General features: G+C 55.7%; 53 protein-coding genes (2 of these 53 cut by a window edge). 12 read left to right on the forward strand and 41 right to left on the reverse strand.

What is annotated here, in order from left to right:
- A protein-coding gene (locus OGX93_RS07615) for an ABC transporter permease (RefSeq protein ID WP_012133639.1) crosses the window boundary here: on the forward strand, positions 1-1,241 show its 3' portion. 838 nt of this gene lie to the left of the window's left edge; the window shows 1,241 of its 2,079 coding nt (coding positions 839-2,079); the start codon falls outside the window, past its left edge; its stop codon occupies positions 1,239-1,241.
- Positions 1,242-1,252: 11 nt separating this feature from the next.
- Positions 1,253-2,299 carry a ferric ABC transporter ATP-binding protein gene (fbpC, locus tag OGX93_RS07620; protein ID WP_024130614.1) on the forward strand — a complete coding sequence of 349 codons (1,047 nt, stop codon included), beginning with the start codon at positions 1,253-1,255 and terminating at the stop codon, positions 2,297-2,299.
- A 79-nt stretch (positions 2,300-2,378) separates the two neighbouring features.
- On the opposite strand, the gene mmuM is transcribed toward fbpC, so the two are convergent.
- Positions 2,379-3,311 (reverse strand): homocysteine S-methyltransferase, encoded by a 933-nt coding sequence (gene mmuM, locus OGX93_RS07625; protein ID WP_286449399.1) that lies wholly within the window; start codon positions 3,309-3,311, stop codon positions 2,379-2,381.
- A 421-nt stretch (positions 3,312-3,732) separates the two neighbouring features.
- On the opposite strand from mmuM, the gene OGX93_RS07630 reads away from it, so the two are divergent.
- Positions 3,733-4,815 carry a LacI family DNA-binding transcriptional regulator gene (locus OGX93_RS07630; RefSeq protein ID WP_060815881.1) on the forward strand — a complete coding sequence of 361 codons (1,083 nt, stop codon included), beginning with the start codon at positions 3,733-3,735 and terminating at the stop codon, positions 4,813-4,815.
- A 121-nt stretch (positions 4,816-4,936) separates the two neighbouring features.
- Entirely contained in the window at positions 4,937-8,014 is a 3,078-nt protein-coding gene (locus OGX93_RS07635) for a beta-galactosidase (protein ID WP_286449398.1), read from the forward strand.
- Between the two features lie 96 nt (positions 8,015-8,110).
- Here OGX93_RS07635 and prpE read toward each other — a convergent pair whose 3' ends face one another.
- From prpE to prpB, 4 genes are all read right to left on the reverse strand, one after another.
- The gene (gene prpE, locus OGX93_RS07640) at positions 8,111-9,997 is read right to left on the reverse strand and encodes a propionate--CoA ligase (RefSeq protein WP_286449396.1); all 1,887 of its coding nucleotides are present in this window, start codon (positions 9,995-9,997) and stop codon (positions 8,111-8,113) included.
- 33 nt (positions 9,998-10,030) lie between these two features.
- The gene (locus tag OGX93_RS07645; RefSeq protein WP_286449395.1) at positions 10,031-11,482 is read right to left on the reverse strand and encodes a bifunctional 2-methylcitrate dehydratase/aconitate hydratase; all 1,452 of its coding nucleotides are present in this window, start codon (positions 11,480-11,482) and stop codon (positions 10,031-10,033) included.
- Positions 11,483-11,521: 39 nt separating this feature from the next.
- Positions 11,522-12,691, reverse strand: coding sequence for a bifunctional 2-methylcitrate synthase/citrate synthase (gene prpC, locus OGX93_RS07650; RefSeq protein ID WP_134769691.1), 1,170 nt, complete (start codon positions 12,689-12,691; stop codon positions 11,522-11,524).
- Positions 12,692-12,829: 138 nt separating this feature from the next.
- The gene (prpB, locus tag OGX93_RS07655; protein WP_134769692.1) at positions 12,830-13,708 is read right to left on the reverse strand and encodes a methylisocitrate lyase; all 879 of its coding nucleotides are present in this window, start codon (positions 13,706-13,708) and stop codon (positions 12,830-12,832) included.
- 265 nt (positions 13,709-13,973) lie between these two features.
- Between prpB and prpR the strand changes: the two genes are divergently transcribed.
- Positions 13,974-15,560 (forward strand): propionate catabolism operon regulatory protein PrpR, encoded by a 1,587-nt coding sequence (gene prpR / locus OGX93_RS07660; RefSeq protein WP_012133650.1) that lies wholly within the window; start codon positions 13,974-13,976, stop codon positions 15,558-15,560.
- 108 nt (positions 15,561-15,668) lie between these two features.
- Here the strand turns inward: prpR and yahO are convergent, their stop codons facing one another.
- The gene (gene yahO, locus OGX93_RS07665; protein ID WP_114847689.1) at positions 15,669-15,944 is read right to left on the reverse strand and encodes a DUF1471 family periplasmic protein YahO; all 276 of its coding nucleotides are present in this window, start codon (positions 15,942-15,944) and stop codon (positions 15,669-15,671) included.
- Between the two features lie 198 nt (positions 15,945-16,142).
- Here yahO and OGX93_RS07670 point away from each other — a divergent pair, with 198 nt between their 5' ends.
- Complete coding sequence (locus OGX93_RS07670; RefSeq protein WP_134769693.1) at positions 16,143-16,775, forward strand: LysE family transporter; 633 nt, start codon at positions 16,143-16,145, stop codon at positions 16,773-16,775.
- Here the strand turns inward: OGX93_RS07670 and OGX93_RS07675 are convergent.
- The 10 genes from OGX93_RS07675 to OGX93_RS07720 form a co-directional block, all read right to left on the reverse strand.
- Entirely contained in the window at positions 16,741-17,910 is a 1,170-nt protein-coding gene (locus OGX93_RS07675; RefSeq protein WP_134769694.1) for a multidrug effflux MFS transporter, read from the reverse strand. The genes OGX93_RS07670 and OGX93_RS07675 overlap by 35 nt on opposite strands.
- Before the next feature lie 18 nt (positions 17,911-17,928).
- Positions 17,929-19,293, reverse strand: coding sequence for an efflux transporter outer membrane subunit (locus tag OGX93_RS07680; protein ID WP_115615030.1), 1,365 nt, complete (start codon positions 19,291-19,293; stop codon positions 17,929-17,931).
- 3 nt (positions 19,294-19,296) lie between these two features.
- Positions 19,297-22,404, reverse strand: coding sequence for an efflux RND transporter permease subunit (locus tag OGX93_RS07685; RefSeq protein ID WP_200023576.1), 3,108 nt, complete (start codon positions 22,402-22,404; stop codon positions 19,297-19,299).
- The gene (locus OGX93_RS07690) at positions 22,404-23,525 is read right to left on the reverse strand and encodes an efflux RND transporter periplasmic adaptor subunit (protein WP_012133656.1); all 1,122 of its coding nucleotides are present in this window, start codon (positions 23,523-23,525) and stop codon (positions 22,404-22,406) included. The genes OGX93_RS07685 and OGX93_RS07690 overlap by 1 nt, the downstream gene beginning before the upstream one ends.
- A 160-nt stretch (positions 23,526-23,685) precedes the next feature.
- Positions 23,686-24,252 (reverse strand): TetR/AcrR family transcriptional regulator, encoded by a 567-nt coding sequence (locus tag OGX93_RS07695; protein ID WP_049009383.1) that lies wholly within the window; start codon positions 24,250-24,252, stop codon positions 23,686-23,688.
- Between the two features lie 188 nt (positions 24,253-24,440).
- A complete protein-coding gene (locus OGX93_RS07700; protein WP_012133660.1) occupies positions 24,441-25,334 on the reverse strand; it encodes a MurR/RpiR family transcriptional regulator in 894 nt (297 codons plus the stop codon).
- Positions 25,335-25,336: 2 nt separating this feature from the next.
- A complete protein-coding gene (locus OGX93_RS07705; RefSeq protein WP_012133661.1) occupies positions 25,337-26,284 on the reverse strand; it encodes an iron-siderophore ABC transporter substrate-binding protein in 948 nt (315 codons plus the stop codon).
- A gap of 15 nt (positions 26,285-26,299) precedes the next feature.
- Complete coding sequence (locus tag OGX93_RS07710) at positions 26,300-27,352, reverse strand: FecCD family ABC transporter permease (RefSeq protein WP_047458603.1); 1,053 nt, start codon at positions 27,350-27,352, stop codon at positions 26,300-26,302.
- Positions 27,349-28,362, reverse strand: a complete 1,014-nt coding sequence (locus tag OGX93_RS07715; RefSeq protein WP_012133663.1) for a FecCD family ABC transporter permease — start codon at positions 28,360-28,362, stop codon at positions 27,349-27,351. The genes OGX93_RS07710 and OGX93_RS07715 overlap by 4 nt, the downstream gene beginning before the upstream one ends.
- Positions 28,359-29,186 (reverse strand): ABC transporter ATP-binding protein, encoded by an 828-nt coding sequence (locus OGX93_RS07720; protein WP_058668675.1) that lies wholly within the window; start codon positions 29,184-29,186, stop codon positions 28,359-28,361. Before OGX93_RS07720 ends, OGX93_RS07715 begins: the two co-directional genes overlap by 4 nt.
- Before the next feature lie 449 nt (positions 29,187-29,635).
- Between OGX93_RS07720 and OGX93_RS07725 the strand changes: the two genes are divergently transcribed.
- The 4 genes from OGX93_RS07725 (at position 29,636) to mtr (ending at position 35,010) form a co-directional block, all read left to right on the forward strand.
- A complete protein-coding gene (locus OGX93_RS07725) occupies positions 29,636-31,798 on the forward strand; it encodes a TonB-dependent siderophore receptor (RefSeq protein ID WP_286449394.1) in 2,163 nt (720 codons plus the stop codon).
- 221 nt (positions 31,799-32,019) lie between these two features.
- Positions 32,020-32,115, forward strand: a complete 96-nt coding sequence (gene tnaC / locus OGX93_RS07730) for a tryptophanase leader peptide (RefSeq protein WP_024130621.1) — start codon at positions 32,020-32,022, stop codon at positions 32,113-32,115.
- Positions 32,116-32,240: 125 nt separating this feature from the next.
- Positions 32,241-33,629, forward strand: a complete 1,389-nt coding sequence (tnaA, locus tag OGX93_RS07735; protein ID WP_012133668.1) for a tryptophanase — start codon at positions 32,241-32,243, stop codon at positions 33,627-33,629.
- Between the two features lie 136 nt (positions 33,630-33,765).
- Positions 33,766-35,010, forward strand: a complete 1,245-nt coding sequence (mtr, locus tag OGX93_RS07740; protein ID WP_024130622.1) for a tryptophan permease — start codon at positions 33,766-33,768, stop codon at positions 35,008-35,010.
- Positions 35,011-35,090: 80 nt separating this feature from the next.
- Here the strand turns inward: mtr and OGX93_RS07745 are convergent, their stop codons facing one another.
- From OGX93_RS07745 to OGX93_RS07805, 13 genes are all read right to left on the reverse strand, one after another.
- Positions 35,091-35,741, reverse strand: coding sequence for a hypothetical protein (locus OGX93_RS07745; protein ID WP_115591170.1), 651 nt, complete (start codon positions 35,739-35,741; stop codon positions 35,091-35,093).
- Positions 35,734-36,768, reverse strand: a complete 1,035-nt coding sequence (gene parM / locus OGX93_RS07750) for a plasmid segregation protein ParM domain-containing protein (RefSeq protein ID WP_196491298.1) — start codon at positions 36,766-36,768, stop codon at positions 35,734-35,736. Before parM ends, OGX93_RS07745 begins: the two co-directional genes overlap by 8 nt.
- A gap of 43 nt (positions 36,769-36,811) precedes the next feature.
- Positions 36,812-37,624: a C40 family peptidase gene (locus OGX93_RS07755; protein ID WP_353622163.1), complete on the reverse strand. Its 813-nt coding sequence runs from the start codon at positions 37,622-37,624 to the stop codon at positions 36,812-36,814.
- A 16-nt stretch (positions 37,625-37,640) separates the two neighbouring features.
- Positions 37,641-38,588, reverse strand: a complete 948-nt coding sequence (gene lafU, locus OGX93_RS07760; RefSeq protein ID WP_104869027.1) for a putative lateral flagellar export/assembly protein LafU — start codon at positions 38,586-38,588, stop codon at positions 37,641-37,643.
- A complete protein-coding gene (gene motA / locus OGX93_RS07765) occupies positions 38,588-39,451 on the reverse strand; it encodes a flagellar motor stator protein MotA (RefSeq protein ID WP_286449393.1) in 864 nt (287 codons plus the stop codon). Before motA ends, lafU begins: the two co-directional genes overlap by 1 nt.
- A gap of 7 nt (positions 39,452-39,458) precedes the next feature.
- Positions 39,459-40,154 (reverse strand): FliA/WhiG family RNA polymerase sigma factor, encoded by a 696-nt coding sequence (locus OGX93_RS07770; protein WP_012133675.1) that lies wholly within the window; start codon positions 40,152-40,154, stop codon positions 39,459-39,461.
- Positions 40,155-40,173: 19 nt separating this feature from the next.
- The gene (locus tag OGX93_RS07775) at positions 40,174-40,644 is read right to left on the reverse strand and encodes a flagellar basal body-associated FliL family protein (RefSeq protein WP_012133676.1); all 471 of its coding nucleotides are present in this window, start codon (positions 40,642-40,644) and stop codon (positions 40,174-40,176) included.
- A gap of 13 nt (positions 40,645-40,657) precedes the next feature.
- Entirely contained in the window at positions 40,658-41,731 is a 1,074-nt protein-coding gene (locus OGX93_RS07780; RefSeq protein WP_012133678.1) for a flagellar hook-length control protein FliK, read from the reverse strand.
- Positions 41,731-42,036 (reverse strand): hypothetical protein, encoded by a 306-nt coding sequence (locus OGX93_RS07785; protein ID WP_012133679.1) that lies wholly within the window; start codon positions 42,034-42,036, stop codon positions 41,731-41,733. Before OGX93_RS07785 ends, OGX93_RS07780 begins: the two co-directional genes overlap by 1 nt.
- Positions 42,033-42,425 (reverse strand): flagellar export chaperone FliS, encoded by a 393-nt coding sequence (gene fliS / locus OGX93_RS07790; RefSeq protein ID WP_012133681.1) that lies wholly within the window; start codon positions 42,423-42,425, stop codon positions 42,033-42,035. Before fliS ends, OGX93_RS07785 begins: the two co-directional genes overlap by 4 nt.
- Positions 42,426-42,447: 22 nt before the next feature.
- On the reverse strand, positions 42,448-43,776 hold the full coding sequence (gene fliD, locus OGX93_RS07795; RefSeq protein ID WP_047458617.1) for a flagellar filament capping protein FliD: 1,329 nt from the start codon (positions 43,774-43,776) through the stop codon (positions 42,448-42,450).
- A 204-nt stretch (positions 43,777-43,980) separates the two neighbouring features.
- Positions 43,981-44,874 (reverse strand): flagellin N-terminal helical domain-containing protein, encoded by an 894-nt coding sequence (locus OGX93_RS07800; protein ID WP_058668671.1) that lies wholly within the window; start codon positions 44,872-44,874, stop codon positions 43,981-43,983.
- Positions 44,875-45,121: 247 nt separating this feature from the next.
- Complete coding sequence (locus tag OGX93_RS07805; protein ID WP_024130628.1) at positions 45,122-46,000, reverse strand: flagellin N-terminal helical domain-containing protein; 879 nt, start codon at positions 45,998-46,000, stop codon at positions 45,122-45,124.
- A 743-nt stretch (positions 46,001-46,743) separates the two neighbouring features.
- Here OGX93_RS07805 and OGX93_RS07810 point away from each other — a divergent pair.
- A complete protein-coding gene (locus OGX93_RS07810; RefSeq protein ID WP_286449392.1) occupies positions 46,744-47,697 on the forward strand; it encodes a winged helix-turn-helix domain-containing protein in 954 nt (317 codons plus the stop codon).
- Positions 47,669-48,139 (forward strand): hypothetical protein, encoded by a 471-nt coding sequence (locus OGX93_RS07815; protein ID WP_047458624.1) that lies wholly within the window; start codon positions 47,669-47,671, stop codon positions 48,137-48,139. The genes OGX93_RS07810 and OGX93_RS07815 overlap by 29 nt, the downstream gene beginning before the upstream one ends.
- A 40-nt stretch (positions 48,140-48,179) precedes the next feature.
- On the opposite strand, the gene OGX93_RS07820 is transcribed toward OGX93_RS07815, so the two are convergent.
- The 12 genes in view from OGX93_RS07820 to flgB are tightly spaced (at most 34 nt apart) and all read right to left on the reverse strand, a layout consistent with a single transcriptional unit that may run on beyond the window.
- The gene (locus OGX93_RS07820) at positions 48,180-49,184 is read right to left on the reverse strand and encodes a hypothetical protein (protein ID WP_112002451.1); all 1,005 of its coding nucleotides are present in this window, start codon (positions 49,182-49,184) and stop codon (positions 48,180-48,182) included.
- A gap of 5 nt (positions 49,185-49,189) precedes the next feature.
- Positions 49,190-50,107, reverse strand: a complete 918-nt coding sequence (flgL, locus tag OGX93_RS07825) for a flagellar hook-associated protein FlgL (RefSeq protein WP_071818870.1) — start codon at positions 50,105-50,107, stop codon at positions 49,190-49,192.
- Positions 50,108-50,129: 22 nt separating this feature from the next.
- Positions 50,130-51,515, reverse strand: a complete 1,386-nt coding sequence (gene flgK / locus OGX93_RS07830; protein ID WP_012133692.1) for a flagellar hook-associated protein FlgK — start codon at positions 51,513-51,515, stop codon at positions 50,130-50,132.
- 3 nt (positions 51,516-51,518) lie between these two features.
- The gene (locus OGX93_RS07835; protein ID WP_286449391.1) at positions 51,519-51,908 is read right to left on the reverse strand and encodes a rod-binding protein; all 390 of its coding nucleotides are present in this window, start codon (positions 51,906-51,908) and stop codon (positions 51,519-51,521) included.
- 9 nt (positions 51,909-51,917) lie between these two features.
- The gene (locus OGX93_RS07840) at positions 51,918-53,021 is read right to left on the reverse strand and encodes a flagellar basal body P-ring protein FlgI (RefSeq protein WP_012133694.1); all 1,104 of its coding nucleotides are present in this window, start codon (positions 53,019-53,021) and stop codon (positions 51,918-51,920) included.
- Positions 53,021-53,686, reverse strand: a complete 666-nt coding sequence (gene flgH, locus OGX93_RS07845) for a flagellar basal body L-ring protein FlgH (RefSeq protein WP_286449390.1) — start codon at positions 53,684-53,686, stop codon at positions 53,021-53,023. The genes OGX93_RS07840 and flgH overlap by 1 nt, the downstream gene beginning before the upstream one ends.
- A 26-nt stretch (positions 53,687-53,712) precedes the next feature.
- On the reverse strand, positions 53,713-54,498 hold the full coding sequence (flgG, locus tag OGX93_RS07850; protein ID WP_012133696.1) for a flagellar basal-body rod protein FlgG: 786 nt from the start codon (positions 54,496-54,498) through the stop codon (positions 53,713-53,715).
- Positions 54,499-54,519: 21 nt separating this feature from the next.
- Positions 54,520-55,251 carry a flagellar basal body rod protein FlgF gene (locus OGX93_RS07855; protein ID WP_012133697.1) on the reverse strand — a complete coding sequence of 244 codons (732 nt, stop codon included), beginning with the start codon at positions 55,249-55,251 and terminating at the stop codon, positions 54,520-54,522.
- The gene (flgE, locus tag OGX93_RS07860; protein WP_012133698.1) at positions 55,251-56,441 is read right to left on the reverse strand and encodes a flagellar hook protein FlgE; all 1,191 of its coding nucleotides are present in this window, start codon (positions 56,439-56,441) and stop codon (positions 55,251-55,253) included. The genes OGX93_RS07855 and flgE overlap by 1 nt, the downstream gene beginning before the upstream one ends.
- A gap of 34 nt (positions 56,442-56,475) precedes the next feature.
- The gene (gene flgD, locus OGX93_RS07865; RefSeq protein WP_012133699.1) at positions 56,476-57,159 is read right to left on the reverse strand and encodes a flagellar hook assembly protein FlgD; all 684 of its coding nucleotides are present in this window, start codon (positions 57,157-57,159) and stop codon (positions 56,476-56,478) included.
- A 2-nt stretch (positions 57,160-57,161) separates the two neighbouring features.
- Complete coding sequence (gene flgC, locus OGX93_RS07870) at positions 57,162-57,587, reverse strand: flagellar basal body rod protein FlgC (RefSeq protein WP_012133700.1); 426 nt, start codon at positions 57,585-57,587, stop codon at positions 57,162-57,164.
- A gap of 23 nt (positions 57,588-57,610) precedes the next feature.
- Positions 57,611-57,671, reverse strand: partial view of a flagellar basal body rod protein FlgB gene (flgB, locus tag OGX93_RS07875; protein ID WP_012133701.1) — the 3' end only. The gene runs 290 nt beyond the window's last position; only the last 61 of its 351 coding nucleotides appear in the window; the start codon falls outside the window, past its right edge; the stop codon is at positions 57,611-57,613.

The raw sequence follows: 57,671 nt of genomic DNA on the forward strand, positions 1-57,671 counted from the left end.
TCTGGCTGGCGCAGGTGCTGGCCTTTACCCCGATGGCGTTTATGATCCTCGACGGGGCGATCAAAACCATTCATCCATCGCTGGAAGAAGCCTCGTACACCCTGCGCGCCAGCCGTTGGCAGACCTTTAACGGCGTGTTTGTCCCGCTGCTGAAACCGGCGCTGGCGAACGCCTTCCTGATCGTGGTGGTGCAGTCGCTGGCCGACTTCAGTAACCCGCTGGTGCTCGGCGGTAACTTCGACGTGCTGGCGACGCAGATCTATTTCTATATCACCGGTTCGCAGCTTGATTATCAGGCCGCCAGTACGCTGGGCGCGTTCCTGCTGCTGTTCTCGCTGCTGGTGTTCTGTGTGCAGTATATGTGGATCGGTAAGCGCTCTTACGTCACGGTCTCCGGGAAATCGTACCGTGGCGACGTCCAGCCGCTGCCTGTCACCCTGGTGTGGAGCGTCATCGCCATTCTGGCCGTGTGGATAGCCTTCAACGCCCTGCTCTACGGCAGCATTTTCTACGGTAGCTTCACCGTCAACTGGGGCGTGGATTACACCCTGACGCTGGCGAACTTTATCAAGCTGTTCGGCCAGGGAATGAGCGACGGCGCGTGGCCTTCCCTGCTTGATACGTTGCTCTACGCCGGAATTGCCGCGCCGATCACCGCCATCTTCGGTCTGCTGATCGCCTGGATTGTGGTACGCCAGCAGTTCAAAGGCAAAAAGACTATCGAGTTCACCACCATGCTGTGCTTCGCCGTACCGGGCACCGTGGCGGGCGTGTCGTACATCCTCGCCTTTAACAGCGCCCCGGTGTACCTCACCGGAACGGCGGCGATTGTGATTATTTCGATGGTGATGCGTAACGTGCCGGTTGGGATTCGCGCCGGGATCGCCGGATTAGGCCAGATCGATAAATCGCTGGATGAAGCGTCGCTCAGCCTGCGCGCCGGGAGCTTACGCACCATTACGCACATCCTGCTGCCGCTGCTGCGCCCGGCGATCCTCTCGGCGCTGATCTACAGCTTTGTGCGCGCCATTACCACCGTCAGCGCCATTGTATTCCTCGTCACGCCAGACACCCGCGTGGCGACGGCCTACATCCTCAACCGCGTGGAAGACGGCGAATACGGCGTGGCGATCGCCTACGGCTCGATTCTGATCGTGGTGATGCTGGCGATTATTTTCATCTTTGACTGGCTGATCGGGGAAGCGCGTATCTCCCGTTCAAAAGCCAAAAACCAGGCGTAATGGAGCGCACTATGAGTCAGAAAAATTTTGTTGAACTGCGCAACGTCACCAAACGATTCGGCAGCAACACGGTTATCGATAATATCAATCTCACCATCCCGCAGGGGCAAATGGTGACGCTGCTCGGCCCTTCCGGCTGCGGCAAAACGACCATTTTGCGTCTGGTGGCCGGGCTGGAAAAACCGAGCGAAGGACAGATTTTCATTGATGGCGAAGACGTCACCCATCGCTCTATTCAGCAGCGTGATATCTGTATGGTCTTTCAGTCTTATGCCCTGTTCCCGCACATGTCGCTGGGGGAAAACGTCGGCTACGGTCTGAAGATGCTTGGCGTATCGCGCAGCGAAGTGAAAGCCCGTGTGCAAGAGGCGCTGGCGATGGTGGATCTGGAAGGATTCGAAGACCGCTATGTTGATCAGATCTCCGGCGGTCAGCAGCAGCGCGTGGCGCTGGCGCGCGCGCTGATCCTCAAGCCGAAGGTGCTGCTGTTTGATGAGCCGTTAAGTAACCTCGACGCTAACCTGCGTCGCAGCATGCGCGACAAGATCCGCGAACTGCAAAAGCAGTTTGATATCACCTCGCTGTACGTCACCCACGATCAGAGCGAAGCCTTTGCGGTTTCCGATACCGTACTGGTGATGAACAAGGGGCATATTATGCAGATCGGTTCGCCGCAGGATCTCTACCGTCAACCTGCCTCACGCTTTATGGCGAGTTTTATGGGCGATGCCAACCTGTTCCCGGCGACGTTCAGTCAGGAGTATGTGGATATCTACGGCTACCGGCTGCCGCGCCCGGCGCACTTTGCCGCCCAGGGTTCCGGCACCGTTGGCGTGCGCCCGGAAGCGATTACCTTGAGCGATCGCGGCGAAGAGAGCCAGCGCTGTGTGATTCAGCATGTCGCCTATATGGGGCCGCAGTATGAGGTGACGGTGGCGTGGCACGGACAGGAGATTTTATTGCAGGTTAACGCCACCCGATTGCAGCCGGACGTGGGGGAAAATTATTACCTCGAAATCCACCCGTACGGGATGTTTGTTTTAGCAGACGCAGTGTAATTGATGCCGGGTGGCGCTACGCTTACCCGGCCTACGGTTCGTGCACGTTGTAGGCCGGATAAGGCATCAGCCCACACACTCAACGTTGCGCGTTCAATTCAGCAATATCCTTCGGCGTCGTCCGGCAACAACCGCCAATCAGCTTCGCACCCGCCGCCAGCCACTGCGGTAAATACTCCGCCAACGTGGCGCACGCTTCATCGTGATGATGCCAGGTTTTGCTTACCGCATCGTACCGCTCGCCCGAATTGGGGTAAACCACCAGCGGCAGCGCGGTCAGCCCGTGCAAATGCTGCAATGCGGCGGTGACGTTTTCCAGCGCGATACAGTTTACGCCTGTCGCCACAACCTGCGGGCAGGCGTTGAGAAACGTCGCCACGTCACGCAGCGGCGTACCGTCGCTCAGATGCTCACTGTCGCGCAGCGTAAACGAAAACCATGCCCGCGCCCGTGGATATTCGGTTAACAACTCAGCCAGCGCTTTAATCTCAATAAAATTCGGCAGCGTTTCGCAGGCCAGCAGGTCAACACCCGCATCCAGCAGCGCTTCCACACGCGGGCGATGAAAAGCCTGGAACGCTTCGGGAGTACATACGTAATCCCCGCGATATTCCGCACCGTCGGCCAGATACGCGCCATATGGCCCGACGGAACCCGCCACCAGCAGCGTGCCCGCCTGCGGGTTCTCAGCCAGATACGCTTCCCGCGCTTTGCGCGCCAGTTCCACACTCTTGCCGATCAGCGCTTTCGACTGCGCTTCATCAAACCCACGCGCGGCAAGTCCTGCGGGCGTGGCCTGGTAGCTGGCGGTAATCGCGCACTGCGCCCCCGCCCGGTAGTAATCAAGGTGGACTTCGCGGATCAGCGCCGGGTTTTCTACCAGCACCTTCGCTGACCACAGGCTGTCGGCTAAATCACAGCCGCGCGCTTCCAGTTCCGTCGCCATCGCCCCGTCCAGCAACAGGAAATCCTGTTTATCAAGGATGGCGCTCAACGGATTATGTTGCGACATAGTCTGGCTCCTGTTTCTGCTTATGAAATCGGCAATGAAACAAGCACCATAACACAGCGCGCCGGGCGGTAATCGGGAGCGCTACGCAATTATTAAAGACCCGTCAGCCTTGTACCAGCCGCAAACGCGCGCGCCGGGCGCTCAGCACCGGGTGAGGAGTAACAATGAGATAAAGAAAGGGTCGCCAGCTCATAATGCCTCCGCTGCCAGAATCTCTTACAACTCTGGCAACAAGGCGGCGCACCGGCGCTCAGACAGAAGTGGGAACATACCGTCCCCACTCATACGACGGAATGAGGACAACGTCAGGAGCCGGGGTCGATATCAGCCGACAAACTGACGTCAGACCGGCAGAATGGCGAAAAACCTTCAGGGTGTGGCATCATAACGCGCAGATAACAACAAATTCAGGGTGATGAATGTGAAACCGGTAACGCTCTATGATGTTGCAGACCGTGCAGGCGTCTCTTATCAGACCGTCTCTCGCGTGGTGAATCAGGCCAGCCACGTTTCCGCCAAAACCCGTGAAAAAGTCGAAGCCGCGATGGCGGAGCTGAATTACATTCCCAATCGCGTCGCGCAGCAGCTGGCGGGTAAACAAACCCCGCTCATCGGCGTCGCCACCGCTAACCTCGCGCTGCACGCGCCGTCGCAAATTGTCGCGGCGATTAAATCCCGCGCCGACAGGTCAGGCGCCAGCGTGGTGATCGCGATGGTAGAGCGCAACGGAGTAGACGCCTGCAAAGCGGCGGTGCATAACCTGCTGGCGCAGCGGGTAAGCGGGTTGATCATCAACTACCCGCTTGATGAGAACGATGCCATTGCCGTTGCCGCCGCCTGCGGCAACGTGCCGGTACTGTTTCTCGACGTGTCCGATCGGTTCCCCGTTAACAGCATTATCTTTTCCCATGACGACGGCGCGCGTCTGGGCGTTGAGCATCTGGTAGAACACGGGCACCAGCGCATCGCGCTGTTGACAGGGCCGCGCTCGTCCGTCTCTGCACGGCTAAGACTGGCGGGCTGGCATAAATATCTGACCCACTATCAGCTGCGACCGGTGGCAGAAACGGAAGGCGACTGGAGCGCGATGTCCGGTTTCCAGCAAACCATGCAGATGCTCAATGACGGAACGATGCCCACCGCAATACTGGTGGCTAACGATCAGATGGCGCTGGGCGCCATGCGGGCGATCGCCGAGTTTGGCCTGCGCATCCCGCAGGATATCTCGGTGATAGGCTACGATGACACCGAAGACAGCGCCTGCTACATCCCACCGCTGACCACCATCAGACAGAATTTCCCCCTGCTTGGCGCAACCAGCGTCGACAAACTGCTGCAACTCTCCCGTGGCGAACCCGCCACCGATAACCAGCGACTCCCCGTTTCATTGGTTCAGCGTAAAACCGTGCAGCCCCCCAATGCTCAGGTCACTTCTCCGCAGGCGTTGGCCGACTCCCTGATCCAACTGGCTCGGCAGGTTTCGCTGTTAGCGCCGAAAATGTGAACGTATAACAATTGTGTGAGTCAGTTCACTCATTGAACCTCCTGTCCTTTACAGCAGGAATCCCTTCTTCGTATTTTGACTGAAATTGTGAGCGAATAACAAATTCAATCAGGATACCGCTATGCCCCAGAATGCAGATTCACTCGCCGTCGTTCTGAAACGTCGCGACTGGGAAAACCCTGGCGTAACGCAACTTAATCGCCTGGAGGCGCACCCTCCTTTTTACAGCTGGCGTAATGCCGATGACGCCCGCGCGAACCGTGACTCCGCACAAAAGCGCAGCCTGAACGGTGAATGGACGTTTGCCTGGTTTTCAGCGCCTGAAGCAGTACCAGAGAGCTGGCGGACAAGCGATCTGCAACAGGCGGATAGCGTGCGCGTGCCGTCTAACTGGCAAATGGACGGTTACGACGCCCCCATTTATACCAACGTCACCTATCCCATTCCGGTTAACCCGCCGTTCGTTCCGGCAGATAACCCAACCGGATGTTACTCGCTCACATTCAGTATTGACGCAGACTGGCTACAGGCAGGCCAGACGCGGATCATTTTTGATGGCGTGAACTCCGCCTTCCATTTGTGGTGCAACGGTCGCTGGGTCGGATACGGTCAGGACAGCCGTCTGCCGTCTGAATTCGATCTCACGCATTTTTTGCTTAAGGGTGAAAACCGCCTCGCGGTAATGGTGCTGCGCTGGAGTGACGGCAGCTATCTGGAAGATCAGGATATGTGGCGGATGAGCGGCATCTTTCGCGACGTCTCGCTGCTGCATAAACCGGCAACGCAAATCCGTGACCTGCGCATCAACACCCGCTTCAACGATGATTTCAGCCGCGCAGTGCTGGAAGCGGAGGTCAGAACAACGGGGGAAAGACGCGATGATTTACGCGTGACGGTGCAGCTGTGGGATAGCGAAACATTCGTCGGAGAAAAAACCGCTCCGCTCGGCAGCGGGATCATTGATGAGCGCGGCGCTTACCCTGATCGCACAACCCTTCGTCTGAATGTCGAACATCCGGCGCTGTGGAGCGCGGAGGCCCCGCATCTGTATCGTGCCGTTGTACAGCTACACACCGCCGATGGCACGCTGATTGAAGCCGAAGCCTGCGACGTCGGTTTCCGTCAGGTCAGCATTGAAAACGGTCTGCTGCTGTTAAACGGTAAGCCGCTGCTGATCCGCGGCGCCAACCGCCATGAACATCACCCGGAAAACGGCCAGGTGATGGATAAAGAGACCATGATTAAAGACATTCTGCTGATGAAGCAGAACAATTTTAACGCCGTGCGCTGCTCCCATTATCCGAATCACCCGCTGTGGTACACCCTGTGCGATCGCTACGGCCTGTACGTGGTGGATGAGGCCAATATCGAAACCCACGGCATGGTGCCGATGAATCGCCTGAGCGACGATCCGGTCTGGCTGCCCGCCATGAGCCAGCGCGTGACGCGGATGGTACAGCGCGACCGCAACCATCCGAGCATTATTATCTGGTCACTGGGCAACGAGTCCGGGCACGGTGCCAACCACGACGCGCTGTACCGCTGGATTAAGTCGGAAGATCCCTCCCGCCCCGTGCAGTATGAAGGCGGCGGCGCGAATACGGCGGCAACCGACATCATTTGCCCGATGTACGCCCGCGTCGATCAGGATCAGCCCTTCCCCGCCGTACCGAAATGGTCGATCAAAAAATGGCTGTCGATGCCGGGCGAGCAGCGCCCACTGATCCTGTGTGAATACGCCCACGCGATGGGCAACAGCCTCGGCGGTTACGCGAAATACTGGCAGGCGTTTCGCCAGTATCCGCGCCTGCAAGGCGGTTTTGTCTGGGACTGGGTGGATCAGTCGCTTATCAAATACGACGACGACGGTCGGCCGTGGTCAGCCTACGGCGGCGACTTTGGCGACGCGCCTAACGACCGTCAGTTCTGTATGAACGGCCTGGTGTTCGCCGACCGAACGCCGCATCCGTCACTGTATGAAGCCAAACACGCGCAGCAGTTTTTCCAGTTTACACTGCTGCCGGGAGCCGAATGCCAGATTGAAGTGACCAGCGAATACCTGTTCCGCCATAGCGATAACGAAGTGCTCCACTGGTCACTGGCGCTGGATGGCAACCCGCTGACCGCAGGCGTTGTGACGCTGGATATCCCGCCGCAGGGACGTCAGATCATCGCGCTGCCAGCGCTCCCGGAAGCGGAAACCGCAGGCCAGCTATGGCTGACGGTACGCGTTGAACAACCGCAGGCAACCGCATGGTCGCAAGCCGGACATATCAGCGCCTGGCAACAGTGGAAGCTCGGCGAAAAACTCGCTACGCAGTGGCCGCAGCACGCTGGCAACGCGCCACAGCTCACCAGTAGCGGGACGGCATTCCGTATTGTCGCAGGCGAGAAACGCTGGGAGTTCAGCCGCCAGCAGGGCGTATTGACGCAATTCTGGATTGGCGAAGAGGCACAGTTGCTGACTCCGCTTGTCGATCAGTTCACCCGCGCGCCGCTGGACAACGACATCGGCGTGAGCGAGGCAACCCGCATCGACCCTAACGCCTGGGTTGAACGCTGGAAGGCCGCCGGCCATTACCAGGCTAAAGCGGTATTACTGCAATGCGATGCCGACACGCTTGCCAGCGCGGTACTGATTACCACCGCCCACGCCTGGCAGTATCAGGGCGAAACGCTGTTCATCAGCCGGAAAACCTACCGTATCGACGGCAACGGTGAAATGCAGATAACAGTAGATGTTGATGTCGCCGGCGGGACACCGCATCCGGCGCGCATCGGCCTGAGCTGCCAGCTTGCGCAGGTGGCGGAGCGGGTCAACTGGCTGGGGTTAGGCCCGCACGAAAACTACCCGGATCGTCTCTCTGCCGCCTGTTTTGATCGCTGGGATCTGCCGCTGGAAGAGATGTACACCCCGTATGTTTTCCCGAGCGAAAACGGCCTGCGCTGCGGAACGCGTGAATTGCGTTATGGCGCGCATCAGTGGCGCGGCGATTTTCAGTTCAACATCGGTCGCTACGGCCAGAAACAGCTGATGGAAACCAGCCACCGCCATCTGCTCCAGCCGGAAGCGGGCTCCTGGCTCAATATTGACGGTTTCCATATGGGCGTGGGCGGCGATGACTCCTGGAGCCCTTCCGTTTCAGCGGAATATCAGCTCAGCGCCGGGCGCTACCACTACCAGATAAGCTGGCGGTAAAAGGGAAATTGCCGGATGGCGGTGCAAGCACCGTATCCGGCCTGCGATACATTTTCTTCCAGGCCCGATAAGCGATAACGCCACCGGGCACCTCGGTTACTCCTCAATCACCTGACGGATTTGTTGCAACGAAGCGGGATCGTCAAGCGTGGACAAATCGCCCGGATCGCGGCCTTCGCAAATCGCCTGGATCGTACGACGCAGCATTTTGCCAGAGCGTGTTTTCGGCAACTGTGAAACAAACCAGACGTGCGCCGGGCGGCCAAAATTACCGATCTGACTGTCCACCAGCGACATAATCGCCTTCTCTTCCGTTTGCGCCACGTCCCTGTCCTCCAGCGTGTCGCTCTGTTTCGGGATCACAAACGCTACTGCCACCTGTCCCTTCAGCGCATCTTTCACCCCCACCACCGCCACTTCCGCCACGTTCGGGTAACTGGAAATGCTTTCCTCGATCTCGCGCGTGCCCAGACGGTGCCCGGCGACGTTGATCACATCATCGGTGCGCCCGAGGATGAAATAATAGCCGTCCGCGTCGCGAATCCCCCAGTCGAAAGTGGCGTACACCTGACGCGAGAACAGCGACCAGTAGGTATTCACAAAACGCGCATCGTCCCCCCAGATAGTCTGAACGCAGCCAGGCGGCAGCGGCCCCTCAATGACCAGCATCCCTTTCTCGTTCACCTCGCAAGGTTCGCCAGTGACCTCGTTGAGCAACTGCACGTTATAGCCGTACATCGGTACGCCAGGGCTGCCCAGCCGTGAAGGCCGGTCGTCCAGCGCGCGGGCGATCGCCATAATCGGCCAGCCGGACTCGGTCTGCCAGTAGTTGTCGATAACCGGCACATCCAGCGTCTCCGTCACCCAGGCGGCCGTCGGCTCATCCAGCGGCTCACCGGCCAGATAGAGCACCTCCAGCGAGGAGAGATCGTGATTGCGGATCTGCGCCGTCGGGAACTTCTTCAACACGCGGATGGCGGTTGGCGCAGAGAACATCCGGCTGACGCGGTATTTCTCTACGATCTTCCACCAGACGCCGCAGTCCGGGTACGTCGGCAACCCTTCATAAACGATGGTTGCCATGCCTGCCAGCAACGGCGCGTAGACAATATAAGAGTGCCCCACAACCCAGCCGATATCCGACGCGCAAAAGAACACGCCGCCCACTTTGCCGCCGAAGATAGTGTCCATCGAGGTTGCCAGCGCCACCGCATAGCCGCCGACGTCGCGCTGTACGCCTTTCGGTTTTCCGGTCGTGCCGGAGGTATAGAGAATGCAGGAGATCTCATTGGATTCCAGCCAGGCCACCGGCACCCGCGCCCCGAGATGCTGCTGACGCAGCGACGCAAAATCGAGATCGCGCGCCGGTACTCGCGCCATTTTCGCCAGCCCGCGATCCACCAGCAAAACGTGGCGCGGCTGATGCTGCGCCTGCGCGATGGCATCATCCAGCAGCTTTTTATACGGCAGAATCTTACCGCCGCGCCCCCCGGCGTCTGCCGAGACAATCAGCACCGGCTTAGCATCGTCGATTCGCGCCGCTACGCTGTGCGAGGCAAAACCGCCGAACACCACCGAATGAATCGCGCCAATCCGCGCGCAGGCCAGCAGCGTAATGTGCGCCTCGGCAATCATCGGCATGTAAACCAGCACCCGGTCGCCGCGCTGCACGCCCAGCGACAAAAGCATCGACGCCACCACGTTCACTTCGTCATACAACTGGCTGAAGGTAAACGTGCGCTCCTCTTCCGTTTCAGAGGAGACGGCAATCAGCGCCAGCGCATCCGGCTGCTTGTCCAGCCAGCGGTCGATAGCGTTATGGCACAAATTAGTGGTTCCGCCGCAAAACCAGCGGGCAAACGGCGGATCGCTGTGATCCAGCGTTTGAGTAAACGGCTGCTGCCAGTCGATACGTCGGGCCTGCTCGGCCCAGAACGACGCCGGCTGCGTAATGGAACGCTGATAAAACTCGCTAAAAGACATGAAGCTCTCCTGTTGAACTTACTGCCTGCTGGCTCAGATGACAAATAAGTCGAGGTATTCATTGACCGGCATCTGCTCCAGGCGAGTTCTGTCCAGGGAGACATCCAGAATGCGCTGCTGCTGACGGGTCGGGAACTGACGCGCCAGGTTGATTTTGAATTTATCGATAAGCTTCGGAATGCCGTCGGTACGGCGGCGAGCGTGGCCAATCGGGTACTCCACGACCACCTCGGCAAACTGTGAACCATCGGTAAATTCAAGGGTGATAGCGTTGGCGATGGCGCGTTTTTCCGGGTCGTGATAGTCGGCGGTAAACGCCGGGTCTTCAAAGCAGGTTATCTTCTCGCGCAGGGCGTCAATGCGTTTGTCCTGCGCTACGCCGTCCTCATAATCCGCCGCCGTTAAGCGCCCGAACAGTAGCGGGATCGCCACCATGTACTGAATGCAGTGGTCGCGGTCGGCCGGGTTATTCAACGGCCCTTTTTTGTCGATGATGCGAATGCAGGCTTCATGGGTGCGAATCGTCACTTTCTCAATATCCGCCGCCGTTTTGCCCGCCGCCTGCATCTGTTCAAAGAGGGTCATGGCGGCTTCAACCGCCGTCTGCGAGTGGAACTCCGCCGGGAAGGAGATTTTGAACAGCACGTTTTCCATGACGTAAGAACCATACGGACGCTGGAAGCGGAACGGCTCGCCGTTGAAAGAGACGTCATAAAAGCCCCAGGTTTTCGCCGTCAGCGCCGACGGATAGCCCATCTCGCCAGTTTTTGCCATCAGCGCCAGACGCACCGCGCGGGAGGTGGCATCGCCCGCCGCCCAGGACTTACGTGTACCGGTGTTTGGCGCATGGCGATAGGTGCGCAGCGACTGACCATCCACCCACGCCAGCGACACCGCGTTGAGGATCTCATCACGCGTCAGCCCCAGCATTTCGGCGACAACCGCTGTCGAAGCCACTTTGACCAGCAGTACGTGATCCAGGCCGACGCGGTTGAAGGAGTTTTCCAGCGCGATGCAGCCCTGAATCTCATGGGCTTTGATCATCCCGACCAGCACCTGCTTCATGGTCAGCGGCGCTTTGCCTGCGGCAACCGCATTACGCGACAGCCAGTCTGCGGTTGCCAGAATCCCGCCGAGGTTATCAGAGGGGTGGCCCCACTCTGCCGCCAGCCAGGTATCGTTGAAGTCGAGCCAGCGGATCATCGCGCCGATATTAAACGCCGCCTGCACCGGATCGAGCTGAAACTGGGTGCCCGGTACGCGTACGCCGTTCGGCACGACGGTGCCCGGAACGATCGGCCCCAGCAGTTTTTTACAGGCCGGATATTCCAGCGCTTCCAGACCGCAGCCCAGCGTGTCGAGCAAGCAGTAGTGGGCGGTATCCCAGGCCACTTTAGAGGTGATGTCGTAGTTCATGACGTAATCGACGATATCCACGATTTCACGGTCAAATTCCGGGCGAATGTTCATTATTTGTGCGGACATAGGGTACATTTCCTGCGTTTTATCGTTAGAGAAATAAAGTTATTGGCGCTGATCCAGCGGAATAAATTCGCGATCGTCCGGGCCGGTATAATTGGCGGAAGGTCGGATAATTTTGTTGTCCTGACGCTGTTCGATGATGTGCGCCGCCCAGCCGGTGACGCGGGCAATCACAAACAGCGGGGTGAACATTTCGGTGGGGACGCCCATCATGTTGTAGGAGACCGCCGAGAACCAGTCGAGGTTGGGGAACATCTTTTTCGATTCCCACATCACGTTTTCCAGACGGTCGGCTATGTTGTACATCTTCAGCGAACCACCGGCCTCCGAAAGCTGTTTCGCCACGCGTTTGATCACCTGATGGCGCGGATCGGCAATGGTGTAGACCGGATGGCCGAAACCAATGATCACCTCTTTATTTTCAATGCGTTTGCGGATATCCGCCTCGGCGTCCTCCGGCGTTTCGTAACGCTGCTGAATTTCCAGCGATACCTCATTTGCCCCGCCGTGCTTCGGGCCGCGCAGCGCGCCAATCGCGCCGATGATGGCGGAGTAGACATCGGAGCCCGTCCCTGCAATCACCCGGCTGGTGAAAGTGGACGCGTTGAATTCATGCTCGGCATACAGCACCAGCGAGATGTGCATCGCCTTTTCCCAGCTTTGCGACGGCTTCTCGCCGTGCAGCAGATGCAGGAAATGGCTACCGACAGAGTCGTCGTCAGTTTCCGGCTGAATACGTTCGCCGTTATGGCTGTAGTGATACCAGTAAAGCAGGATGGAACTGAGCGAGGCCAGCAGTTTGTCGGCGATATCGCGCGCGCCGGAAACGGTATGCCCCTCTTTTTCCGGCAGCGTACAGCCGAGCGCCGACACGCCGGTGCGCATGACGTCCATCGGGTGCGACGCCGCAGGCAATGCTTCCAGCACGGTGCGTACATTGGCCGGTAATCCACGCAATGCTTTCAGCTTATTTTTATAGGCATGGAGTTCATCGCTATTGGGCAATTTGCCGTGAATTAACAGATGCGCGACTTCTTCAAATTCACAATGCTCCGCAAGATCGAGAATATCGTACCCGCGATAGTGTAAGTCGTTGCCGCTTTTTCCCACGGTACACAACGCGGTATTTCCGGCCGGAACGCCCGATAATGCGACAGATTTCTTGGGCTTAATGGCATGGGTGTTGTTTTGCAGGATCGTCGTATCGCTCATGTTGTCCTCGTCATTGTTATATGTAGGGTATTGAGGGTGTACGTTTCGCCGCCGTAGGCCTGATAAGCCGTAGGCCTGATAAACGAAGTGCCATCCGGCAATGCCCGATGGCGGCTGCGCCTTATCAGGCCTACGGCTCTACTTCAGGTTCAGCGCATCCAGCTTCTCTTCGTACTGGTAATAATTGATGCTTTCGTACAGCTCGTTGCGGGTCTGCATAATGTCGATAACGTTTTTTTGCGTGCCTTCCTGGCGCAGCACGTTGTAGACACGCTCGGCAGCGCGATTCATGGCGCGAAATGCCGACAGCGGGTAGAGCGCCATCGCCACGTTAGCGCTGCGCAGTTCGTCGGTGGTAAACAGCGGCGTCGCGCCAAACTCCGTGATATTCGCCAGGATCGGCACCGGTATGGCATCGGCGAACTGGCGATACATTGACAGCTCGGTAATCGCTTCCGGGAACAGCATGTCGGCCCCCGCTTCCACATAAGCCCGCGCGCGATCGATCGCCGCCTCTAATCCTTCCACCGCCAGCGCATCGGTACGCGCCATGATCACGAAGTCAGGATCGGTACGCGCATCCACCGCCGCACGAATCCTGTCCACCATCTCCTCTTTGGACACGATCGCCTTATTCGGGCGATGGCCGCAGCGTTTCGCGCCGATCTGATCTTCGATATGCAGCGCAGCGGCGCCGGCTTTGATCATCGACTTCACCGTACGCGCCACGTTAAAGGCGGAGGAACCAAAGCCGATGTCGGCATCCACCAGCAGCGGCAGCGGGCAGACGTCGGTAATACGGCGGATGTCGGTCAACACATCATCCAGCGTGGAGATCCCCAGGTCAGGCAGACCCAGCGATCCCGCCGCCACGCCGCCGCCGGAAAGGTAAATCGCCTGATAGCCTGCGCGCTGGGCCAGCAATGCGTGATTGGCATTGATGGCGCCGACGATCTGTAAGGGGTTTTCTTTGGTGAGCGCAGCGCGAAACGCCTGGCCCGGAGAGTGTAGAGACATATCCCGTCCTCTTGTTATCAACTTGTTATTTAATGTTGATTCACATAAAGCAAAGGGAATGCCAGAGCGGTCGCTGAAAAAGAGAGAATTTTGTTTTTTCTTATAATTCAAATAAATAACAAAAAACACAAACTTAACCATACCTTTCATCAGGACAAAAGCGTGTCAGCTAACGTTTCATGAAACGGTTCGCGCTGTTTCATTGCAACATTTATGAAACACGACTAAAACAAAATCTCGGTCCCTCAATACAACATCAACTGCTATGGCTGACACGCACCTTCCCGCTCGCGATAATCATGACAAGCCGGTGATCTGGACGGTCTCGGTAACGCGTCTGTTCGAGTTGTTTCGCGACATCAGCCTGGAGTTCGACCATCTGGCGACCATCACCCCCATCCAGCTTGGGTTTGAAAAAGCGGTGAACTATATCCGTAAAAAACTGGCGACCGAGCGCTGTGACGCCATTATCGCGGCGGGTTCCAACGGCGCTTATTTAAAAAGCCGCCTCTCCATACCGGTGATCCTGATAAAACCCAGCGGATTCGACGTGCTCCAGGCGCTGGCGAAAGCCGGCAAACTGACCTCGTCCATTGGCGTTATCACTTACCAGGAGACGATCCCCGCGCTGATCGCCTTTCAAAAAACGTTTAATTTGCGTCTGGAACAGCGCAGCTACATCACCGAAGAGGATGCCCGTGGGCAAATTAATGAACTGAAAGCCAACGGCATTGAGGCGGTAGTCGGCGCAGGGCTAATTACCGATCTGGCGGAAGAAGCCGGGATGACCGGCATTTTTATCTATTCTGCGGCCACCGTGCGTCAGGCGTTTAGCGATGCGCTGGATATGACCCGGCTGACGCTGCAACATGGCGGCCAATATGCCTCCGGCAACGGGCTGCGCACCCGCTACGATCTGGGAGATATGCGCGGCCATTCCGCGCAAATGGAGCAGGTTCGCCATACGATCATGCTGTACGCCCGCTCCAGCGCGGCGGTGTTGATCCAGGGTGAGACCGGCACCGGTAAAGAGCTGGCGGCGCAGGCGATTCACCGCGAGTTTTTTGCCCGTCGGGGCCAGCGCAGCGGTAAAAAAACGCCTCCGTTTGTGGCCATTAACTGCGGCGCAATTACCGAATCGCTGCTTGAAGCAGAGTTATTCGGTTATGAGGAGGGGGCATTTACCGGTTCCCGACGCGGCGGACGCGCCGGTCTGTTTGAAATCGCCCACGGCGGGACGCTGTTTCTGGATGAGATCGGGGAAATGCCCCTGCCCTTACAGACCCGCCTGCTGCGCGTACTGGAAGAGAAAGAGGTGACGCGCGTTGGCGGGCATCAGCCAGTCCCGGTGGATGTACGGGTCATCAGCGCCACGCACTGCAATCTGGAACAGGCGATAAAGCAGGGGCAATTTCGCACCGATCTGTTTTATCGTCTCAGCATTCTGCGCCTGACGCTTCCGCCCCTTCGGGAGCGCCCGTCAGATATCGTGCCGCTGGCGGAGGGATTTTTGAAACAGTCCCTGGCGGCATTAGACGCGCCGTTTGGCGAATCGGTGCGCGAGGGGCTGGCGCAAAGCCAGACCATTCTTCTGCGCTATGCCTGGCCCGGCAATATTCGCGAGCTGCGGAATATGATGGAGCGCCTGGCGCTTTTTTTAAGCGTCGAGCCGCAGCCCAGTCTGGATAGCCAGTTTTTACAGCAGTTTTTACCCGAGCTGGCGACGATTCCCGAAGCGCCATCAGCGCTTACGCCGCAGCAGGTTCTGGCGCAGTTTAACGGCGATAAAACCGCGGCGGCGCGATATCTGGGTATTAGCCGGACGACATTCTGGCGACGATTAAAAGAGTGAAGGTTTATTGCCGGATGGCGCTGGCGCTTATCCGGCCTACGAGCTACGAGCAGCACTGAACCGTAGGCCGGATAAGACGTTTACGTCGCCATCCGGCACAATGACAGCTTATTTTTTCTTGTAGATATCCGCAGTACCATGAATTTTATTATCGGTTTGCCCGGAGGTCAGTACGACCACATCAGCCCCTTTTTCATCGGCCTTTTTAAGCAGATCCTCTTTTGCCTCCATAGTTGACGTCTCGTTGCTGGTATTAATGGTGCCTATCTTCGTGTATTGCGACGCCACTTTCTCAAACTCGACCTTTGTCAACAGCTCCGCGGCATAGACGTTGGTTACGACAAACGCTAACGCACCAATCAATACTTTATATCCTGTCTTCATATAAAAGCTCCGGTTGTGTTATTACGCTATCATCGCCTTCTCGGAACGGATGCTCTGTTCTGAGTGATTAAATAACTAGTTGAGATTAGCGGAAAAATCCAGTCAGCCGGATGTATCATAATTTGTGATCTTTCTCTCACCCCTGCACTTTTACTATAAATAGTATGGCGTTAACTATCAGGCCCTGGAAATCTCACTATGGAACCTCTGCACGCGGTTGTCCTGACCGTCAGCCTGTTCGTCTTAACCTTCTTTAACCCCGGCGCAAACCTCTTTGTGGTGGTACAAACCAGCCTCGCCTCCGGGCGTCGGGCCGGTGTATTAACGGGGCTGGGCGTGGCGCTTGGCGATGCGATTTATTCCGGGCTGGGACTGTTTGGCATGGCGACCCTGATTACCCAGTGCGAAGAAATTTTCTCGCTGATCAAAATCATCGGCGGCGCATATTTGTTATGGTTTGCCTGGAACAGCATCCGCCATCAGGCCACCCCGCAAATGCCGACTCTGCAACAGCCCATTTCCGCCCCCTGGAGCGTGTTCTTCCGCCGGGGACTGTTAACCGATCTGTCAAATCCGCAGACGGTGCTGTTTTTCATCAGTATTTTCTCGGTCACGCTCAGCGCGGAAACCCCGACATGGGCAAGACTGATGGCCTGGGCCGGCATCGTGCTCTCTTCCGTCATCTGGCGCATCTTCCTGAGCCAGGCCTTTTCCCTACCGGCGGTACGCCGCGCTTACGGGCGAATTCAGCGCATTGCCAGCAGGGTGATTGGCGCGATCATCGGCGTGTTCGCCCTCAGGCTGATTTACGAAGGCGTGAACCACCGCTAGCCAGTAGCAGAGCGGCCACATAACAGAGCGCCACCGCCAGACTCATTTTCAACATGGTTTCGCCGCCCAGCCCCGACAACGGCGCGGCGATGCCACCGAAAACAAACATGCTCATCCCCATCAGCGCGGAGGCGGTTCCTGACTCCTGAACGTCCACCACGCTCATCGCCTCAGCGCCCGCCACGGTGCCAATTCCGCTGCAAAAGGCGACGGTAAAAAAGAGCGCCACCAGCGCCAGAACCGGCTGCTGTAGCCAGGCGCAGAGCAAGGTGGTTAACGCGCAGATGACGGCCAACAGCAAGCCGCCGCGCAGCAGCGTCATTGCCGTGATTCGACGCGCAAGACGGGAAAAAATCAGCGAGGCGACGATCAGCCCGATCCCATTAAGGCCAAACAGCAGGCTGAACTGCATCGGGCTTAAGCCATACTCGCTTTGCAGCACAAATGACGAAGAGCCGATATAAGCAAACAACCCCGCCAGCATGAAGGCCTGCATCAGGCAAAAGCGCATAAAGAGACGATTTTTCACCACGCTGCGCCCGGTCGAAAATAACGATGCGCCGCGCGTTCGCTGCGGCAGCGTCTCACTGATAAACAGGATGCAGCAGAGCAAAAGCAGTGTCGCAATCCCCGCCATTACCCAAAACAACATACGCCAGTCAAACGCGGTGGCAATGTAGCCGCCCAGAACCGGAGAAAGCACCGGGGCGATGCCGTTCACCGTCATGAGCAGCGCGAAGAACTGGGTCAGGGTCACGCCCTGATATTTGTCCCGCGCAATAGAGCGCGAGAGCACCGAACCACCGGCCCCCGCCGCGCCCTGCACAAAACGCCAGACGATCAGCCAGTGAATATCCTGAGTTGTCGCGCACAATACCGAAGAGGCAATAAACAGCAACAGCGACAGGATCAACGGAACCTTACGACCAATCCGGTCGCTGAGCGGGCCAAACAGCAGTTGCCCAAGCCCAAGACCGATCAGCGAAGACGTCAACGTCAGTTGCGTCAGGGTGGTCGTCGTTGCCAGCTGTTCGGACATCTCCGGCAGAGCGGGCAGATAAAGATCGGTACACAGCGGCCCGATCCCGGTTAACAAACCGAGGATCAGCACCCACGAAAGCGACACGCGCGCCATAAAAACACCTCCCTCTGATTACCGGGCCCCGCCGCCGAGCGACTGCCAGAGCGTTATGCGGTTTTCATTGTCCGTCAGTTGCAGGGCGATAAGCGTCTGCTGCGCCGACCACAGCGTGCGTTGCGCCGTCAGTACGGTCAGATAATCCCCGACCCCGGCGCGATAACGACGCATCCCGACATCCAGCGTTTTTTGTTCTGCGGCGACATACTGGCGCTGGGCATCCAGCTGTTCATCCAGTGTCGCACGCCGGGCAAGCGCATCAGCCACATCTTTGAACGCGCTTTGCACCGTTTTTTCATAGGTAGCAATGAGTCCCCGTTTTTGCGCTTCGGCATAGCGGAGCTGCGCCAGGTTGCTGCCGCCGGTAAACAGCGGCAGCGTAATGGAAGGCGCAAACGACCACACCTTCATGCCATGACTGAACAAGGACGAGAGCGCATCGCTGCCAACACCGGCGCTTGCCGTCAGGGAGATGGTCGGGAAGAAATTCGCTCGCGCCGCGCCAATATCGGCATTGGCGCTTTTCAGGTTATGTTCCGCTTCCTGAATATCCGGCCGACGCAACAGCACGGAAGAAGAGACGCCAGCGGGCACCAGCGTAATCACCTGCGCATCAAGGCTTTCCAGCGTACCGGGCAGCACGCTTTCCGGCAGCGTTGTGCCCGCCAGCAGGTTCAGGGCGTTGATATCCTGCGCCACCTGAGTCTGATAGCTGGCTACGCTGGCGCGCGCCTGCTGGTAAACGCTCATCGCTTCACTGACATCCGTTGCGGCGGCTGTCCCGACCTGCTGCTGACGTTGAACAATTTTCAGCGAGTTTTCCGCACTGGCCATCGTCTCCCTGGCCAGCGCCAGATTGCTGTTATCTGCCGCCAGGGTCAGCCACGCGGTGCTGATCTCGGCAATTAACGTCAAACGGGTGTTCTGCGCGGTAAATTCGCTGGCAAGCCAGGTTTCTCGCGCCGCCCGCGACAGGCTCTGATTGCGGCCAAACAGATCCAGCTCAAAGCTGGACACCGCGCCATCGGCTTCAGCGCTCGTTCCGGTTCCGTTCGCCAGCGTACGGCTGCGTGTAGAACTGAGTGAAGCATTCACCGTCGGGAACAACGAGGCACGCGCTTCGCCATACAACGCCCGTGCGGAGTCGATATCGGCAATCGCCTTTTGTATATCACGGTTACTGTTAAGGGCGGTGTTCACCACCTGTTGCAGCCGCGCGTCGTTAACAATCTGCTGCCAGTCGCGGCTGACAGCGTTCCCCTGCCCCTGCGCGCCCGGTAAACTTGCCGGAACCGGCGCATCGGGCGTGCTGTAGTGTGGATCAAGCGACACACACCCTGCGCTCAGGAGAGCGAAAACAAAGAGAAAAATACGCAACATAACTTACTCCTGACGACGGGACTTGCGGGTAAACAGATGCTTAACCAGCACGAAGAACAGCGGGACGAAGAAGATAGCCAACAGCGTGGCGGTTAATGTCCCACCGATGATTCCGGTCCCGATCGCCACACGGCTGTTCGCCCCGGCCCCTGTGGCGATAGCCAGCGGCGTAACCCCGGCAATAAAGGCCAGAGAGGTCATAATGATTGGGCGCAAACGGGTCTGCGCCGCTCGCAGCGCAGCCCGGCTCAGGGAATAACCTTCCGCAACCGCAGCTTCGGCAAATTCGACGATCAGAATGGCGTTTTTCGACGACAGGCCGATGGTGGTCAGCAGCGCGACCTGGAAGTAAACATCATTATTTAAATCACGCATCCAGGCCGCCAGCGCTGCGCCTAACAGCCCCAGAGGGATGACCAGAATCACCGAAAACGGTACCGACCAGCTTTCATACAGCGCCGCCAGGCAGAGGAAAACCACCAGAATAGAGATGGCGTACAAGCTCATAGCCTGACCGCTGGCCAGCTTTTCCTGCAATGACAACCCGCTCCACGCCCATGTGGTGCCAGCAGGCAAGCTGTTTGCCAGCGCTTCCATTTTGTCCATCGCGGCGCCGGAGCTGAAACCGCTGGCGTTTTCTCCCTGAATCTCATAGGCGGCAGAGCCGTTGTAGCGCACCAGACTTTCCGGGCCGTACTCCCAACGGGTGGTGGCGAAGGCGGAAAAGGGCGTCATGCTGTTATCGCTGCCGCGCACGAACCATTTGCCCAGATCCGCAGGTGAAGAACGGAACTCGCTGTCGCCCTGAATGTAGACCTTCTTCACGCGGCCGCGATCGATAAAGTCATTGACATAGGTTCCCCCCCAGGCGCTGGATAAGGTGCTGGTCACATCGCTTAAGCCAAGCCCCAGCGAGACGGCCTTATTGCTGTCGATATCCACCTGAAGCTGCGGCATTTGCGGCAGGTCATTTGCGCGCACGGCGTGCAGAATATCGCTCTGGTTTGCCTGGGCGATCAGCTGATTACGCATCTGTAACAGGGTATCGCGATCGGTCGCCCCATTCGCCATCAGCTCAAAAGAGAAGCCGTTGCTTTGCCCCAGCCCCTCAACCGACGGCGGCGTCATCGCAAAAAGCGTCGCATCGCGAATAGCGCCCAGTTCTTTACTGGCACGCAGCGCAATAGCCTGTGCGGTATTTTCTTCGCCTTTACGCTCCGACCAGTTTTTCAGCGAAACGAACGCCATCCCGGCATTCTGCCCGCTGCCGCTGAAGCTAAAACCATCGACGGTAAAAATAACGTCCGTATTGGCCTTCTCTTTATTGAGAAACCAGTCTGTCACCTGACGATTGACCTCTGCGGTTCGCGACGCCGTCGCCCCTGCGGGCAGGGTGTACTGCACCATAATTTCACCCTGATCTTCGGTCGGTAAGAAGCTGCCGGGCAGCTTCCACATCGCCAGCGCCATCGCCCCGCATAACAGCGCATAAACGCCCATCACGCTGACGCTGCGACGCAGCACATGCAGGACGCCGCGCTGATAACCCTGTTCAGTTCGGCTATAGAATCGGTTGAATATCCCGAAGAAGCCCTTTTTATGCGGCGCGGTATGGCTAAGAATCGAACCGCACAGGGCTGGGGTCAGGGTCAACGCCACCACGACCGAGAGCAGCATTGCTGAGATAATCGTCACAGAGAACTGGCGATAAATGACGCCGGTAGAGCCGCCAAAGAATGCCATCGGCAGGAATACCGCAGACAAAACAAGAGCGATAGCCACCAGCGCGCCAGCGATTTCTCCCATCGATTTTTCGGTGGCTTCGCGCGCGGGCAGCCCTTCATCGCGCATAATACGCTCGACGTTTTCCACCACCACAATGGCGTCATCGACCAGCAGACCTATCGCCAGCACCATTGCAAACAGCGTCAGCGTATTGATGGAGTAGCCAAACAGCGCCAGCACGCCAAAAGTACCGAGCAGCACGACCGGAACCGCCAACGCCGGAATCAGCGTGGCGCGAAGATTCTGCAAGAACAGGTACATCACGCAGACCACCAGAATGATGGCTTCAAACAGCGTCTGAACCACATCCTCTACGGAGATCTTAATAAATTCGGTGCTGTCTTTCGGATACGCCACGTCATAGCCCTGCGGCATATCCCGTTTAAATTCAGCGACTTTATCTTTTACCAGCGTGGCGGTATCCAGCGCGTTCGCCCCCGGCGAAAGCATGACCGCAACCCCCGCAGCCGGATGACCGTTGAGTTTAGCGATGGCGGTGTAGTCTTCACTGCCCATCTCCACGCGCGCCACATCCTGGATGCGTACCACGGCCCCATCAGACTGGCTTTTGATAATGATCTTTTTGAATTGTTCTACCGTCTGCAAGCGCGACTGCGCACGAACCGTAGCGGTCAATTGCTGTGTGTCAGGGGAAGGTAACGCACCGATTTTCCCGGCGGAAACCTGAACGTTTTGCGCTTCAATGGCGCTCTGCACATCCGACGGCATCAAAGAATAGGAGGCCAGTTTCGCCGGGTCCAGCCAGATACGCATGGCGTATTCCGCACCAAACACCTGTAGGCTCCCGACCCCTTCCACGCGTGCCAGCGGGTCCTGTACGTTACTCACCAGCCAGTCAGCGATATCTGAGCTGCTCGCCCGGTCGGACTTATCATACACGGCGGCAATCAGCAGGAAGTTACTTTGCGATTTCACTACCGTGACGCCGGATTGTTGAACCTCGCTCGGCAAGCGGGATTCCGCCTGCTGCACCTTGTTCTGTACCTGCACCTGCGCGGTGTCAGGGTCGGTGCCCTGTTCAAAGGTGACATCAATACTGACCGAACCATCGGAACTGCTGGTCGAGGTAAAATAGAGCAGGTTATCCAGCCCGGTAAGCTGCTGTTCAATCACCTGAGTCACGCTGTTTTCCAGCGTTTCAGCGGAAGCGCCGGTATAGGTCGCCGAGATTTTCACCGACGGCGGCGCCACGTCAGGATACTGCGCAACCGGCAGCGTTTTAATCGCCAGAATACCGGCCAGCATGATCAGAATGGCGATAACCCAGGCGAAAACGGGCCTGCGCACAAAGAAACGGGAGAACATCAGCCTTTGCCTCCGTTCAGTTGTACATCAACGGCGTTAACCTGCTGACCCGGCGTGACCTTACTTGATCCCTCAACGATCAACCGGTCGCCGCTACGCAAACCGTCCAGCACCAGCCATTTATCCCCATAGGTATCGCCTGTTTCCAGGGTACGCTGCGCCACTTTATTGTCTTTAGTAACCACCAGCGCTGTTGCATTGCCTTTCGCATCGCGCGTGATCCCCTGCTGCGGCGCGAGGATCGCATCGTTCATGATCCCTTCATCAATGCGGGCGCGAACGAACATACCGGGTAACAGCTGCTGTTGAGGGTTGGGGAAAATCGCCCGCAGCGTGACTGAGCCTGTAGACTCATCTACCGCCACTTCCGTCAGCGCTAACTTTCCTTTTTCGCTATAGGTCGTGCCATCTTCAAGCGTCAGCGTCACGTTCAGGGTATCGCTGTTGGTCGCCAGAGACTGCTTACGCAGGCGCAGCAAATCCACGCTGGAGCGGGTAAGATCGACATACATGGTGTCGAGCCCACGAATGGTCGCCAGCGCCGTCTCCTGTGAAGCCGTCACCAGCGCGCCGGGCGTGACGGATGAGATACCAATGCGCCCGGAAACCGGGGCGGTAATGGTGGTCCAGTCCAGATTGATACGCGCGCTTTCTAATGCGGCTTTCTTTGCTTCCACGCTGGCTTTGTCCTGAGCACAGGTGGCCTGCGCATCATCGGCATCCTGGCGGGAAACACCGTCATCGTTAACCAGCCGCGCGTAACGTTGCGCCTTCTGGCAGTCGGCATTCACCAGCGCCTGCGCCTGTCTGAGCGAGGCATTCGCTTCGTTCCATGCGGCGCGATAGCTGGCAGGATCGATCTGATACAGCGCCTGCCCCGCTTTGACGATATCGCCCTCATTAAACAGGCGTTTTTGAATAATGCCCCCCACCTGCGGGCGAACTTCGGCACTGAGCGCTGCGCTGGTGCGTCCGGTCAGTTCACTGACCACAGAAACGGGTTCTGTTTTAAGGGTCACGACGCCCACTTCCTGAGACGGAGAAGCGGTATTGTCGGTTTGCGTATTATCACAGCCGGATAATAACAATAGCGCGATAATTGATGTTGTTATGTATTTCATCTTTTTTCCAGGGTGAGAAACGCCTGCCCCGTTAAAATTAACAAGGTAGCACCAGGCGACTGAACGTTATTTCAGGTACAGCGGTATCGCGTCATGAGCTATTTCTCACAACGACAATAAGGGAAATAATTTATTTCCCTTTGATTATTAGATTCTTTATTCAGCCATTCACAAGCATGGTAACGATATCCCGATATATCTCCTGTAACGCATCAGGGTCACTTTTTTGCGGCGTCAGGCGACGGTAAACCGCCCCTTCCATCATGGTTGCAATCACTTCAACACAGCAACGGATGCGGGCCTCGCTGAGTTGCGGACACGTTTTTCTCAGGTGCGCGCAAGCGTTGTCGAACATCCGCGCATCCGCCTCTTCGAGCATCGCGGCAACATGAGGATTGCGGGTCGATTCAGCCGCCATCTCCAGCATCAGCGCATCGTCATCCTCACTCAGCGTTTGCCGCCAGGCCAGGATTCCGGGGATACGCTCCGTCTGGGTTTTATCTTCTATCTGCGTGATGCGATAGTCGATAATACGGCGGATCATCTCTTCGATAATGGCATCTTTACTGGCGAAGTAGCGATAGATTTGCCCCACGCTGAGACGGGCTTCAGCAGCGATCTGCGACATGCTGGCGCCGTGAAATCCGCTTGCGCGAAAGCACTGGCGCGCGGCGTTGATGATCTCATCCTGTCGTTGTTTCTGGCGGATTTCCAGCTTGCTGCTCATCGCATCTCCTCGTCACCTCAAAAGTGAGAACGATCGTTCTCATTTTGGCTAATTATACGTCTCCTGCGCACATTGAAAAGGATTTTTTTGCTTATTATTTTCCTGCATTATTTGCCAGGAAAATAATGGAGAGATTATGGAGATTTAATGAAAAAAATCTGAAAATCAGATGGAGAGAATATTTAAATTTATTTCTTTGCCCCTGACTTTCCAATTCCCCGGTACAATTCATTGATGCGCTTAACGGACTTAATCGAACGCTGCGGGGCTGTCGAAGCGACAGACAACACGATCATTTCCAGGCAAACCAGCACCGTACCGTGCAACGGCATTTTCCCGTTCTCACCGCCGCGCGGCACATTGATCACCACATCCGCCTCCTTGCTAAAACGTGATTCCAGCGCATTGGTCAGTAAAATCACCGGCACGCCCAACCGCTTCGCCTCGCGGATGGTCGTCAACCCTTCGCGATGCGGCGATTTCTGCGCCATCATAATCAGCACATCCCCCCGCTGTAGCGCAATCAGCTGTTCCGCCAGGTTAATCCCGGTACGATTAAACGCCACCGACGGCAAGCCAATACGGCTGAGCAGACGCGCCGTGTAGTCCGCAAGTATCCCGGATGCGCCAATGCCAAATATCCCCACCTGACGCGCCTCCACCAACAGTGCGACCGCCTGCGCAATCGCGTAACGGTTTTGCGGCGTAGACAGCACGTCGCAGGTGCGCTGATGCCCTTGCAGAACAAAATCAATGCTCGAATTTACATCGCAGGAAAGCGTATTCACCGTGGTCGTCATTTTCTCTTCCGAGGTGATACCCGGGCCAAACCAGTGTTCGATGGTCTGTTTTAAATCGCGCAGCCCGGCAAACCCCAATGCCTGAATCGCCCGGACAACCGTCGCGTCAGAAGTTTGAGTGGCGGCCGCAATTTCTATCGCCGTAAATTCCAGTACCACTTCCCGGTTCTCATGGATATAACGCGCCACCGCCTGCATCCTCGGCGAAAGCAGATGCGCCCGCGCCCGGAAGCGATCGCCGTAGACATCAATACGATTTTTCACTTTCTTCGCCGTCAGCATGGTTATTTCCCCTCCGGTAAGTGGCGCCCGGCAATATGCGACTGTACCTGTGCAACCATCAGGCTGAGTGATGCAAAGGAGTTCGAAATCGCCTCTTCACGGGAGATCAAAACGTAGTGCCCGCGCTGGCAGGCGGTAAGAAACTCGCACCAGCCCGGCAACACGGCATCCATCGCGGCAATTTCATCCTGCGGCTTACCACCGGTATCACCGCGCCAGGTGGCAAAAACAAAATCCGCGTCCATCTCTGGCAGACGCTCCGCGCTCACGTCAATCCGCCCTCCCGGCGGAATGCTGTCGATCAGTTTCGGGAAGGAAAACCCGGCATCGCGCAGGACGCGTCCTAACGAATGATAGGTGTGCAACGCATTGATTTTTCCCTGGTTTGCCTGAATGACTGACACCGTAATGTGTTGGGTATCCACCGTGTGTTTCAACCGGTCAATCTCTTCCCGGTAGCGACGCTCCAGGATAGCCAGTCGCGCCTGAGTTCCGGTAAGCTGCGCGAGCTTGCGGTAAATTTCCGGCGCACCGCCGTCGAGATGATCAATGCTCACCGTCGGGGCGATTTTCTCCAGTTGTTCGATGGGCGTATGGCGACTCGGCTCGGTGATGATCAAATCGGGTTTCGCGGCGACAATCGCTTCAATATCAATGTCTGCCGTACCAATAAACTTTATTGTCGAATGATCAAAATCGACGCCGGTCAGCAGCGCGCCCGAACGCAGGAAATGGCTGCCGTCAGGACGCGTTCTGCCGTGGCTGGCGACCGGCGGAACGCCCAGCTCAATCAGCGGAATGGTGATATCAAGATCGTGTAGCGACACAATGCGCTGCGGATGCAGCGGCACGTTCACCACGCGTCCGAGATCGTCGGTAAAAGGCCGGGTGGCAACCTCTGCCTGTACAGAGCACCCCAGCAGCAGCAACAGCGAAAAAAGTAAACGCATACACCCTCTTAAAAATTACAAACGATCCCGACGACGCCAGAGCAACAGTAAAAAGAAAGGGCCGCCGACCAGCGCAATCACGATCCCCGCCGGTATTTGCAGCGGCGCAAAGGCCAGACGCCCGATGGTATCCGTGAGCAGCACCAGCAGAGCGCCAATGAGCGCACTGCCCCACAGCAGCGCCATTTGCCCTCCGCGCAGGCAAAAACGCGCCATATGCGGCGCCATCAGGCCGACAAACCCCAGGCTGCCCACGCAGGAGACGCTGGCGGCGGTCAGAAAGACCGGCGCCATAAAACGCAGCAGCGCCAGATGAGACAGACGCACCCCGAGCCCGGTCGCGGTGTGATTACCCAGCAGCGCCACATCCGATGCTCTCGCCGTCGCAAACAGCAGAACAGCCGCAGGCAACGCCCACCCCAGCGCCACCCACAGCAACGGCCAGGTGGCGGCGTGCAGGCTTCCGGCCAGCCAGACCAGCGCCGTTTGCACATCGCGGACATCGGCTGTCGTCATAAAAACGCCCATTCCCGCAGCAAAGAACCATGAGACGCCAATGCCGATCAGCACAAATCGCGGGCGGGAGAAATCACGGGCCAGCAGCATGACCAGCGCGGCGACCAGTAATCCGCCAGCAATACCCGCCAGCGGTCGCCAGACCAGGCTGACCGACGGGAAGAGCAGCACTAACGCCAGTACCACCACGCTACTCCCCTCTTTCACGCCGATAAGACCGGGGTCAGCCAGGCCGTTACGGGTAATCGACTGCATCGCCGCGCCAGCCAGCCCCAGCATTGCTCCACACAGCAGCGCCATCAGCAAACGCGGAAGACGGACATCCCAGACAACATACTGCTGCTGCTCCGTTAACGCCTGCGGAGAGAACAACGCACGCCCGATGGCGGAAGCCGGAACGGGAAGCGACCCCTGCAACACGCCCGAAACCAGCAGTACGGCGGCCAGCGTGGCAAACCCCAGCACACACCACACCGTTTTCAGCCGGACAAGGCGTGAGAATTTTCCCACCCGCCATGCGCGCAGCCCGGCACGCGCCAGAACAACGCTCATTTAAGAAATCTCGACGCAATGAAAATAAACACCGGCGCGCCGACCAGCGCGGTCATCACTCCTGTAGCCAGCTCCTGCGGGGCAAGCAGGGTTCGGGCAACGATATCCGCCAGTAGCAGCACTGCCGCCCCCAGCAGCGCCGCCAGCGGGAGCATCTGGCGAATGTCTTCCGTCACCAGACGTCTGATGACGCCCGGAACCAACAGCCCGATAAAACCCAGCGGCCCGGCGACGGATACCGCCGCGCCGCACAGCAGCGCAATGGCGATCATCGCCATCAGACGAATGCGCAGAATATTAACGCCCAACCCACAGGCCATCCGGTCGCCTAGCGCCAGAATATTCAGCCCCGGCGCTATCGCTACCGCCAGTACGACGCCAACCAGCGACGGCAGGAGAGCCTGGCGTACTTTTTCCCAACTCATCCCCGCGAGATCGCCCACCAGCCAGGTGCGCATCGCCAGCAACGTCTGCTCATCCAGAATAAGGATTGCCGCCGTGAGCGACGACACCATCGCCGACAGCGCCACGCCGCAGAGCGTGACCTTCAGCGGCGTCAGTCCGCCACGCCCGGCGGAAGAGAGCGCCATCACCAGCGAAAAGAGTGCCGCTGCGCCCCCTGCCGCAACCAGTGACTGACTGAGCCCCGCGACGCCCAGCGCGGTACACAGCACCACGGAGAACGCGGCCCCCGCATTCAGCCCCAGAATGTGCGGTTCGCCCAGCGGGTTGCGAATCAATGCCTGTAACAGAACGCCGGCTACGCCCAAAGCCGCGCCAACCAGCATGGCCGCAGCCATACGCAACAGACGCAGAGAGATAACGATTCGGTGATCAAAGTTTTTGGCATCGAAGTGAAATAACGCCTGAATGACGGTCTGCGGACTGACGGCACGCGCCCCGACGCCCAGATGAATCACCGCCAGCATAAACAGCAGCAGTAGCAAGACAGGAAGCGCCAGCAGAAATCGACCACGACGGCGGCCTGATGCGATGACCATAGCCGTCATTCTTCCGCTCCAGCCTTGGCACGAAACGGCATGAAGAATGGCTTTCCGGTCAACGGATTCACCGACATCTGCACATCGACGTCAAACACCGATTTGATCAGCTCCGGCGTACAGTGCTCTCCTTCATGTACGATCCCCTCCAGCCGTCCCTGTCTGAGAAAGACCAGCATATCGCCGTAATTCACCGCGAAATTGAGATCATGTAACACCACCACCACGGTACGACCATGATGGCGGGTCAGGGAGTGCAGAAGCTCAAGGATCTCTACCTGATAACGCAGATCGAGAAAGGTTGTAGGCTCATCCAGCAAAATAAACGGCGTTTGCTGCGCCAGCGCCATCGCAATCCAGCACCGCTGGCGCTGCCCGCCGGAGAGACTCTCTACCGGCAAATGGGCGAAGTCGGTTGTTCCGGTGAGCTGTAACGCCTGCTCTACGGCCTGTGCGTCATCATCGGTCCATTGCTGGAGAAAATTCTGCCAGGGAAAACGCCCGCGCGAAACCAGTTCAAAAACCGTTAATCCCTCCGGCACCAGCGGGGATTGCGGCAGGATGCCAAGCTGACGCGAAACCGCTTTGGTCGGCTGTTGATGAATCGCTTTACCATCAAGCAGCACGCTGCCGCCCAACGGCTTCAGCATTCGGGCAATCGTACTTAATAAGGTGGATTTGCCTGAGCCGTTCGCCCCGGCCAGCACCGTCATTTTACCTTGCGGGATAGTGAGGCAGACGTCATGCACGATGGCGTGCTGACGATAGCCAGCAGAAAGCTGTTTCAGCTCAATGCCCGTTCTGTGGGCGGTGTTTTCCACATGCTGTGGCATGTTCACTCCTGCGCCGTCGCAGCCTGGCAAAGCCAGCGCGCGCAGCCTTTCAAATAAAAATAAAACTCATTCTCTTTAAGATCTTGCTGGGTTGCGCTGTAGTAGTCAAGCAATTACGCCCTGTAGTTACCTCACCGTACGCACGCAACAAAAACGCCGCAGAAAAAGACGAACAAAATTATAAAAACAGATAAATATCAATAAATTAAAAATTATCTTCCCGCAATAACACTACGGTTTTATGACGTTAACCCTGCTGTAGTTTCTTTTTCATTTTTACGTTTACTACTACAAACGCCCATGATTGAATGATTCTCAATTACACATCTGACGCCGTTTACGTTGGTTAAAAGATGGATAAAACGCATGGCTAGCAAGCCGGGCAATGAACTGGATAAACCTGTTTCCCCTCCCGTTTTTGGCAGGGTATTTTGCGGAATAAATAAAAGATGGCTAAGTTAACTCCTTATTTTTCTGGGATGAAAGGGCGAGCGCTGTGCTCCGCTCTGTTTTTGGGTATCACGACGACTCCTGCGGTCATGGCGGCGGAAAAAGAAAACTCGCCGCTCAAAAATGAAGAGACGATGACCGTGCGTGCAGACGCCTCTTCTGCCGATCAGGCCGTCACGTCAGGTTATCAACCGCTGAGTTCGTCCACCGCCACGCTGACGTCGATGCCGCTGCTGGATATCCCGCAGGTGGTCAATACCGTCAGCGACAAAGTGCTGGAAGATCAGCACGCCACAACCCTCGATGAAGCGCTGTATAACGTCAGCAACGTCGTGCAAACCAACACGCTGGGCGGAACGCAGGATGCGTTTGTTCGCCGTGGTTTCGGCGCGAATCGTGATGGTTCCGTGATGACCAACGGCCTTAAAACCGTATTGCCGCGCAGTTTCAACGCGGCCACGTCGCGGGTGGAAGTGCTGAAAGGCCCGGCCTCCACGCTGTACGGTATTCTCGATCCCGGCGGCCTGATTAACGTCGTGACCAAACGTCCGCAAACGCAATTTGGCGGCTCGATTTCCGCCACCTCCTCCAGCTTCGGCGGCGGCACAGGCCAGTTTGACATCACCGGGCCGATTGAAGGCACCCAACTGGCGTATCGCCTGATCGGTGAGTATCAGCACGAGGACTACTGGCGCAACTATGGTACTAACCAAAGCAGCTTCATCTCCCCTTCCCTGACCTGGTTTGGCGACAACGCGACGGTCAGCGTGCTCTATTCGCACCGTAATTACAAAGCCCCGTTCGATCGCGGCACCATTTTCGATCTCAATACCAAACAGCCGGTTAACGTGGATCGGAAAACCCGCTTTGATGAGAAATTCAATATCACCGATGGCGAATCGGATCTGGCGCAGCTCAATGCCGAATATCGCTTCAACAGCGCGTGGACGGCGAAATTTGATTACAGCTTCAGCCAAGATAAATACAGCGATAACCAGGCTCGCGTGATGGCTTATGATTCCGCTACCGGGAACCTGACCCGCCGCGTGGATGCGACGCAAGGCTCCACCCAACGGATGCACGCGACCCGCGCCGATTTACAAGGAAACGTGGATATCGCTGGTTTCTATAACGAGATCCTGACCGGCGTCTCTTATGAGAATTACGATCTGCTGCGCACGGATATGATTCGCTGTAAGAACGTGAAAGGCTTTAATATTTACAATCCGGTCTACGGTACGCTCGGCAAATGCACCAGCGTCTCGGCCTCCGACAGCGACCAGACGATTAAGCAGGAGAGCTATTCCGCTTACGTACAGGATGCGCTGTATCTGACCGATAAATGGATCGCCGTCGCCGGGATGCGCTATCAGTACTACACCGAATATGCCGGGAAGGGCCGCCCGTTCAACGTCAACACCGACAGCACGGATCAGCAGTGGGTGCCGAAATTCGGCATGGTCTATAAGCTGACCCCTTCTGTGTCGCTGTTCGGCAACGTATCGCGCGCCTTTATGCCGCAATACTCCATTGCCAGCTACATTGGCGATCTGCCGCCGGAAACCTCTACCGCCTATGAAGTGGGGGCGAAATTCGATCTCTTTGACGGCATCACCGCCAATATCGCCCTGTTCAATATTGATAAGCGCAACGTGCTGTACAACGAAATCGTGGATGGCGAAACCGTGGCGAAAACCGCAGGGCGCGTACGCTCACAAGGGGTGGAAGTGGATGTCGCGGGCTCGCTGACGCCCAATACCAATATCATCGCCAGCTACGGTTATACCGCAGCGAAAGTCACGGAAGATCCCGATTACAAAGGGAAACCACTGCCTAACGTACCGCGTCATACCGGTTCATTGTTCCTGACCTATGACATTCACAACGCCTTTATGGGCAATACGCTGACCATTGGCGGCGGCGGACATGGCGTAAGCCGTCGTTCCGCCACCAACGGCGCGGACTATTATCTGCCTGGTTATTTTGTGGCCGATGCCTTTGCAGCCTATAAGATGAAACTGCAATACCCGGTGACTCTGCAACTCAACGTGAAAAACGTGTTTGATAAAACGTATTACACCTCATCCATTGCCACCAATAATCTGGGTAATCAGATTGGCGACCCGCGTGAAGTTCAGTTCACGGTAAAAATGGAGTTCTGATCCTTCTCGTCCAAATACCCTGTCAATTCTGGCAGGGTATTCCCGCTATTCCCTCACATTAAGATGAATAAACTCACACCGCCCAATGAACGCAAAAATGCGCGCCTCATCAACTTTCTTAACTGAACTGTATCAGATTTAACATTTTGTGATTTTTATCGCGGATAAATTTTAATCTTCCGCTATTTTTAAATTCCCTTTCTCTCATGGAGGACGATGTAATGAAACACAAATCGTTTTATCGCCTCATTGCCGCAGGCGGTCTGCACTTCTGGTATAACCTCGATCCGCGTATTTCTAACGACTTTCCGCGTTAATTCTCCTTAGCCGTTCAACATCAATAAAAAATTAACTGAACACTACGTTTGGTCGGTATTTCTTGCGCCTGTTAAAGGCACAAAAATAACGTTCACGTAGCGCGACATGCTATTGGAGAAATAATATGAAACGTATTCCTGAGCCGTTCCGCATTAAAATGGTAGAAAACATTCGTATGACCACCTGGGACGACCGTGTTAAAGCGCTTGAAGAAGCGGGATATAACCCTTTTCTGCTCAGAAGCGATGATGTATATATCGACCTGTTGACCGACTCCGGCACTGGCGCAATGAGCGATCGTCAATGGTCAGGCCTGATGATGGGCGATGAAGCCTACGCCGGCTCACGCAACTATTACCATCTGTGCGACAAAGTAAAAGAGCTGATCGGCTACCCATTTACGATCCCAACGCACCAGGGACGCGGCGCCGAGCAAATCCTGTTTCCCTGCCTGATTGCCCGCCGCAACGCCGAAAAACCGGTCTTTATTTCCAACTTCCACTTTGATACGACCGCCGCCCATGTCGAATTAAACGGCGCGAAAGCCATCAACGTGGTGACGCCAAAAGCGTTCGACACCACCTCATGGTACGACTGGAAAGGCAACTTTGATATCGACCTGCTCAACGCCACTATCGCGGAACATGGCGCAGAAAACGTCGCGGCGATTATCACCACCGTCACCTGCAACAGCTCAGGCGGCCAGCCGGTTTCCATCGCCAATATGCGCGAGGTGTATCAAATAGCGAAGCGGCACAATATTCCGGTGGTCATCGACTCCGCCCGCTTCTGCGAAAACGCCTGGTTTATTAAACAGCGCGAAGAGGGATACGCAGATAAAACGGTGAAAGAGATCGTCCGTGAGATGTACCAGTATGGGGATATGCTGACCATGTCGGCGAAGAAAGATCCGATGGTCAATATCGGCGGGCTGTGCTGCTTCCGTGATGATGAAGATCTGTTCAACGACGTGCGCATTCGCTGCGTGCCGATGGAAGGGTTTGTCACTTACGGCGGGCTGGCGGGGCGCGATATGGAAGCGCTGGCGATCGGCCTCGAAGAAGGGATGAATGAAGATTTCCTCGCCTATCGAATTAACCAGGTGGAATACCTGGGCGAACGGCTGCGCGAAGGGGGGATTCCAATCCAGTATCCAACCGGGGGCCACGCGGTATTTGTCGATGCGAAGCTGCTGCTGCCGCACATTCCGGCAGAACAGTTCCCGGCTCATGCGCTGAATAACGAACTGTACCTGGAAGCCGGGATTCGCAGCGTAGAAATTGGCTCTCTGCTGCTTGGGCGCGATCCGGCCACTGGCAAACAAAAACCGTCGCCAATGGAGTTGCTGCGTCTGACGATCCCCCGCCGGGTCTACACCAACGATCACATGGACTATATCGCGGATGCGTTAATCGCCGTAAAAGCCCGCGCCGCATCGATCAAAGGGCTGACTTTCACCTATGAACCGCCGGTGCTGCGCCACTTTGTGGCCCGGCTGAAACCGGTGAAATAACGTTCTGATACGCGCTCCCCTGCGGGAGCGCGATTCCGCTATTTAATACGATATTCAACGCATTCAGGCATGAGAAAAGCGGGATCGCCCTTTTCTCTGCACAATGACGGGCATAGCCACGCGAGGAAAACGCACTATGGCTACATTATCGGTCGCAAATAAAGCGCCGTCGCTGATCGGCGGGGCAATGATTATCGGTGGAACCATTATTGGCGCGGGCATGTTTTCTCTCCCGGTGGTGATGTCTGGCGCCTGGTTTTTCTGGTCACTGCTGGCATTAATTTTTACCTGGTTTTGTATGCTGCATTCCGGGTTAATGATCCTGGAAGCAAACCTGAATTATCATATTGGCGCCAGCTTCGACACGATTACCAAAGACCTGCTGGGAAATCGCTGGAATATTATTAACGGTCTGACCGTCGCGTTCGTGCTGTATATTCTGACTTACGCCTATATTTCCGCCAGCGGTTCGGTTATTCACCATACCTTTGCACAAATGGGGATCGTCTTTCCGGCCAGGCTCGGCGGGTTATTATTCGCCCTGGCGGTGGCGTTTATTGTCTGGCTAAGCACCCGGGCGGTGAGCCGTATGACAACCATTGTGCTGGGCGCTAAAATTCTCACCTTCTTTATGACGTTTGGCGGTTTGCTCTGGCACGTCCAGCCGACGATTTTACTCAATACCGCTGAAGTCAGCCCCAGCTACCTGCCCTACGTCCTGATGACGTTGCCGTTCTGTCTCGCCTCATTTGGTTATCACGGCAACGTGCCCAGTCTGATGAAATATTACGGCAAAGATCCGTTGACCATCCGCCGCTGCCTGCTGCTGGGAACGTTGATGGCGCTGGTGCTGTATATCATCTGGCTGGTCGGTACGATGGGGAATATTCCGCGTCCGGCGTTTATTGAGATCGCCGAAAAAGGCGGCAATATCGACGTGCTGGTACAGACGCTGAGCGGTTTGCTGAACAGCTCAACGCTCGATCTGCTGCTGACCGTCTTCTCCAACTTTGCCGTCGCCAGTTCGTTCCTCGGCGTTACGCTGGGATTATTTGATTACCTCGCCGATCTCTTCAGGTTCGACGACTCGCCAAAAGGACGTTTCAAAACTGCGCTGGTCACGTTTCTGCCGCCCATCACCGGCGGCTTAATCTGGCCAAATGGGTTTATCTACGCCATCGGTTTTGCCGGGCTGGCCGCCACCGTCTGGGCGGCGATTGTCCCGGCGCTGCTGGCGCGCGCATCGCGCAAACGCTTTAACAGCCCGCACTATCGGGTATGGGGAGGCAACGCGATGATCGTCCTGATTTTATGCTTTGGGGCAGCTAACGCGCTTATCCATATTCTATCCAGCATTAACCTTCTGCCGGTATACCGGTAGTACGCCATGCGCGGCGGCATAAAATAAAAAGGGAACCGCCGGGTTCCCTTTTCAACACTGGTGACGCGCCGGGCGAAAGTCTAAAAGATCCCTTTCTGACGCACTTTACTCATCTTCTGCGTTGGCGCGTCTACGGTACTGAGATCGACTTCTTCAGCATTTACGGATTTAGCCGGTTCCGCCGCTGACGTGCGCCCCGTCACGCGCAGCTGTTGCAACAGCAGATGCTGCTGTTCCAGCAAGACTTTGAGCTGGGCGACCTCTTCACGCAGTTTTGCCGTCTCCTCATGCTGCGTGTTATCCGATGGCGCTGCGGCGACCTGCTGTTTTTGCAGGGTCTGCGCCATCAGCGTACGCATTTGCGCCAGCTGCTGTTCGCTGAAGTCTTTCTCTTTTTCTTCATCGCCATCGCCGGTCATGAGGGCGACGGGCAGTAAATTGCTCTCCTGCAATTCCGCGCAAAGGGATTCGAGGCTCAAACCTTCCCGGCTCAGGGATTCTGCAACATGGCTGCACAATTGCGGGTTGAGAAGATGCAATTGCAGGCCGGACAGATAGATATTGCGATGAAACTGGCGGATCTCCATGTTGGCGTCATTGACGTCGCTCCCGTCCCGCTGCACTGCGCCATACCATTTTTTTAGTTGCAGCATCGCGCGCAAATCCGCGCGCGATCGCTCTGGCGACAAATGCAATGAGAGGTTAACACGGCGGATCTGCCTGTTACTCATCGTCGCCTACCTCAACCATTTGCGGCGAATCAATCTGCTCAACGCCTGACTCAGCATGGTACAGGCAGATCTCGCGAGAGAGCGCGCTTTGCGGGTTGTCGAGCGTCACCACGCGTTCGCCGAGCGTCGAATAGGCCTGACGCAGAGCGGATTCGATCAGATGCGCGCCGCCGCCGACCAGATAAACGCGGTTAGGGTTCTTAGCGAATTTCTTCGCTTCATAAGCCACCTGATCGCCAAGCTCCTGAATCTTGATCTCGATCCGTTCAAGGATCTCGTCAATCCGCGATTCATCGTTGATGACGCTTCTGACAAAATCCAGATCGTTGCGACGCTTGATCAGCTCGTTCGCCACCAGATAGCTGGAGTCGCTGTCCGCCGCCGCCAGTAATTTACGCGTGGCGTCCGTCACCATCGCCACGCCGATTTCGTTGTTGCCGTAAATTGCGGAAACATCGTCAAACTCGCCGACAATCACCCCCATGTCCAGCGTTGTCCCGCCGCAGTCGATGACCAGCGACTTGGTGAATTCATTCACGTTGGAGTTAAGCAGATGCGACAGCGCCGCAGGCAGGCTCTCCGGCATAACATGCACATCAACGATACGGAACAGCTCGCCTTTATTCAGCGAGATCTCACGCATCAGGTTGCGACGTTTCGCTTCGATGCGCTCATCGTTACGCTGGCAATCGTCCGGCTTGTAGAATTGCGTAATCGGCAGTGTGACGATAACTTCAACGTCACGCGGCGTCAGGCCGGTTTGCAGCAGCGCATGATGAACCGCCAGCAGATTCAAATCATCATACTGGTATTCGATGTGCGTCGTGGAAAGCGCTTTATCCGAGGTCGCATCATAGGTGTATTTCGTGGTGCCGATGGTGTAGTTGTATACCGACTGACCACGCAGCAGCGCCGCGCTTTTCCAGTCCTTACGGAAGGAGTTCGGCGAAACAACGGTCTTCAGCGTACCGTTTTCAATCCAGCTAATTTTCACATTGGTTGAGCCATCATCAATGGCGAATTTCATACGTGTTGCGGTCATGGGTTTTAACTCAATCTAAGGGTCATTTTTACAGCATCGCCTCTTCCGTCAGAATGCGGCGAGCGCCGAGGTAATGCGATTGCCAGAAATCATCTGAAAGCTGGCTAATGCGGATATTTAGCCCGCTACGCGGGGCCTCAATAAACTCATCGTTTCCAAGGTAGACGCCAACATGGTCGGCGCCCGGTCGCTGGTTAATGTTAAAAAACACCAGATCGCCGCGACGGAGTTTATCTACGCGAATATGTTTAAGAGTGGGGTCCTGATACATGCCGTTTGCCGTGCGGGGTAGCTTGCGCTCCAGCACATGATTGAAGGCGTAGAAAACCAGGCCACTGCAATCAAATCCTTCCAGCGGATTTTTACCGCCCCAGACATAGGGCTTACCTAACTGGTCTTCCAGACGCTTGATGACGGTATGTAATCGGGACGCCAGTTTCGGGCTGATGCGCCCCGTTTTGTCCTTCCCTTTGCGCGCCTGACTCCACAGCATGTCGGAGCCGCCCAGGCTACCGGGCTGCCAGCGGGCATGCATTGCCAGCATCTCGCGGTTTTTAGTGCGGTCAGCCAGTTTTTTCGCCGTTTCCCGCTGCTTTTGTTCCGGCGTTAACGGTACGACGGCAGTCCGTTTTTTCACTTTCGCCATCAGCCGCTCGCGATTTTTTTTCCGCATCTGCAACGCGTTTTCCTGCTGCGTCATACCCGCTTCTACAGGCTTCGGCTTTGCGATGCTGTAGCCCGTCGGCATCAGCAATAACAGGATGAGAGAAAAAAAAGGTACCTGGCGGCACAGAACATGCCGGGCAGGTACAAAACGGACAGAACGGATGAAACGTTTCACAGCAATAACGATCTGATTAATGGTTTTTCGTCAGTTTATCGGTCAGCGGTTTAATGACTTTTTCGCCATGCTGCCCAAAGAACTGGTACAGAGAATCACTGGCGGAATGCGTCAGCACCATAATTTCAATGCGGCGGTTCGCGGAACTCAGCGGATGTTGCGGGTCAAGCAACATCTGATCCGCCATGCCGCTCACTTGCAGAATTTTGCTTTGATCCAGCCCCCCGGTGGTCAGAACCGCTCGCGCCTGCATGGCGCGTTCGCCGGACAAGTTCCAGTTGTTATAAAGCACCTGATCGCGAAAACGCGTGGCATCGGTATGGCCGGTGATGATGATCTTGTTGTCAATCTTGTTCAGTTCCGGCGCGAACTCCGTCAGTAAGCGTTTGAAAAACGGCGTCAGGATTGCGCTACTGCGCTGGAACATCTCGCGTTTTTGATCGTCCGAGACCAGAATACGCAGCCCCTGCGGCACAATTTCCATTTTCAGGTTGGCTTGCGCATCGTACGTCGAGGTGATTTTCATGATAATGCGCGCCAGATCTTCAATCTCATTACGCGAGCGGGCGTTCACGTCGTCCAGGCTTTCCGTCTGTTTCGCCTGCTGAGCAATCTGCTTCTCCGCATCGGTCAACGGTTTTGACGACTCTGCCGTTTTCGACGGTTTAGGCGTTTTCGGATGACGACTGTCAATCAGCGAAAGCTGCCCACCCTGCCCCTCTTTTTGCGTAATGGGCGTTAATGAGTTGCCTTCAAAGACCGACTCGCCATTAAGCATGGAGACAATCTCTTTACGTTCTTCTTCCGTTACCGCGCCCATGATCCACAGCACCATAAACAGCGCCATCATTGCCAGCGTGAAGTCTGCGAAGGCCACTTTCCAGGCGCCGCCATGAAATTCATCATGGCTTTTACGCGAGGAGCGTTTGATGATCGTGGTATGTTCTTTGCTGCGGTTACGCATCAGGCATCACCCATCATCTGGTTTACCCAACCGTCCAGCGTCGCGAATGTCGGTTTCGTGTCCATCGGCAGCATTTTGCGCCCGGCATCGACCGCCAGCAGCGTCGGCTTACCGGCAACGTGGTTCACCAGTACGGTACGCACGCACTCCAGCACCGAGATTTGCTTTTTGGTGCGTTGCTCCATGGCGTTCGCCACCGGGTCCATCAGGCAGTAACAGAAGAATACGCCGAGGAAGGTTCCCACCAGAGCGGCCGCAACCTTCACACCAATGACCGCAATCGAGCCGTCAATGGATTGCATGGTAATGATGATGCCAAGTACCGCCGCGCAGATGCCGAATCCAGGCATCGCTTCCGCAGTACGTTGCAAAGAGCGGGACGGTTGCAGAAGGTTCTCTTCCATTGCCACCAGTTCCTGTTCGAGAATCCCTTCCAGCTCGTGCTCGTTGATTTTCCCCATCGCCATCAGGCGGAAGTTATCGGAGATGAACGTCACCAGCGCTTTGTCGTGCAGCATGAGGGGGTATTTCTGGAATAACGCGCTGTTTTCCGGTGCTTCGATATGCTCATCCAGCACCTTCAGGCCGCCGTCCTGCACCAGTTCCAGCAGTTCATACAGCAGCATCAGCAGCTGGCGCTGATACTCATCGGTATATTCGTTTTTGCGCATAATGCCGCGAAACTGACGGTACATTTCGCTCAGCACCCCTTTGGGGTTCGCCAGTACCATCGCCCCCAGTCCCGCGCCAAGAATAATGATGATTTCACCCGGCTGCCAGAATGAGGCGAGGTGTCCGCCTGACAAAATAAAGCCGCCGACAACACACCCCATGATGATGAGAATACCTAAGAATTTCTGCATAAACCTTTCACTTCTGGAAAAAAGACTGAATTTTTTGCGCAATGATTTTATTGAGCTGACATACCCTGGCCTCGGTTAAATTGAGGACCAGCGCAATTTCCTTCAGGCTCATTTCATGCTGGTAATAGAGCGTGAGAATAAGTTGCTCACGCTCATCAAGACTCGCCAACGCGTTGCGTAGCGTTCTGCTGACGATGATCTCTTCTTCAAGCGGACGGCTATCCAGCGCCCCCGCATATACGTCATTACCCAGAAGATCGTCGAGACTCTCCAGCGTTTTGGCGCAATCGAGTAAGAGATATTCCTGATACTCTTCAGCCGTAATGGAAAGATGGTGGCTGATATCCTCAAAGCTGGGCGTACGCCCCAGCTGACGCGCAATCTCGCGGATTGCGTCATTGAGCTTATGCGTTTTCTGTCGCAAACGACGCGGACGCCAGTCAAGCAACCGCAGCTCATCCAGTACCGCGCCGCGAACGCGTTGTATGGCATAAGCGGCAAACTGCTCATCAGGATGACCGTAACGGCGCAACGAGGTTAATAACCCCATTAGCGCGATCTGTTCCATATCATCCCGATCAATAACGCTACTGGTCTGGTAAGCGAGTTGCTTCACCACTTTGTTGACGAGCGGCAGATACGTGCTGACATAGCGCGCTTCATCCGCAGGCGTCAGCGTTTCACTTGCGATAAAATCCATCATGTCCAATACGGCTTATCAATCACTGGAAGACCATTTTGCTGATGATGACGTCATCAAAGGGGACGTCCATCTTCAGGCTGTCAAATCTGGCGGCATAGGCGGCTTTGAGTTTGTCGTGCAGGTTGCTGACGCTTAGCGCACGCACGGCGTCATAGTCCATTTCAGAAAACAAATTGACGGTCGCCCCGCGAATCGCAGGGATCATGTCTTGCGCCGTCCGCGCGTTTTCCGCGCTCATGGTCGCCAGGTTCAGTTCCAGCATCAGATAACGCTCCGCATTACCTTTCCCTTTCAGGGTGATGAGGATGTTTTTAATTTCCACGAACTCCACCTGTTGCGGCGTGGAGGATTTAAATAAGCTCGTCAACGGATTGCTCTCCGATGCCGTGTCCGCGCGAAGTAGCCAGGTGCCGGCAACGGTTAAACATGCCGTCAGTAAAGCGGTAACCAAAGCGATCGCCAGCCCAAAGGAGATTGTTTTTGCGTTCATAAATGTCTTTTTGTTAAACGGTCAGTAATACCGAATCATCTTCACGGCGGGTGCTTTCTGATTCCGGCAGACCTGCCGCGATCTCATCTCCCGCCTGAATGATGGCGTGTTGTTGTGCGAACTGCTGTTCTTTGCCCTGCTGCTGCCCTGACTGAGAGGAGACCTGCACGTTTACCTGAACAAAGTTCTGTTCGGTCAGGCTCTGGCGCAGATCGTTGCTCGTTTGCTGAAGCGCACGATAGACCTCAGCATGGCTGGCGTTGATTTGTACCTGTACGCGCCCGTTATCAAGCTGCAACGAGATGTCGATCTTGCCCATTTCAGGCGGATCGAGACGGATAGTGGCGTGCTGGATCTGGTTCTTCACCTGAAGTTGCAGACGATCGCCCAACGCGCTTTGCAACTGCTGCGTCCAGCGGGAGGTTTCCGTATCAAGTTTTAATGTCGAGGTATGCGCAGACATTGCATCAGGCGTTACCGCCGCCGTTGGCGTCGTGGAGACAACGGAGACCGGCTGCGCATTCACTGTCGGCGTCGCCACAGCGACTGCGGTCATAAGCTGCGGCGTAATGTGCTGCAACCCTGCGGTTGGCGTCTGCGGCGACTCGGTCGCAGGCGTTACGTTAACCCCTGCCGCCAGCGTCGGGCGCAGCGTTGGCGATAACGCCCCCTTCTCCTGCAACTGTCCCGCCAGTAACGGCTGCGTCTGCAACGTCAGCGCATTCATCTCGTTTTGCGAACGACCCGCGTAGCTGACGGGTTTAACCGGCATCTGCCCGGTCATCAACAGCGCCTGCAACAGCTGCTGTTGCGCATCGTCTTTCAACGGAGAGGCATCCTTCTGATGCCGATCGCCCGTATCGTCCTCGTCCTGCACGCTCACCGGCTGCGCGCTGACGGTAATCCCCAGGGCATTTTTGCCCTGCCCGCCCATCAGCGTGCTGACAACATTCATCAACGCATCGTTGAATCCTGGCTGCGTCTGCCCGGCAGATGACTGAGCGCCGCTCTGCCCGGCGATCGTCTCCGCCTGCATCGGCAAACCGGAAGCGTGCCCCGCATTTTGAGAAAGATTGAGAATATCCATTACCCCATATCCTCTGCGTCCATAAACGCGGCATACGCCGTCGCACCTTCACGATTGCGCATGGCGAGCGCCATTTTGTTCGCAATAATGTCGCTCTGCCCCTGACAGTAATCGCGCACCTGACGGTGAATCTCCCGCAGTTCGTCCAGGGCTTTGCTGTCTGCCGCGTCCAGGGGTTTACCCCGGACAGCGGTAAGCAATTCAGCAATCTTCAGGTCAACATTCCGTACGGCAGACCAGTTATGGTCGGCTGCGGCCTGGCGTAACGCCTGCATCAGCGTTCGCATCGTCAACGCATAGCTCATGTTCCCTGACCCATTTTTTCCCAGCCGTCCTGAATATTGCCGAGGATAACTTCCACCTCTTCAATATTTTCGACAGACAGCTTGTGGCTGGCGTCATAGAGACGGTAAACGCAGTAGTCATAAAGATTCGCCAGACTTAATGCCAGCTCGCCGCCTTTTTCAAAATCCAGCGCGCTGGTCAGCGCGTTCAGGATGTCGATGCATTTATTAATGCTTTGCGCCTTACGTTCGTAGCGACGCGCCGCAATATGGCTTTTCGCGCGTACCAGTTCGTCCATCAGGCCATTGAACAACATCAGCACTAACTGATGCGGATTCGCTGCTGCGGCCTGAATCGCCAGGTCAGATTGGTGATAGAGGCCGAAGCCTTCCTGCTCGTTACCGTACATTGAAAGTTAAATTCCCTAAGAATTAGCTAAACATACTCATGGTGTTATTCATCTGCGTCATGATCGACTGTAACTGCGTGAACTGCTTCAGGTAGCGGTTATAGGAGGACTCATAACGCGTGTTCATTTTTTCGGTTTTGGTGTCGATGTCGCGCTGCTGTCTGTCGAGCGTTTCCTGGCGACCTTTTAATAAACCGGTGCTGGTGTTCAGGTATTTATCCAGCGATTTATCCATCGCTTTAATCAGCCCGTTATTCCCGTTGAAGAAATCAGCGACCGATTGCGGATTTGATTTCAGTTGCTCATTGAGCGTGTCGGCGTCGATCGACAGCTTGCCGTCTTTGTCGGCAGTAATGCCGAACTTCGTCATGTTCTGATCGCCGAAGGTGCCGCGCAGCATGTTGCTCAGATCGTTGGTTAACGAGGAGATACTGGCATCACCGGCAAACGCGCCGCGCGAATCAGAGCTGCTGCCGGTCGCCGTCAGCCCGGAGATGGTGTCCTGCAACGTGTTATAGGCATCGATAAAGGCCTGGATTTGCTCCTTTGTCCCCGTGGCATCCGTGTCGACTGAAATAACCAGCGGCTTGTTGGCTTCGGTGGTGCCGGTCAGTTTGATCGAAACGCCGTCTACCAGGTTATCCAGGGTATTGGAGCTGCTGGAGTAAACGGTGCTGGAATCGCCAACGGTGAATTTGGCATCTTTACCGGCGGTAATCACATTCTCGCCATTAAAGATATCCTGACCGTTGGTCATGCCGCTGGTATCCAGCTGAATATCGTATTTCTCGCCGCTCTGATCGCTGCTCATCATCAGCGTCACCTTGCCATCAATACGCATCAGCGAAGCGGTAACGCCGTTCTGACCGTCGTCAGAGGTCGCGGTGTCAGACGCGCTCGGGAAATCCGCATTATTGATGGCGTCGGCAAAATCAGCGAGGCTGTCTAAATCATCCATCTCAATTTCAAGGCTCTCGCCGTTGAGATTGATCTTCAGCGTACCGCTGGCGTTTTTAATCGCCTCATCATCAAGCCCGTCAAACCCTTTCTGCTGCGCAGAAGCCAGTTGGGTGACGTTCAGGCTGTATGTCCCTTTACGGGCAGACGCGCTGGCGGTGATGGTCGCGATCCCTTCCTGGTTCATGGTCGCGGTATTTTTCAGCACGCTGGTGCTGGAGGAATTCAGCCCGGTGATTGCCGAACGGAAATCCGACAGGGCGGTACGCAGCGAGGAAAGCGCTTTTTTCTGCGCTTCCAGCGTGGAAGTCTGTGATTTCAGCGAGGTTTGCAGCGCAAGAATGTCATAGCCTGCCAACTGTGTGGCCAGTGTCGTTGGATCAAAATCAGACATAGTGGGTTTCTCCGGGCACGCGCGCCGCTTTCAACATACAGTAGATAAAGCAACTATCGTGCCAATTTTTTAGTAAGTGTTTATCAATGAGTTACGTAAGAGGAGGAATGTCCCCTTCCGCAATTTCCGGCAGAAGGAAGCGCATTGCCGGATACAAAAACACCGCCATACAGCGGTGTTTTAGGGGCAGATATCCGCGAAGGATTAACCCAGCAGAGACATCACCATGCTGGACATGCTGTTGGACTGTTTCAGCATGGACATGCTGGTTTGCGCCAGCATCTGGTTACGGGTCATAGAGGAGGCTTCGCTGGCGAAGTCCGCATCCTGAATGTTGCTCAGCGCCAGATCGGTGTTGTCTTTCATGTTCGCCAGGTTAGCCGCGGTGTGGCCCAGGCGGTTAATGCTCGCCCCCATTTTGGAACGCACGGCGCCGACGTCATTCAGCGTGGTTTCCAGGTTGTTCATCAGATCTTTCGCGCCGGCAGCGTCAGTAATGTTGATGCCGCTGGCCGAGTAGTAGCTGCTGCCTGTATCGCTAATCGTGCCAAAACCGCCGCTGGCATCAATCAGCGAGTCGGTGCCAGAACCTTTCAGCTCTTTAGACAGATCAACCTGCATGGTTTCATCGGTGGAAGAGCCAATCTGGAAGTTCATCGCTTCGCCAAACTTACCGGAAGCGCCGAACAGTTTGTCACCTGCATAGGAGGTGTTATTCATGATGTTCTGCAACTCAGAGTTCAGGTCGTTCAGTTCGGCGTTGATGGCATCGCGGTCTTTGGTGGTGTTGGTGTCGTTCGCTGCCTGGGTGGCAAGGTCTTTCATGCGGTACATGATGTTGCTCACTTCGTCGAACGCACCTTCGGAGGTCTGTAGCAGCGCAGTGGCATCAGAGATGTTGCGCTGTGCAACGGCCATGCCGTTGGTCTGGCCCTGCAAACGGGTGGCAATCTGTAGACCCGCCGCATCGTCCGCTGCGGAGTTAATACGCTTGCCAGTACCCAGACGTTCCATTGCGGTGGACAGCAGATTGTTGGATTTATTCAGGGCATTGGTGGATGCCATGGAAGAAGCGCTGGTGAAAATAGAAAGCGACATAGATATTCCTTATTCATTCAGGTCATTCATTCGTTGTACTGACTCAAAACGACACATCCATTTCGAAAATTAAATCCGACGACGTTCGAATGACCATTTTTCAGGCAACCCGGGGAAAAAATGGCGAAGAAAGACGGCAAAAAGGAGCTGCACTGCAACAGCAGACACAAAAAAAGCCGCACCCCGTGCAGGATGCAGCGTCATAAGAACACATCGCCTGCCTTTCCAGGCAAGCGGCGGCTTACTGTTAACCCAGCAGAGACATCACCATGCTGGACATGCTGTTGGACTGTTTCAGCATGGACATGCTGGTCTGCGCCAGCATCTGGTTACGCGTCATGGAGGAGGCTTCGCTGGCGAAGTCCGCATCCTGAATATTGCTCAGCGCCAGATCGGTGTTGTCTTTCATGTTTGCCAGGTTGGCCGCGGTGTGGCCCAGACGGTTAATGCTCGCACCCATTTTGGAGCGCACGGCACCGACGTCATTCAGCGCCGTTTCCAGAGAGTTCATCATCGCCGTAGCGTCGGAGGCGCTCCCGATGTTGATACCGGAAGCGGTATTGTTCCAGTCACCGATACCCGAGAAACCAGAAGCGCTAAACAGGCCACTCGCTGTACCGCCCAGTTCATCACCCAGGCTCACGGTCATGGTTTCTCCAGAGGAAGAACCAATCTGGAAGTTCAGGGAATCGGCAAATTTACCGCCGGTACCGAATAATTTATCGCCCGCATAAGACGTGTTGCCCATGATGTTTTTCAGTTCGGCATTCAGGTCGTTCATTTCAGCGTTGATGGCATCACGGTCTTTGGTGGTGTTGGTGTCGTTCGCTGCCTGGGTGGCGAGATCTTTCATGCGGTACATGATGTTGCTCACTTCGTCGAACGCGCCTTCTGCGGTTTGCAGCAATGCGGTGGCATCAGAGATGTTACGCTGCGCAACGGCCATGCCGTTGGTCTGACCCTGAAGGCGAGTGGCAATCTGCAAGCCCGCCGCATCGTCCGCTGCGGAGTTGATGCGTTTGCCGGTGCCCAGACGCTCCATTGCGGTAGACAGCAGATTGTTGGATTTATTCAGGGCATTGGTGGATGCCATAGAAGAAGCACTGGTGAAAATCGAAAGCGACATAATATATTTCTCCTTGGATTACCTGTCTGTTTTATCAGGTTCTTGTCGTTGCTGACTGATAAAAACGACCCACCACAACGAAAAATTAAATTCATTTAATGAAAATTTATTTAAAGATTTGTCACCCTCTTTTTTCAAGACGAAAAATATCCAATTAATTATTCTTATTATACCATCCTCAATAAACCACCTTTAGCCCGGCAATAAAACCAACCCCATAATTATTCAATCAGGCGACACAAACGATAAAAAAATTAACTCCGCTCCTTTATTTTTTCTTGTTTATTGTTTTAATCTGCCAAAAAATATACCCACACCCCATGAAAGGAGATTGATGAACACAAATTTTTCACATTCGCAGGGCCTGATTTTACATAAGGATCTTTTAACTATTTCGATTAACTTTTAATCAGAAGAATTAATAATAAGGCGAATCTTTCACTGCAAATGAGGTTGCACATCACATTTTTATCGCGTAAAAAGAGCGCCAGGAAAAGATGATTCCGCGATAATCAGAACAACAGCAGGCCGCTGGTGTCTTGTTTCTGAGTGCTGTTCAGGCTGAAAAACAAACTCAGTCATCGGCAAAAGCGCTTTTCGTTTCCTCACCTCCCGCAGGCAAGCGGCATTCATTAAGAATTTCAAATGGAATTAACAGATAGTCAACATCCGTGTTCAGGCTATATTTTCTTGCGATATTTAGCCGTTGCATTTACTGGGGTGGTATATCCATCGATGAATAAATGAATAAACGCTATTACTCCGTTAATAACTGGCTGGTTGATATCCCCTCGGGATCTATTCTCCATTTAACAACAGGGGAACGTAAACGTCTGGGAGAATATCAACTCAAGCTCCTTGAAACGCTCATGCAAGATGCGGGAAAGATCTTTACGCGTGAAGAACTCACCACGCTGGTCTGGGAACGCCGCGTCATCGGTAATAACAGTCTGCCCAATGCCATCCACGCGCTGCGTACGGCACTGGAAGACGACGGCAAAAAGCAAAAAATCATCAAAACCATCCCTAAAAAAGGGTATTTGCTTGAGCCTGATTATTGCTGCTTTATCGAAAAAGAAGAGAGCGAGGTTCGCGATCCCGAAGAAAATCATCTTCCGCTGGAAGAAAACGCCCCCTCCGATTTAGCCGGGGAATATGAGGTTGTCGACGAGACGTCACTTCCTGTCGCGGAACAAACGAACGATATCGTCCGCGTAACGCCGCCTGCAACGACCAGGCCAGTGAAAAAATCCATCCACTGGACCACCGTGTTTTTACTGCTCGCGCTGACGGCGATCGGCAGCATACTCTTTACCGGCTGGTACATGAAACTGAAAGGTCATGAACATCTGGTCGCCCAGGAGATACAGCCTAACGTTTACAGCAACATCAACCTGTATTCCATTGGGACGAGCAGCGAACCGTCTTATGACGCCAATAACTTGTATACCAAGCTGAAAGACACTTTTTATACCATTAATCAGCAGATCAAAATGCAGTCAGTCAGGATGAGCGTCTACTTTAGCATCACCAATTCATCGCTGAACTACACGTTCGCCCTTACCAGCCAGTGCGACAAAAAGCAGTTAGCGATGACGATTTATCACTGGCGTATCGATCCGACACGGCTGAACAACCTGATTATGCGTGAAACCCGGAGAAAACTGAATGAAATGGCAACATGCAAAGAAAGTTAATCTTGTGATTTTGTTGAGTATTTCCGTGCTTCTCGCCATCGCATTCGGCACCAGTGCCCTCACAGGCGGCGCAGAGCGCCCCAATACGGATGTGGAAGGGACTTTCCAGCTTGGTTTCTATGACCTGATGTCGCAGACGAAAGAAATTTATAATTCGCGGATGAAAACAACGAAAGGCACCATTCTGGCGACCATTACCAGCCCTGATGACAATCGTTTCGTACTAAAGGAAAAATTTACGCCGACGTCAGGGAAAAACGGCAAACTCTATTTTTACCTGACGCCCATCTACTACACCACCACGCACAAGGGGCTGATGATAGATGGTCTGGTCGATATGCTGATGAACACCAATTTCTGGATGGAGCCGCTGGCATTTAACGGGCAACCGTTAGTGGTAGGGCAAAGCGGGTCGATTTTTCTCTACCCCATCCAGCAGTAAGTCAAAACCGGAGGCGGAGGCCCGCTTCCGGTTACGATAATCACCCCAGCAAATTTTTTACCGTCGCCAGCCTGACGTTGGCCTGCGCGCCCAGCGCCCTGGAGAGGGTGCTGTAGCTGCTGGCGCTGCTCGCCAGCGCTTCCCCCAGGCCGCGCGCGGTTTCCCGGGCCTGCGCCGGGCTGTATACCGTCGCCATATCATTGATGCGCGACGCCACGCGCTCCTGCTGTTGACGAAGCCTGCTGCGCTGGGTGGTAATGTGCTCCAGCGTATTTTGCAGCTTTACCTGGCTTTCCCTTTCCCGACGCGTCGCCAGCGAAACAACCTCATCACTGCTTGCCGTTTCCGCCTGTGGCGTGAGCAACGTAAACGCATCAGCGGGGAAATGCCTGCCCTCTCCGCGCACGGTGAGCTGTTGGCTGACCCGCTCCCAACGGCTTTCATCCACGCTGAACATCAGTTGCCCGTTTGCCGTCTGACGCGCATGAATCCCCAGACGGCCCAGCCCCACATTCAACTGGGTCAACGTCTGACGCGGCGTCGCCTCTTCCGGCAACGAAATGGCGGTCATCTCACGCTGCCGCCCGCCCAGTGAAAATACCAGCGTTTCTCCCCCCGGCTGGCTGAGAAGCCTCTCACTGCCGGGAAGCGTAAAGTTAACCGTGCTTTTTTGCTCCAGCGACGCGGTCAGATGGCGATCGACAGTGCCGCCGGAAAGCTGCGTCCGACGCATCAAATGTTTTTGCAGCGTATTCGCCGGCTGCGTCGCATCGCCGCGAAGCGACGACTGACGCACCTGCAACAATTGTGTTTCCGTCTGCGCCAGATAGCTGTCAGCCTGCTGCACTGCCGTGAGTTGTTGATTTAGCTGTACGTTGTAGCGCATCGGACGGCGGGACAACAGCGCCGATTCGGGGAACGCATTGCGGGTCGCGGTGATTTCTGGCGCGTTGACGCGGCCGACCGTTTGCGGCGCATCAATGCTTCCGCGCCCGGTTGCGGGCGCGGAAGTCGTAAGGGACGTTGTTTTTAAACCTACCTGCATAACAATTACAACAGACTAAACAAGTTAAGCTGACTCACCATACTGTAAGCCTTATTAGTGATCTGCACCGACTGCGTATACAGTTGCAGGTTGATACTGGTGGTCGCCCAGTCCGTTTCGGACAGGTCCCGTACAACCTGATCGTTCGCAAGGCTGACATCGCTGTGCGCATCGCTGAGCAGCGTCAGGCGGTTCTGACGGCCGCCAAGATCGGTGAAGAGGCTGGAGATGTTATCGCTGGTATTTTGCGCGACACCGATCATCTCCTCCAGTTCGTCTTTATAGTCAGCGTAATTCGCGTTCGGGTCCTGCATTTTGTCGCTGAGCGCTTTCAATTTATTCAGCATCTCAAGGTCGTTTCCTGAACCGGAGAATGCCTGAGCAACCTGGGTGTTTTCCGTAATAGAGACGCCGTTCGCGACAATCGTTTCGCGGCTGCTGTCATTGCCGCCATACACATACTGCCCTTTAGCCTCGTCCCACGTTACCGTCTGGCTGTCGGTCTGCGTGCCGGAAAACAGATAGCTGCCGTTTTCATTTTTAGCGTTCAGGGTGGCGACCAGCGAATCCAGCATTGAAGAAAGCTCCATGCCGTAACCCGCCATATCTTTCTGGCTGAGCGTACTGTTATTCGCCAGCTTCAGCTTATCGCCGACCGCCAGCATCTGGTTACTGAGCGCGGTGATGTTCGACTCCTGAATCGACAGCGCGCCGCTCAGGCTGGAAATATTGCTCTGATACTGTTTAATCGCAGACTGCTCACGGTTCAGTTGCACCAGACGGCTTGCGGAAACAGGATCGTCAGACGGCACATTAATGCGCTTTTGCGTCGACATCTGCTCCATCAACTTACTGATACGCGTGCCGTTAACGCCTAATTGCGCCAGCATGGCATTTGAGTTGTAAAGACTACTAATACGCATAATTTAAATTCTCTGATGGCGCTTAAAACATCCCCAGCAGGTCGCTGAAGATCTGATTTCCGGTGGAGATCACCTTCATGTTCGACTGGTAAGCCTGCATGTAGATCTGTAGATTAATCGCCTCTTCATCCTGGTTTACCGCGCTCAGGTTATCGCGCTGATTCTGCGCCTGGTCGCGCACCGTCGACGCCGCTTCCATTTCTGTTTTGCTCTGCTTACTGGCAATACCGATAGTGGAAATGATCGCCGCCGCCCCTTCGCTCAGACTCATATTTCCCAGACCCGGAATATCCGTTTTCTGGTTTTTCAGTTCGATCAGCGCCTTCAGGTTATCACCGTTGCCCGGTACGCCCGTGCCGTCGTCGGCCTGGATGCCGGACAGCGCCAGTTCTTCAGGCTTCAGGTCCGTCACCTGCAACATGCCCGCAGGATTGCTCGGATCGAAAGTAAACAGCGGCTTGCCTGAATTGCCATTCAGGTCATAGCCCTTCGCCAGCTGATCGTTAAACAGTTTTGCCACCGATTCCGCCATCCCTTGCACCGAATCTTTCATCTGTTGGAGGGTGCCGGTTTCATAATCATACAGCGCGCCAAGTTGACCGCCCGCCGACGGGTTCAGCGTGAACTCGCTGGTGGAAAATTTCAGCGTCAGCGTGGAGTTGCCGTTGGCGTCCTGCCCCGCGCTGAGCTGCCCGGCGACCTTACCGCTCACCAGCGGCTGACCGTTCGCCATTGAGACGGTGTACCCGCTGGAACCATCGTCCGTCACCTTCACGTCCGCCAGCGTACTTAACTGTTTTACCAGTTCATCACGCTGATCGCGCAGTACGCTGCTGTTACCGCCGGTTGACTCCATGTCGGTAATTTTTTTGTTGTAGTCCGCAATACTGGTACTCAGGGTGTTGATCTGGTCAACCATCGCGTTGCGCTGGGTGTTGATCGACTCTTTCTGGCTGGAGATGAAGTTGTTAACGTTATTGAAACGGGTCGCCAGCGCGCCCGCCTGGTTAATAAGCTGCTGACGCAGCGCCGGGGATTCCGGCGTCTGGGTCAATGCGCTCAGGGCGCTGACAAAATCATCCAGCCCGTTACCAAGACTGGTAGAGTCGGTGCCGATCACCTGTTCCAGCGCGCCGATATATTGATTTCCGGTTTCGAAATAGCTGGCTTTCGAGTTGGTCTGCCACACCTGATTAACCAGATACTGACTGGAGATGCGGCGAATACTGTCGACCTGTACCCCGTTCCCGGCGGTAAAACCCGCTTCCCCCATTGGGCCGATGGAGCTTTGGATAATGCCCTGGCGGCTGTACCCCGGCGTCAGCAGGTTAGCGATGTTCATCGAGGTGACATTCATGCCCACCTGGGCTGCCTGCAAACCGCTGAAGGCAATATTAATCATACTCATGGCTTACTCCTGCCCGCGCATTACCGGAACCACAGGCATTTTAAGTTCTTTCGGTTGCTCTTCTAAAGCGGTCATTTCATCCGTTTTCTTAAGCGGCGTATTCACCTGCGGCGAAAGCTGGTTGATGATCATCTGGGTAATCCCGGTGCTGCGCTGAGACGCCAGGTCAGACGCCAGTCGGTCATCGTAAAAATCACGCATCATCCGCTGCTGTTTGCTGTTGAAAGGGTTGTCTTCCCCCAGCACATCGGACGCCTTGCGCATTTGCGACAGCATGGAACGCAGCATCAGCGCCTCAAACTGTTCGGCGGCCTGTTCAAGATTCTGCGGCTTTACCTGCCCGGAGAGATCGCCGGGCAGAATCGCGGTTTGTCGGTTAATGGCATTCAGCATGGTATTTCCTTAAATCACGACCAGTTCAGCATCCAGCGCGCCGGCTTCATGCAGCGCCTGTAAGATAGCCATCGTGTCGTCCGGCGCCGCGCCAAGGCTGTTAATGGTATTCACGATGCTGCGCAGGCTGGTTCCCGCCGCAATAGTCACCATCTGACCCCGGCCACGATTAACGTTGACGTCGCTTTCCGGCGTGACAACCGTTCTTCCCTGGCTGAATGCGCCAGGCTGGCTGACGTTCGACGACTCGCGGATGGTGACGGTCAGGTTGCCGTGTGATACCGCCGCAGCGCGCACCACTACGCCATCGCCAATGACCACCGTTCCCGTTCGGGCGTTGAACACCACGCGTGGCGGCTGTTTACCGGCGTTAATCTGCACATCTTCCAGAGAGGACATAAAGGCCACCCGATCGCCCGCGCCCATCGGCGCACGTACCGCCACGTTAGTCGCGCTTTGCGCGGTCGCCGTGCCGGAACCAAAGGCGTTGTTCAGCGCGACTGCGACGCTGTTGGCAGTCTTAAAGCTGGGACGTTTCAGGTTCAGCATCACCACCGGCTCCTGCTGGAAATCGCTCGGCACTTCGCGCTCCACCGAGCCGCCGTTTGGCACACGGCCAACGGTCGCGGTGTTGATGGTCACGCTGGAGCCGCTGTTGCCCTCGGCTTTCACGCCGCCTACCACCACATTCCCCTGTGCCAGCGCATACACTTCGCCATCAGCACCGCGCAGTTGAGTCAGCAGCAGCGTACCGCCACGCAGGCTTTTCGCATCGCCAATCGAGGAGACGGTTACATCAATACTTTGCCCACGCGCATAGCCCGGCGGCAGCGTGGCGCTAATCGCCACGGCCGCGACGTTCTTCACCTTCGGATCAATCTTCGCAGGCAACTGCACGCCAAACTGGCGCAGCATGTTGGTAACGGACTGGCTGGTGAACTTGACCTGGTTTTTATCCCCTGTACCGTCAAGCCCCACAACCAGGCTGTAGCCCACCAGCTGGTTGCCGCGTACGCCCTGAATATCGACCACATCGCCAAGACGCTGCGCCGCCGCGTTCATGCTGCAAATCAGCAGGAAAAAGAGTGCCAGTTTACGCATCATGGCCTCCATTAAATTGGGAACAGCGGGTGGTTGAAGAAGCGGGTCAGCCAGCCTGCCGCATTCGCGTCGCTGAGCGCGCCGCGTCCGGCATAGGAGATACGGGCATTGGCGATTCGCTGTGAAGAGACGGAGTTGTCGCGTTCGATATCTTCCGCGCGCACCAGGCCCGTCACCCGCATATACTCATCCCCCTGGTTGAGGGTGAGCCATTTCTCCCCGCGAATCGCCAGCACGCCGTTTGGCAACACTTTATAAACCGCAACGGTGATCGCGCCGCGCAGACTGTTTTGCTGCTGCGAGGTGGCATTACCGTTAAAGTTTCGGTTGCCGTCAATCGAGCCGGAAAGCTTATCGATTGAATGGCCGAATGCTTCCGGTATCCCCAGGGAAACATCGTTTTTCTTACCAAAGTTAGTGCGCGCCTGCTTGCTGGCCTGAGTAGACTCATCCAGCTTAACGGTCAGGATGTCGCCTACGCGATAAGCCCGGCGATCCTGGGTCAACGACCAGTTGTAGTTGCCGTTATATAACCCACCGCCGCGCACCTGCGTTTCAGGCACCACGATATCTTCCGGCGGCGCATACGCCGCATCGTCTTTTTTCACCAGCAACGCCGGGCTTTCGCAGCCCGACAAAAACAGCGCCAGTAGACTGATAACTAACTTCTTTTTCATTTCTCTTTCACTTTAAAGCCCTGTCGTTACATCGACTGGGTGACAAACTTCAACATGTCATCGGCGGCAGAGACCATCTTGGCGTTCATTTCGTAGGCACGCTGAACGGTGATCATGTCGACCATCTCTTCAACGACCTGTACGTTAGAACCTTCCAGAGAGCCCTGCTCCAGTTGTCCGAGCGCGTCCTCGCCGGGTACGCCTTCAACCGCTTCGCCGCTGGCCGCCGTTTCACGGTATAAGTTGCCGCCTATCGCCTCCAGACCGGCCGGATTGACGAAGTTCACCAGCGTCAACTGCCCCAGCTCCACCGGATCGGTTTCGCCTGCCACCGTCGCGGTGATGGTGCCGTCTTTACCAATCTGCAAATCTTTGACGTTCTCCGGCAATTCAATCTGCGGCACCAGCGGCAGCCCCTGCGCATTCGTCAGCACGCCATCTGGCGTTTTCTGGAAATTACCGGCGCGGGTATACGCGATATCGCCATCCGCAGTTTCCACCTGGAAGAACCCTTGCCCGGTGATCGCCACGTCGAAGGTTTGCCCGGTGTTCTGGATGCTGCCGACGGTAAACTCTTTCTGCGTCCCGACGATCTTCACCCCGGTGCCGTACTGAATGCCGGTCGGCGCGATATTGTTCTGATCGAGCTGCCCGCCTGGCGTGCGCTGATTCTGATAAAACAGATCGGCGAACATCGCGCGATCGCGTTTAAACCCGGTGGTGTTGACGTTCGCCAGGTTGTTGGAAATCGCGGTCATTTTGGCGTCCTGCGCCGCCAGGCCGGTTTTACTGATCCATAAAGCGGGATTCATCTTTATTCCTTCTTATTGTTATCAGGTGCCACGAATCAGACGGTTGCCTGAATTAGCGAGATCTTCAGCGGCTTTCATCATCTTGATTTGCGCTTCAAACTGACGATTCAGCGCAATGCTGGCGACCATCTCATTAATGGCCGAGACGTTAGCGGTTTCCAGATGCCCGGACGCCACCATCACCTCTTCATCGCGTGGGTTAATCGCCGTGTTGCTCACCAGAAAGCCATCCACATTTTTGCTCAGATCGCTTACCGGAATGTTCACCAGCTTGATGCGGTCAACATCAACCGGCGCGGCAATATCGCCGTCGTCAGGCACGATAGTGATCACACCGTCTTCACCGATGCTGACGGACGAGAACGGCGGTAAAACGATCGGGCCGTTGTCACCTTCAACCGGCAGACCGTTGATCGACAGATCGCCCTCCGGGCTGACGTCGATCTGCCCGTTGCGGGTGTAAACCTCACGGTTGCCGCTGGCCAGCGCAATCAGCCCATCGCCTTTAATGGCGATATCCAGATTGCGCCCCGTTTCACGTACCGCGCCAGGCGTCATATCCACGCCGCCCTGAGTAGGCAGCGCCATATAACGCGAGGCATATCCCTCGCCGTTAACCTGCTGAGAAATCGCATTATCAAGATCGCTACGAAACCCCTGGGTATTCACATTCGCCAGGTTGTTTGCATGGATCTGCTGCTGCGACAAACTGCGCGATGCGCCGCTCATGGCGGTAAAAATCAAACGATCCATTACACCGCCTGGAAGAGAGCGTTCATCATGTTGTCGTTGGTGCTGATAACCTTCGTGTTTGCCTGGTAATTACGCTGCGCGGTCATCAGACCAACCAGCTCAGAGGTCAAATCCACGTTTGAGGATTCCAGCGCGCCGGATTTCACAGAACCCAGCAAACCGGTGCCCGGCGTTCCGGTCAGCGGCGCGCCGGAACTGGCGGTTTGTACCCACGTCGTGCCGTCTTTTGACGCCAGACCATTCGGGTTCGCAAAGTTCGCCAGCACCAGTTGCCCCTGCAACATCCGTTCGCCGTTGGAGAAGGTCGCGTAAACGCTGCCGTCTTCATCAATCGCCTGACCGGTACGTTCGCCAGACGCGTAGCCGCTACTGTTGTTTTTGCTGACGGAGAAGTCAGAACCGTACTGGCTGGTGCCGTTGTAGCTCAGATCGATAGAGAGATCCGCCGCGCCAGAGATCGATGTGGTCAGGTTCGTCAGGCCAACCGGGCTTTTCAGGACGCCCTGCTCGGTAAATTCTATCGCCTGGCTGCTGTCCGGGATTTCCACGTCGTCCATGTAATAGTGAACCTGCCAGGTGTTCTCGCCGGTTTTCACAAAATACTGGTTCAGCGTGTGCTCGCGTCCCAGGGAATCAAAAACCTGCGTGGTGTAGGTATTGTTATAGGAAGTGCTGTCTTTTGGGTTGAAAGGCGCCGTCTCCGGTTCGGCGGCGCGCGCATCCAGGTTGGCGGTGAAGTCGAGGCTGTCGGTCGCTTTCGCCGGAATAGAGCCGCTGCTGATCGTCAGATTGCCGATCGTCCCCACTTCTATCTCGCCGTTAGCATTAACCGGGTAGCCCTGAAGATACATCCCCAGGTTGTTGATCAGGTTGCCGCTACTGTCGGTGCCGAAGTAGCCCGCACGCGTATATGCCGTGGTCCCCGTGCTGTCACGCACCATGAAAAATCCGCTATCGCTGATCGCCAGATCGAGCGCATTTCCGGTGGTAGAAATGTTTCCGCCTCGGGTAATACTCTGGGTCACACCAGAAACCCCTACGCCCAGCGGCTGGCTTTCCGCATACAGTGAGGAAAATTCCGCACGGCCGGATTTGAATCCTACGGTGCCGGAGTTCGCAATGTTGTTGGAAATGGCGTTCAACTGCTCGGTAATTGCATTCAGACCAGAGGTCGCAATATTAAAACTCATAATAAATTCCTGTTAACTCAACGCTTAACCCGACTTACGCACGTTTCTGCGAGTCGCTGCCAAACTGGGTAATATTGTTGTAAGCAATCTCACCGATTCCGGTGATATTCAGTTGGATGGCGCTGCCATCAAGCGGGATGCGCACATTGTTGACGATGCCGCCCACTTCAACAGGAATGCCTTCTTCGCCCGTATCGGTCACAACGCTAAGGGTGTATTTCCCTTCGCTCAGGCCCAGCTCCTGCGGGTCAATGGTGAAGTCCACCTGCCCGGCGTCCTGTTTCCCCAGCTCAATTTTGTGCTCGGTGCCGGCCGCGTCTTTGACGATGACCGTCGTCACACCGGAAGCGTGATCCAGCGTCAGACGTCCGTTAATCGTCGTTTCGCCGTCAGAGTTGATCGCGTCGGTCTGCACCATCACATGCTGCCCGACCAGGTTGCCGGTGGTGAGCGTTTGCAGGTTGTCCATCAATACGGAACTGTTCGCCATCAATTGCGACATGGTTTCCATTGACTGAACCTGCGTCAGCTGCGCCAGCTGGCTGACATACTCGGTGCCATCGGTAGGGTTCAGCGGGTCCTGATTCTGGATCTGCGCGACCAGAAGCTGCATGAACAGCGTGTTCATGCCGGCTGCGCTGCTGTTATTGTTGTTACTGGCAATGCTGCTATCCGACGTTCCTGTCTGGCTTCTGGTGGACGTGCCGTCTACATTCATCCTTATACCTCTCCGAGTCTCAGCAGACTTTGCTGCATGCTTTTAACACTGTTCAGAACATCAACATTGGTTTCGAAACCGCGCGACGCCGACATCATGTCCGCCATCTCCTCTACCACGTTGACATCCGGGTAGTAGACATAGCCATCCGTATTCGCCATCGGGTTATGCGGCTCATAACGCTGTACGGCATTGCCGGTTTCGACAACATCCATCACCTGGACGCGCGCGCCGGTTAACGCCCTGCTATTCATTAACTCATCATTCTTATAAACCGCAGCAAACACCGGACGACGGGCTTTATAGACGCCGTCTTCGGTGGCGGAGGCGGTTTCCGCATTAGCGAGGTTACTGGCGATGGTATTCAGACGAACGGTTTGCGCCGTCATCGCCGACCCCGAAACGCGATAAATATCGGTAAAAGCCATATTCCGTTATCACCTGCGTAGGATTACTTACCTTCAATGGCCTTTTTCAGGCCCGTGAATTTCATGTTTAAAAATGCCAGGCTC

It is taken from the genome of Citrobacter sp. CK195 (assembly GCF_030333365.1).
Classification (GTDB): domain Bacteria; phylum Pseudomonadota; class Gammaproteobacteria; order Enterobacterales; family Enterobacteriaceae; genus Citrobacter_B; species Citrobacter_B koseri.

Coding starts and splice junctions, on each gene's coding strand:
- OGX93_RS07700 (WP_012133660.1), bottom strand. CDS start 25,334: ATGCTGACGGCGAAGAAAGTGAAAAATCGTATTGATGTCTACGGCGAT.
- flgL (WP_071818870.1), bottom strand. CDS start 50,107: ATGCGTATTAGTAGTCTTTACAACTCAAATGCCATGCTGGCGCAATTA.
- OGX93_RS07645 (WP_286449395.1), bottom strand. CDS start 11,482: ATGTCCGCACAAATAATGAACATTCGCCCGGAATTTGACCGTGAAATC.
- prpR (WP_012133650.1), top strand. CDS start 13,974: ATGGCTGACACGCACCTTCCCGCTCGCGATAATCATGACAAGCCGGTG.
- OGX93_RS07675 (WP_134769694.1), bottom strand. CDS start 17,910: ATGGCGCGCGTGTCGCTTTCGTGGGTGCTGATCCTCGGTTTGTTAACC.
- fliS (WP_012133681.1), bottom strand. CDS start 42,425: ATGTACGGTAACGAGCAGGAAGGCTTCGGCCTCTATCACCAATCTGAC.
- OGX93_RS07720 (WP_058668675.1), bottom strand. CDS start 29,186: ATGCCACAGCATGTGGAAAACACCGCCCACAGAACGGGCATTGAGCTG.
- prpC (WP_134769691.1), bottom strand. CDS start 12,691: ATGAGCGATACGACGATCCTGCAAAACAACACCCATGCCATTAAGCCC.
- flgG (WP_012133696.1), bottom strand. CDS start 54,498: ATGAATCCCGCTTTATGGATCAGTAAAACCGGCCTGGCGGCGCAGGAC.
- OGX93_RS07705 (WP_012133661.1), bottom strand. CDS start 26,284: ATGCGTTTACTTTTTTCGCTGTTGCTGCTGCTGGGGTGCTCTGTACAG.
- flgK (WP_012133692.1), bottom strand. CDS start 51,515: ATGAGTATGATTAATATTGCCTTCAGCGGTTTGCAGGCAGCCCAGGTG.
- fbpC (WP_024130614.1), top strand. CDS start 1,253: ATGAGTCAGAAAAATTTTGTTGAACTGCGCAACGTCACCAAACGATTC.
- OGX93_RS07840 (WP_012133694.1), bottom strand. CDS start 53,021: ATGGAGGCCATGATGCGTAAACTGGCACTCTTTTTCCTGCTGATTTGC.
- OGX93_RS07835 (WP_286449391.1), bottom strand. CDS start 51,908: ATGCTGAATGCCATTAACCGACAAACCGCGATTCTGCCCGGCGATCTC.
- prpE (WP_286449396.1), bottom strand. CDS start 9,997: ATGTCTTTTAGCGAGTTTTATCAGCGTTCCATTACGCAGCCGGCGTCG.
- lafU (WP_104869027.1), bottom strand. CDS start 38,588: ATGCGTAACCGCAGCAAAGAACATACCACGATCATCAAACGCTCCTCG.
- OGX93_RS07810 (WP_286449392.1), top strand. CDS start 46,744: ATGAATAAACGCTATTACTCCGTTAATAACTGGCTGGTTGATATCCCC.
- OGX93_RS07690 (WP_012133656.1), bottom strand. CDS start 23,525: ATGAAATACATAACAACATCAATTATCGCGCTATTGTTATTATCCGGC.
- OGX93_RS07820 (WP_112002451.1), bottom strand. CDS start 49,184: ATGCAGGTAGGTTTAAAAACAACGTCCCTTACGACTTCCGCGCCCGCA.
- tnaC (WP_024130621.1), top strand. CDS start 32,020: ATGAAACACAAATCGTTTTATCGCCTCATTGCCGCAGGCGGTCTGCAC.
- OGX93_RS07800 (WP_058668671.1), bottom strand. CDS start 44,874: ATGTCGCTTTCTATTTTCACCAGCGCTTCTTCCATGGCATCCACCAAT.
- OGX93_RS07685 (WP_200023576.1), bottom strand. CDS start 22,404: ATGTTCTCCCGTTTCTTTGTGCGCAGGCCCGTTTTCGCCTGGGTTATC.
- tnaA (WP_012133668.1), top strand. CDS start 32,241: ATGAAACGTATTCCTGAGCCGTTCCGCATTAAAATGGTAGAAAACATT.
- fliD (WP_047458617.1), bottom strand. CDS start 43,776: ATGTCTGATTTTGATCCAACGACACTGGCCACACAGTTGGCAGGCTAT.
- flgE (WP_012133698.1), bottom strand. CDS start 56,441: ATGAGTTTTAATATTGCGACCTCTGGTCTGAATGCAATTACCGAGCAG.
- OGX93_RS07635 (WP_286449398.1), top strand. CDS start 4,937: ATGCCCCAGAATGCAGATTCACTCGCCGTCGTTCTGAAACGTCGCGAC.
- OGX93_RS07785 (WP_012133679.1), bottom strand. CDS start 42,036: ATGAGCTATGCGTTGACGATGCGAACGCTGATGCAGGCGTTACGCCAG.
- prpB (WP_134769692.1), bottom strand. CDS start 13,708: ATGTCTCTACACTCTCCGGGCCAGGCGTTTCGCGCTGCGCTCACCAAA.
- yahO (WP_114847689.1), bottom strand. CDS start 15,944: ATGAAGACAGGATATAAAGTATTGATTGGTGCGTTAGCGTTTGTCGTA.
- mmuM (WP_286449399.1), bottom strand. CDS start 3,311: ATGTCGCAACATAATCCGTTGAGCGCCATCCTTGATAAACAGGATTTC.
- OGX93_RS07695 (WP_049009383.1), bottom strand. CDS start 24,252: ATGAGCAGCAAGCTGGAAATCCGCCAGAAACAACGACAGGATGAGATC.
- motA (WP_286449393.1), bottom strand. CDS start 39,451: ATGCAGAAATTCTTAGGTATTCTCATCATCATGGGGTGTGTTGTCGGC.
- flgC (WP_012133700.1), bottom strand. CDS start 57,587: ATGGCTTTTACCGATATTTATCGCGTTTCGGGGTCGGCGATGACGGCG.
- OGX93_RS07710 (WP_047458603.1), bottom strand. CDS start 27,352: ATGAGCGTTGTTCTGGCGCGTGCCGGGCTGCGCGCATGGCGGGTGGGA.
- OGX93_RS07815 (WP_047458624.1), top strand. CDS start 47,669: ATGAAATGGCAACATGCAAAGAAAGTTAATCTTGTGATTTTGTTGAGT.
- OGX93_RS07855 (WP_012133697.1), bottom strand. CDS start 55,251: ATGGATCGTTTGATTTTTACCGCCATGAGCGGCGCATCGCGCAGTTTG.
- OGX93_RS07780 (WP_012133678.1), bottom strand. CDS start 41,731: ATGGATATTCTCAATCTTTCTCAAAATGCGGGGCACGCTTCCGGTTTG.
- OGX93_RS07745 (WP_115591170.1), bottom strand. CDS start 35,741: ATGAGTAACAGGCAGATCCGCCGTGTTAACCTCTCATTGCATTTGTCG.
- OGX93_RS07805 (WP_024130628.1), bottom strand. CDS start 46,000: ATGTCGCTTTCGATTTTCACCAGTGCTTCTTCTATGGCATCCACCAAT.
- OGX93_RS07775 (WP_012133676.1), bottom strand. CDS start 40,644: ATGAACGCAAAAACAATCTCCTTTGGGCTGGCGATCGCTTTGGTTACC.
- OGX93_RS07670 (WP_134769693.1), top strand. CDS start 16,143: ATGGAACCTCTGCACGCGGTTGTCCTGACCGTCAGCCTGTTCGTCTTA.
- flgH (WP_286449390.1), bottom strand. CDS start 53,686: ATGAAAAAGAAGTTAGTTATCAGTCTACTGGCGCTGTTTTTGTCGGGC.
- OGX93_RS07715 (WP_012133663.1), bottom strand. CDS start 28,362: ATGACGGCTATGGTCATCGCATCAGGCCGCCGTCGTGGTCGATTTCTG.
- parM (WP_196491298.1), bottom strand. CDS start 36,768: ATGAAATTCGCCATTGATGATGGCTCAACCAATGTGAAAATTAGCTGG.
- flgD (WP_012133699.1), bottom strand. CDS start 57,159: ATGAATGTAGACGGCACGTCCACCAGAAGCCAGACAGGAACGTCGGAT.
- OGX93_RS07725 (WP_286449394.1), top strand. CDS start 29,636: ATGGCTAAGTTAACTCCTTATTTTTCTGGGATGAAAGGGCGAGCGCTG.
- OGX93_RS07770 (WP_012133675.1), bottom strand. CDS start 40,154: ATGATGGATTTTATCGCAAGTGAAACGCTGACGCCTGCGGATGAAGCG.
- OGX93_RS07680 (WP_115615030.1), bottom strand. CDS start 19,293: ATGTTGCGTATTTTTCTCTTTGTTTTCGCTCTCCTGAGCGCAGGGTGT.
- mtr (WP_024130622.1), top strand. CDS start 33,766: ATGGCTACATTATCGGTCGCAAATAAAGCGCCGTCGCTGATCGGCGGG.